The following is a 55,909-nucleotide window of genomic DNA, read 5'->3' as shown; positions in this document are numbered from 1 at the left end:
CCGGTCGCGGTGCCGGTCGCGCCGCCGGGCGCAAGCGAGCCTGGATTCACCTGCGCAAGCTGCGCGAGCGGCGGCAGCGGCATCGGCAATCCGTCGGCGCCGGGCTGATCGGCGACCGCTTCGCTGCCGGCAGGCGCGCCGTAGCCGGGCGTACCGCGGCCGCGCTGCGCCATCTCGAGATTCGTGACCTGCTGTTCGAGCGAATGGATCTGTCGCTGCTGCTCGTCGACGACGCGCATCAGCGTATTGAGCCGGTCTTCCACCGACTGATTGGCGAGCGCCTGCGCGGCCGCCCCCTGCGACAGCGCGAACAGCAGCGCGGCGGCCGGAATGGCCGCGAGCCTGATGCGCGGTGCCCTGGTCCCTGTAACGTTGTTCATTTTTGTTCCCCCGGTCCCGGCCGCGTCACGCTGGTCTCTTTCACGTGTCGCGCGGCCTCGTTCGATGCAAACTGCCTGTGCTTCCGAGCGGGTGGCGGCCCGCTTCATCTCCTCACGATGGCTGCGTTTTGCAGGGCTTGGAGTACGCCGGTCTGCCGCAGCATCGCGGACGACATCTGCTGGGTTTGCAGATGCAGTTGCAGCTGGTTGGCGACCTGCTGGTTATTGCCTGCGATCTGGAGCAACTGGGCGATGGCGCCGGCCTGCTGCGCGTTGCTTGGCATGATGGTTTGCGTGGCGAGGCCGGCGGGCGTCTGCAGCGCGACCGTGACGCCGCCGCTGCCGAACGAGATGCCCGCCTTGATCGTGCCGGCCGCGTTCGACGCGTCGGCGCTGGCGGCGTTGTTGCCGCCCGGCAATCCGGCTGGCGGGACGTTGCCGAAGTCGATCTGCGCGGCGTTGAAGCCGGCGTTGCTGTTGCCGGCCACCTGCGCGACCTGCGACACGCCGTTCACCGAGATGCCCTGGCCGCCGGTCGCGACCGCATTCGGATTGGCACCGTTGTTGCCGCTGCCGTCGACCACCTTCGCGAGCGTATTGACCGTCGCGCTCAACTGGTTGACGGCGTTCTGCACGACGCCGAGCGTGCCCTGTGCGATGGCGGTCGCACCGTTGGGCAGCTGCCACTGCGACAGCAGGTTCAGGACGAATCCGGAGATCGTCTCCCCACCGACGCCCTTGCCGGTTTGATGCGCGAGGACGTCGTCGTCGACGGTTTGCCACTGGATGGTGTGCGGCGCGGCGTCGCGGACCGAAAGAGCTTCGGGCACCGGCGGCGGGCCGATGCTTTCCGCGGCGAACGCACCGCTCGTCAGGCTGCACGTCGTGGCGCATAACGCGAAGCCGAGCTGTGAGATCTGGCGCTTCATGGTTGGGTCAGAACAGGTCTGCCTTGATCAAGCCGTACTCGACAAAGGGAATCGCGAGCGTCCCGTTGAGCGCATTCGCGCGCAACTTCAAGGCCAGCGACTCGTTGTTTTGCAGCAGCGGAGAATCCTCCCTGAAGGGCTTTCCGAGGACGGCGAACACGAGACCGTTCCAGGTTCCCGAAAAATCCTCTTCCAGCACGATGCGGTTGCCGAGCGCGGGGTCCGCAATGAAGATGCGGCCGTTCTCGGCATGCTTGACGATCACGAAGTGTTCGTAGCCGTCGATGTTCATCAAAACCATCACGGGAATCTGCAGGTGATACAGCGCCTCCGGATTGACCCGGAACCCTCTGCCGCGCAGGCCGATCGTCTCGACGAACTTCTTCATGTCGAGCATCGAGAAACCGTTCTTCACGACGACTTCCGGTGTCGAGAACACCATCATCCGGCGGATCAGTTCGGTTTCCGGAATATCGATTCCGTAGCCGTACTTCAGCAGCGTCGCGAGTGCGGCGGCGCCGCAGCTGTAGTCGAACTGCTGGCTGACGATGTGGTTGTAGCGGATGTCGCGCATCGAGCGCACGGTCTTGGTCAGCGGTACGCCTGCGAACGTCGACGTATCGATCGTCGACTGCGCTTGTGTCGACGTATCGATCGTCGACTGCGCGTGAGTCGCCGCAGCGAAGCTGCAGCCCGCCAGCGCGACGGCAAGCCTTGAGGCAAACCGCAACGCTAAAGACCGGTTCGAACCGGGCATGATGGTCTCTCCCTGCCTGTGTGCGCCGGCGGCGGTTGCTGCCGCCGGCGCATCCCCCTTGATGCGATATCGCTAATGCTTCGTGAGTCAGCGTTACTTGCTGACGTTCATCGAAGCGATCGCGAGACCGTTGTGCTGCACGTTGCCTGCGCCACCGGCGATGTTCACGCCGATGTTGCCCTTCGCACCGCTAAGTGCACCCGCGCCGAGCGTAGCCGTGCCTTCGAACGTACCCATGAAGCTGAGGTTGGCTTGCTGGCTGCTGTCGTCGGTCGCGACCATCGCGCCGTCGGCGTGATGGCTCGACACAGTCGACGTCGAGGCGGCAAGGCTGTTGTTCTGCACGTTGCCGATGCCGGACGCGATGTTCACGCCGACGTTGCCCGACGCGGACTGCAGCGAGTTGTCACCCAGCGACGCGTTCACGTTGAAGTTGTTGATCTTCGCCATGCCGCTCGAGCTCTGGTTGTTGAACACCTGTGCATTGCCGAACACGTCGCCGGCATCGACCGATGCGAGCGAGGCTTCGTTGCTTTGCGCGTTGTCCACACCTTCCGCGATGTTGACGCCGACGTTGCCCGACACGTTTTGTGCCGCGCCCACGCCGGTGGTCGCCGTCAGGGTGCCCGCCGTCTGCGTGTTGATGTGCTGCGTGACCTTGCCGGTCGTCGTCACATCGGTCGTCGCGAGGCTTGCATCGATGCCCCATGCCGCATACGCGCTATTGGTCGTCGTGGTCGCCCCTGCCTGATAGCCGGACGACTGTTCCGCGAATGCCTGGCCGCCCGAACCCTGAGCAGCATGGAAGCCCCAGATCGAACCCTGGCCTGAGCCTTCGGAGGCCTGGAAACCGCCGCCGAGCACTGCCGAGTTGCTGTAGTTCGATTCGTTGTAGCCGGCCGCGAAAGCGCCTTGCGCGGCCACCCCGCCGATACCCGCGTTCGGAGTGTTCAGGAACAGATAGCCGTAGGTGCCCTCGATCGCTGCAGCCCCGGAGATCTGGCCGCCCTGGTTGTGGCTCGTGCTGAGGAAGCCGCCCGCGATGCCGGCGCTTTGCTGGCTATATTGATAGCCGCCGCCGGTGATCGAGCTGCTTTGATGGCCATACGAATAGCCGGACGATTCCTGGAAGCCCTGAGCGCCCCAGGACGACGACGAGTGGCTCGTCGTCGAGGTCGCGAAGGCCACGCCGCCGCCCTTGATCGACGACGAGTTGTTGTTGATTGTCGTCGTCACATAGCCGGACGTGTAGGTCTGCGCGTTCGGGCTGATCGACGCGTGAGTCGACACGTTCTGGGTGTTGTTGACGACGGCGCCGGCGGTGCTGTCTACGCTGACGCAGCCGAACAGCGTGACCCATCCTTCGATGCCGACCGCTTCGCCGACGAGCGTCGCGTTGAAGATGAACGGGTTGTGCAGCGGGGCCGAAAACGCGCTGCCTGACGCGGCGGCGAGTACGGCTGCAGCAATGAGAGTGCGCTTCATGATATCGCTCCGATTTACGAGTGTGGTCAGTTAAAAAAGAGTGCCCGCCGGGGGACGGAGCACAAAACTGTTGGCCGTAGCATTACCGGCACCGGCTGTCTGGTTGATCTGGACGATCCCGTTGACGTTCTTGAAGGCGTCGCTGGAAATAGTCACGTCGCGTTGCTGATGAACCCCGATGGATGGTCCCAAACCGCCGTTGTTCGCGGTCGTCGCGGATAGCTCCCCATCCGACACGGTCGCGACTCCTGGCGCCGCAGTGCCGAGCTGCACACTGTTGCGCTGGAGATTCCCTGCGCCCGCAGCCTGATTGATCATCAGGGCTCCGGACGAATTCGAAAATGCGTTGCTGCCGATCGAGGCGCGCGCGCCGACGACCTTCGCGGCGACCGACGCGCCCTGCGAGCTGGCGTTGTCGTTCGCGACGGCGCCGCCGGTGGTGATCGTCAACTGGTTGGCCTGCGCGTTGTCGACGCCGGCCGCTTCGTTCACGGTGATAGCGCCGGTCGTGCCGACACCCGCGCCGACGCCGATCGATGCATCGCCGCTGATGACCGGGATGCGCTGCGCGTGCGCCACGCCGCCGAACGACGCGAGCGACACGAACGCGACGCCGCTGGCGCAGACGAGTGCGCGCAGCACCGGATGCGTAGCGGAACGGGCGATCCGGGGCGCGCTCATTTCAGACCTCCGAGTGCGCCGGTCAACGCGGTGGACAGCGGCGCGAGCGCGCCCGTCACCGATTGCGAGATCGTGCCGCCGATTCCGGGGCCCGCCTGGCCCATGCCGCCCGCGCCGAGCGCGACGTTGCTGCCAGTCGCGTTGCCGCTCAGGATCCGCGTGATGGTCTGCATGCCGTTCGCCATCGCACCGGCCGGCGCGAGGCCGCTCGAGCCGTGTGCGCTCGTCAGATCCGCGTCGGACACGACCTGTGCGATCGCGGGGTTGAACGTCGTGGCGGGGAAGGTGGTGGCACGTACCGCGACCGGGTCTTGATTGACAGGAACCTGATCGAATGCGCTGCGCGGGGTGATTTCCCGCTGCACGATGATGTCGCCGGGATTCTCGTCCTGCTGCGCGAACGCGGCGCCTGCGCCGGTTGCGGCCGCGATGCCGAGCATCGCCTGCAAGATCAGCCGCAGAGTCGGTCGCAACGCTGCGAACGATGCGCGCGTGCGTGACGACTGGGTCCAGGTTGTCATGGTCTCCTCCCGTTGCGGGCGGCTGGTCAGGCCGCTTCCGCTTCATTCGTTTCGTGTGCTGCTCAAGCAGAACTACTTTCTCGTGAAACTCGCGACGTTGGCTTGCGCGGTCCGCGCGGCGTCGACCGGTATCGGCAGCGGCGCGGGTGGTGCGATTTCGTCCCACAGCGTCACCGAGTTGCCGCGCGTCAGCTGCGGCGTCGCGGCGACCATCACCATTCCGGCGGCGCCGCCGCGTTGGCGCGACAGCACCTGGTCGTCGAGCGCAATATCGTTCATCGATGCAGCATCGGCGGCGCCGAGCAGCGACGCTGCCGCAGTGGAATCGCTTTCACCAGACGGATTGCGCGCATTGCTGTTCGCCAGTCCGCCGGCGAGACCCGCAATCGTTGCCGGCACATCAACTGAGGCCGCGCTCAATACGCTCGCGGCATTCATCGCGTTCATCGCAAAGAAGCCGGCACCGCTCGCGCCACCGAAGCCGAAGTCCTGTGCATAAACGGCGGAGGGCAGCACGCCGGCAGTCAGCGCGGCATACAGCGCGGTGCGGAGTAAGACGGTATTCAGGTCGATGCGGAAAGCGAGTCGCATGATGTGTCTCCGTTGGTGCGAGGCATTTAGCGAAACATGTGCCATGCGCCGCAATCCATTGATGTGTCTGGATTTGCCGGAGATTCGCAGACGGGCGAAAAGGTTAAATGGGAAAAAACGTTTCAGCGCTGAAACGGGCGGCAGAAAATACCGATGGAGAAACAATTAGCTATTGCGCGACGATGGAAACGCTGCCGCAATACCTCTGTGGAAAACTTTTAATTAGATTGCGCGGACCGGCGGGCAAAGGGCGCCAGCGTTGTGGCGCGGGTTACCGCGCATTTAATTTGCATATGTGTTTTCGAAGCGGCGGGCGTATAGTAAGCTCTCGAAAAGAGCTTCCATTTTAAAAACGCCCGCGGTTGGGCCGTCTCGATACACACACGCCGCTTTTCGGGGATCCGCTGTTCGCACGAATGGAGTGGCCGTTCGGTTTTCGCGCCGCGCGAATCCGATGCGAATCAGCGTGTCTGAAACCTGTTCAGGTACGTGCCGTCATCCTAAACGTTCGTTGACGAAAGGATCTGAATAATGGAACCCGCAACGCGCCAATTAATTTATGTTTCGCGCGACCCGAGCGTGGAGTTGCACACCCAGTTTCATGACCGCGGCTGGCATGTCGAAGTCGTCGGTTCCGCACGCGATGTGCGGCGTGCCGTTCGCGCCGGTACGGCGGCGGGCGGCCTGCTCGATCTCACGAGCCGTTTCCAGCAGCACGAAATCGCCGCTTTCGAAGCGTGCCTCACGATGCCGAACGTCGGCTGGGTCGCCGCGACCACAGCTGGTCAGTTGCAGGACGCAGCACTGCGTCGGCTCGTGCGCGATTACTGTTTCGACTATGTGACGGTGCCGTATTCGGGCGACCGTATCGTCGATTCGGTGGGCCACGCGTACGGCATGGTGTCGCTCGGCGAACCTGCATCGAACGACGCGACGACACCGGGCGGCACCGAAGGCGAAATGGTCGGTTCGTGCGACGCGATGCTTGCGCTGTTTCGCTCGATCCGCAAGGTCGCGATGACCGATGCGCCCGTGTTCATCTCGGGCGAATCGGGTACCGGTAAGGAATTGACAGCGGTCGCGATTCACGAGCGTTCGTCGCGGCGCGATGCGCCGTTCGTGCCGATCAATTGCGGCGCGATTCCGCCGCATCTGCTGCAGTCGGAACTGTTTGGTTACGAGCGCGGCGCATTCACGGGCGCGAACCAGCGCAAGATCGGACGCGTCGAAGCGGCCAACGGCGGCACGCTGTTTCTCGATGAAATCGGCGACCTGCCGCTCGAAAGCCAGGCGAGCCTGCTGCGTTTCCTGCAGGAGCGCAAGGTCGAGCGGCTCGGCGGTCATGGTTCGGTTCCGGTCGATGTCCGCATCATTTCGGCGACGCACGTCGATATGACCGCCGCGATGATCGAAGGACGTTTCCGTTCCGATCTGTATCACCGCCTCTGCGTGCTGCAGATCGACGAGCCGCCGCTGCGCGCGCGCGGCAAGGACATCGAACTGCTCGCGCGACATATGCTCGAACGTTTCAGAAAAGATGCGAGCCGGCGGCTGCGCGGCTTCTCACCCGATGCGATCGCCGCGCTGCATAACTACAGCTGGCCGGGCAACGTGCGCGAGCTGATCAATCGTGTCCGGCGTGCGATCGTGATGTCCGAAGGTCGCGCGATCACCGCGCGCGATCTCGAGCTTTCGGAATACGTCGAGATCGTGCCGGTGTCGCTCGCGCAGGCGCGCGAAGCGGCCGAGCGGCAAGCGATCGAACTCGCGCTGCTGCGGCATCGTGGACGACTCGGCGATGCCGCGCAGGAACTTGGCATCTCGCGTGTCACGCTGTATCGCCTGCTGTGCGCGCATGGCATGCGGCACATCGAGGCCGAGCCGCTCGTGCAGCACAGCGGCGATCTGCAAACGCCGGTGCCGCATCTGTGACGGGCCGTGCACGGGACGCCCGTGCGTGATGCCTGTCACAGATTCGCGCGCGAAGTCCGCACCGTCGCCGCACGCGCTGCGGTTCGCTTTGTTCTGCGCTTTGTTCTGCATTCGGCGCCGCGTCGGGCGCATCCTCCTCCCGCTTGGTAAAATCACGGTTTGACAGTCAGACTGTCGCCATCCCGTGGGCGCTTCGCGCCCGGCCGAAGGAAGCTCGCATGAAACAATACCTCGACCTCGTCCGCTCGATTCTCGACACCGGCTCGTGGCAGGAAAATCGCACCGGCATCCGCACGATCAGCATGCCCGGCGCGATGCTGCGCTTCGATCTGCAGCAGGGTTTCCCCGCGCTGACGACGAAGAAGCTAGCGTTCAAGTCGGCGATCGGTGAACTGGTCGGGTTTCTGCGCGCGAGTCGTAGCGCCGCGGACTTCCGCGATCTCGGCTGCAAGGTGTGGGACGCGAACGCAAACGATAATCCGCAGTGGCTTTCGAATCCGTATCGTCTCGGTCTGGACGATCTCGGCGACGTGTACGGTGTGCAGTGGCGTCGCTGGCCCGCATACAAGGTGCTGGACGCGGGCGCTTCTGCGCAGATCGCGGACGCGACGGCGCGCGGCTATCGCACGGTGACCGCATTCGAAGAGGCGGGCGAGCCCAAGGTGCTGCTCTACAAGGCCGTCGATCAGTTGCGCCAGTGTCTCGACACGATCATGCAGAACCCGGCCGACCGGCGCATTTTGTTTCATGCGTGGAACCCCGCTGTGCTCGAGGAGATCGCGCTGCCCGCGTGTCACCTGCTTTATCAGTTCCTGCCGAACGCGGCGCGTCGCGAGATTTCGCTGTGCCTGTACATCCGCAGCAACGACGTCGGCCTCGGTACGCCGTTCAATCTGACCGAGGGCGCGGCGCTGCTACATCTGGTCGGACGGCTGACCGGCTACACGCCGCGCTGGTTCAGCTACTTCATCGGCGACGCGCACATCTACGAGAACCAGCTCGACATGCTGCAGCGTCAGCTCACGCGCGAACCGTACGAAAGCCCGCGTCTTGCGATCGCCGATCGTGTGCCCGATTATGCGCAGACCGGCGTGTACGAACCCGAGTGGCTCGAGAAGATCGAGCCGGCCGATTTTTCGCTCGTCGGTTACCGGCATCACGAACCGTTGACCGCGCCGATGGCCGTCTGATCCGGTTCGCGCGACGTACAAAAAACCCGCACGAATGCGGGTTTTTTTGTACGTGAAACAGCTACGTCAGCCTTTGTGCCGCTCGTCGTGACCACCGCTTGCATGCTGCTCCGGATGCTCCTGATGCGGCGCCGGATGCTGCTGCGCAGGCTCGGGTGGGCGAGGTTGCGGACGCGGTTCAGGGCGCGGCTGCTGCGCCTGCTGCGGAGGATGAAACTCTGGACGCGGCTGAGCTTGTGGCTGCGGATGAAACTCCTGGCGCGGCTGAGCCTGCGGCTGCGGATGAAACTCCGGCCGAGGCTGCTGTTGCGCCTGCTGCGGACGAGGCTCCTGACGCGGCTGCATCGGCTGAGGCTGCGGTTGCGGACGTACCTCCTGCGGACGCGGCTGCGGTTCAGCAGGCCGTGCTTCGGGGGCGCGTGCCGCTTGTTGCTGCGGTTGTTGCTGCGGCTGTTCGCGCGGCGGCATGTGCTGCTCGGCCGGCACGTTGCGATTCTGTGCAGGTTGCTGCTCCGCGCGCATCGGATTACCGGGTTCCGGTGCACGCGGTTGTGCCTGCGCCTGCTGTGCCATCGGCGCATGCTGCTGCGTCCACGCGGGCTCATGCGATGCGCCAAGTTGTCCCGGTGCCGCAGGGTGAGCACCCGCGTTACCTTCGGGACCGTGCGCAGCGAATTGCGGCGGACGCGGCACGCCGTTATTCGGTTGGGACTGCGGCTGCGGCTGCCCATGCTCGCCGCGAGCCTGAGCCTGAGCCTGAGCTTCGGCCGGTGTCGGCGCAGGTGCGCGGCCTTGACCCGGACCTTGACCCGGCACCGCGCCAGGAGCACCCGGCCGCTGACCGGCGACCTGCGGTGCACCCGGTGCGCCAGGCGCTTCACCAGGCATCCGTCCTGGCGCATGCGACTGCACGATCCTCACGTTCTGCGCAGGCACCCCTGCGATGCCATGCTGCTGCGGCGACCCGACGAAATGCGCGGGTACCGACGTCCGCACGACCGGTTGCCCCGCACCCGGCACGCGACCGCCGGTGCCCTGAGCGAAGCGCTGCGCAAGCTGATCGTGGTACGCGGCGGGGATGCCCGGGTTACGCGTCGCGACGACGGACCGCTGCACCGCAGCCGCAGGCGGCCGGTAGTTCGCGTTGCGCAGGCCCGGGCCGAAGCTGCCGCGGACCGGCGCGATGCCGGGGCCACCCGGATTGATCTGCGCGTTGTGCCATTGATTCGGATTCACCTTCTGCGCAAAGCGGCCGACCGGTTGCCCGTGCACGAACGCGGTAGCGGGCACAGCGGTCAGTGCACCCGGCGCGCGATAGTTGATGTACGTGTTATGGATGTTCGTGATGTTCGTCACGTTCACCGAGCGGTTGATGTTGTTGACGACCACCGTGCGGTTCACACGGTCGTAGTAGTGCGGACTCCAGCCGCCCCAACGCGGATGCCACGGCTCGCCGGGACCGAGCGGGAACCACGCGACGCCTGCCGCTGCAATCCCGCCGATCGCGAGACTCACGCCCCAGTTGAAGTGGCTGTCGCCGCCGACGAACGCGACCAGCGCCGGCGCATACACCGGCGGCTCGCTCACGACGACCGGCCCCGGCACCCACGCCCACGAATCGTCGACGTAAGCCCAGCGACCGTAGTGATACGGTGCGAAACCCCACGGCGCGTCGTCGACCCATGTCCAGCCCCACGGTGCCTGCCAGACCCAGTGACCGTCGTGATACGGCGCCCAGCCCGTGGGCTCCGCGTTCGGCACCCAGACTTCGCCGTACTGCGGGTTGCTGCGCCACGCGCCATTCGCGTCGAGATCCTGGTAGCCGGGGATGTCGCGCGACACGTAGCGCGCGGACACCGAGCGGTCTTCCGCGGCGTCGCGCGAGGCGGCCCATTGATCGAATGCGTCGGGGCCAGGCACGCCATTGTCGGCGAGCTGCTGCAGGTTGGTGCCCGTGAAACGGATCTGCTGGCCCGCGCCGACCGGCACCTGGCCACCGTCGCCGTAGACCGTCGCGCTGCCTGCGCGCACCGTCACGGTCGTGCTGCTGCCGTCCGGCGCAACGTCGACGCGATAGTCGCCGGCGCCGTTGACGCCGAGCGCGACGTTCGGCGTGTCGATCTCGTAGCTCGAGCCCGGCGGCAATTCACGCACACGCGTCGACAGCGTGCCTTGCGTGACCTTCAACTGCGCGGACGAATCGTCGAGATTGAGGATGTCGAGGCTCGTCGTGTCGCCGACGCGCACGGCCGTCGAACCGATGTGCAGTTCCGAGCGCGCGCCGCGATCGTTCCACAGTTGATCGCCAGTAGTGAGCGGACGATTGAGCTGCGCATACGACCAGTCGGTGGCACCGGCCGGCTCGGTCGTGACCGCACCGCTCGTGTAGTTGAGCCGCGCGACGCGGCTGGGGGGATCGACATTCTGCTGCGCGTTGGCGGGAGCTGCCGCATCGGGCGGCGGCGCTTCCTGCGCGAGAACCGGCTGGACAATCGACTGGCCGGCGAGCGCGAGGACCGCAAGGGCGAACAGTGTAGGACGTATGACGCGGCGAAAATTCGACAGTGATGGGCGTTGGGTGTGGTTAGTCATGATGTCTCTCCGTCGGACGCCGCGCAATGCGGCGCCGTGTGAAACCACTGTACCTTCGGCCCTTGTTTCAAGGCACGCTGATTTGTAAGTCCTCGTGATGGGGCTGTAACAAAAATTGTCTGCGGAGCGGGTTGTAAGTCAAACGAAGTGCGAATGCAGCATAGCCGTAACCGCGCTGAGATCAGCGTGCAAGAAACGCGTCGAAGTGACGGCGGCCGGCCGGCGTGACACGCAGGATGCGCGGCTGCTGGGAGCGTTCGATCCAGCCGCGTGTCGACCACGAATCGAGCAGCGCCGCACCGAGTGCGCCGCCCAGATGCGGACGCCGGACGCTCCAGTCGGGACAGGTGCATGCGAAGCGGCGCCGCCGGCTGCGCTGGCTGTCGATATCGATGCCCCAGCCGGCGAAATGCGCTGCGCCGTCCGACGTCGTTTCGAGCGAATCGCCGTCACGAGCGAGCAGGCCGTGTTCGACCATCCGCTCGAACACGCTGACGGCGAGTTCGCCCGCCATGTGGTCGTAGCAGGTGCGCGCATAGCGCATCTCGACGGGCACTGTGCGTGCGGGACGCGGCACGGTCCGCTGCGGCGCGGTCGCTTCGGCGACGCTCGCGAGTGCTTCGATCGACGCGGCGATTTCCGGCGACGCGATCCTGAAGTAGCGATGACGTCCGCGCACTTCGAGCGCAAGCAGACCGCCGTCGGTCAGACGCGCGAGATGCGCACTGGCCGCGGACGGCGACAGCCCCGCGATCAGCGTGAGTTCGCCGGCGGGGCGTGCGCTGCCGTCCATCAGTGCCCACAGCATCGCCGCGCGGCCGGGGTCGGCCAGCAGCGCGCCGATCCGGCTGAGGCCCGGAAAATGGCTGTGATGGTCGGTGAGGGCGGTCGACATAAGCGTCTCCTTGAACGTGAACGGCGGCGATGTCTTTACTTTAACCTTGTGCGGCATTCGATGTTTCAGGGTCGTCTGAAGTGTCGGATGGGTGTTCGCTCTGCGTCGCCAGACGGCACCAGGCTAGAATTGTTTTTCACCCCTCAAAAACCGTAGAACCGCCGCCATGAAACTGCTCGTTGCCCTTGCTGCTGTCGTGTTGCTGTGCGCCGCGTGCGCGCAGGGCGGCGGCACGTCGTCGGGGGCGGGCGGCGGCAGCCTCACGATGTACGGCACGATCGACGAAGGCGTCTCGGTGCGCCGATAGTCCTGTCGCCACGATCTCGCGCTGGCGGAAATTGATGCATCATTGACCTCTCTGCCAGCGTCGTTCGCGCGACGATGGCGGATCATCTATCCGCCGCGAGGTCAGCCGATGTCGTTTCCTCATCCCTGTTACGGGACTCTTTGCGTTGTTTCTTCGATCTCCCTCCGGAGGCGATAGATGCGCAACACGTCCGCCTACACATCAGCCAGAAAACGCACGCGCGAGACCCCCGACGAAGCCACGACGTCCACAGTCCGCCACATCGTTTTCGCGGTCGCGCCCGATCTCGTGCTGCTCGATGCATGCGGTCCGCTCGAGGTGTTCTGGCGCGCCGAACTTGCGCTCGCGGGCGAGCACCTGTCGGGCGACGGTGCGCCTGTCGCGTACCGCCTGACGGTCGCATCGATCGACGGCGGCGTGCTGCAGACGTTCCCGGGCCTGCCCATCGTCACGCAACGACTCGACACGCTCGACAACGAATCCATCGATACGCTGATCGTCCCAGGCGTGCCGATCAGCGCGGGTTGCGCGCTGCAGCCCGCGCTGACGGCGTGGATTGCGCGGCGTGCGCCGCAGGCCCGCCGCGTTTGCTCGGTGTGCACCGGTGCGTTCTATCTCGCCGAGGCAGGGCTGCTCGACGGTTTGCGCGCGACGACCCACTGGCGCTCCGCCGCACTGCTTGCGCAGCGCTATCCGCGCGTGAACGTCGACGCCGCGCCGATCTTCGTGCGCGAGACCATCGATGCAGACGCGGGTCGCAGCGTGTGGACGTCGGCGGGTGTGACGGCGGGCATCGATCTCGCGCTCGCGCTGATCGAGGAGGACCTCGGCCACGCGATCGCGATGCACGCGGCGCGCCGACTGGTCGTGTTCATGAAACGGCCGGGCGGCCAGGCGCAGTTCAGCGCGGCATTGGCTGCGCAGACATCCGCAGGCGGCGCGTTCGACGGACTGCATGGCTGGATGGCCGCGAACCTGCGCCAGGACCTGTCGGTCGAGCGGCTCGCCGAGCGCGCGCGGATGAGTCCGCGCACGTTCGCGCGACGCTACGTCGAACAGGTGGGGCGCACGCCCGCGCGGACCGTGTCGGCGTTACGGCTCGAGGCGGCGTCGCGCGCGCTCGCCGAGTCGCGCCGGCCGCTGAAGCGGATCGCGCTTGAATGCGGATTCGGCAGCGAACAGAATCTGCGGCGCGCGTTCGTCCGCGGTTTCGGCGTGCTGCCGCTCGATTACCGGGAGCGCTTCGAGTCGACACGGCATGCGTGACGTCCCGCCTCCAGACCCCGCCGCTTAATGGCGCTCGTATAATCGGCTCCTTTCGTTACGTCTGTCCGACCGGAGTCCCCATGAGTACCCCCACTGCGCCGCTCGACCGATCCGAGACCACGTTCCGTTTTCTGGCCGAGCCGACCTCGGTCAATTTCGGCGGCAAGGTGCACGGTGGTGCGCTGATGAAGTGGATCGACGAGACCGCGTATGCATGCGCGGCCGTCTGGTCGGGCCGCTACTGCGTGACGGTGAGCGTCGGCAACATCCGTTTTCGCCGGCCGATTCTGGTCGGCAATCTGGTGGAGCTGCGCGCCCGCGTTGTCTCGACGGGGCGCACCAGCATGCACATCCACGTGTCCGTGCAGGCCGGCGATCCGAAGGGAGGTGAACTGATGCAGACCACCGACTGTCTCGTCGTGATGGTGGCCGTCAACGAGAACGGTCATCCGGTGCCGGTGCCGTCGTTCCTGCCCGAAACCGACGAACAGCACCGGCTCGCGAAGTACGCGATGGATGTGAAGGATGCGCTCGACGCGATCGTCGAACTGAAGCCCGACGAAGTCGCCCAGGGCAAGGCGTAGAAGTCCTGCTGCCGCCGTACCCGAAAGTACGGCGGCGTAGCGCTCGTCAGACCTTGACGTTGCCGACCATGTCGGCCGGCTTTACCCATTCGTCGAACTGCTGTTCCGTCACGTGGCCGAGCGCGAGCGCGGCGGCCTTCAGCGTCGTGCCTTCCTTGTGCGCCTTCTTCGCGATCTGCGCGGCCTTGTCGTAGCCGATGTGCGGATTGAGCGCGGTGACAAGCATCAGCGATTCGTTCAGCAGCGTGTCGATGCGATCGCGATTCGGCTCGATACCCACCGCGCAGTTGTCGTTGAAGCTGTGCGCGCCGTCGGCGAGCAGGCGGATCGACTGCAGCACGTTGTGCGCGATCATCGGACGGAACACGTTCAGCTCGAAGTTGCCGCTCGCGCCGCCGATGTTCACCGCGACGTCGTTGCCGAACACCTGCGCGCACAGCATCGTCAGCGCTTCCGACTGCGTCGGGTTGACCTTGCCCGGCATGATCGAGCTGCCCGGCTCGTTCTCGGGAATCGACAGTTCGCCCAGGCCGCAGCGCGGACCGCTCGCGAGCCAGCGGATGTCGTTCGCGATCTTGTTCAGGCTCGCCGCGACGGTTTTCAGCGCGCCGTGCGCGAACACCAGCGCATCCGCTGCGGCCATCACCTCGAACTTGTTCGGCGCGGTGACGAACGGCACGCCGGTCAGCTTACCGATCGCGCCTGCCACTTCGGCCGCGAACTTCGGATGCGCGTTCAGACCGGTACCGACTGCCGTGCCGCCCTGCGCGAGTTCGTACAGATGCGGCAACGTCGATTCCACATGACGGATGCCCTGATCGAGCTGCGCGACGTAGCCGGAGAATTCCTGGCCGAGCGTGAGCGGCGTTGCGTCCTGCAAGTGCGTGCGGCCGATCTTCACGATCCCGGCGAACGCCTTCGCCTTGCCGTCGAGCGTGTCGCGCAGCGTCTTCAGCGCGGGCAGCAGATGCTTGACGATGCCGGTCGCGGCGGCGACGTGCATCGCGGTCGGGAACACATCGTTCGACGACTGGCCGCGGTTCACGTCGTCATTCGGATGCACCTTGCGCGCTTCGCCGCGCTCGCCGCCGAGCAGTTCGCTCGCGCGGTTCGCGATCACCTCGTTGAGGTTCATGTTGGTCTGCGTGCCGGATCCCGTCTGCCACACCGCGAGCGGGAATTCGTCGGGATGCTTGCCCGCGATGATTTCGTCGGCGGCCTGCACGATGGCGTGCGCCTTCTGTTCGTCGAGCACGCCGAGCCCGAGATTCACCTCGGCGGCCGCGCGCTTGATCACCGCGAGCGCGGTGATCAGTTCCGGCGACTGCTTCTCCGACGAGATGCGGAAATTCTGCAACGAGCGCTGCGTCTGCGCGCCCCACAGGCGAGCGTTCGGCACGGCGATCTCGCCGAACGTGTCGCGCTCCAGTCGTACGTCTTCGGTCATGATTTCACTCCACTTGATGGATGGAATTGCGGCGTGCGCAAGCGTGCGCGCGCCGTCAAAGCTGGTCGTCGACAGGTAGAAGCAAGAATAGCCCGGTCAGCAGATTTCTGTAGAAACCCGCTTGCGGATCGAGGTTATAGGTGCGCGTCCTGCCGTCTTCCTGATCGGTCCAGATGAGCGGCGACGTCGTCGCGCTGCCTGCTTTCAGTCGTGCGATCTCGTCGGGCGTCGCGAGCGTCACGTGGTAGCTGATGTCGGGCTGCGTCGCGCGGTCGAACAGCGCGGCGACCTGCTGCGCGAGCGGCTCGCTGTGGATCACGAGCGCGAGTTCGGTGTTCAGGTGCGCCGACCGCGGATCGAGATTCATCGAGCCGATCACGAGAATCTTGCGGTCGATCACATAGGCCTTCGCGTGCAGACTCGCCTTCGACTTCGAGCCGGTCAGACCCACGCTCGCGCGTTCGCTGACCGGTCTGAACTCGTACAGTTCGACGCCATTGCGCAGCAGCGGTACACGGTACGGACTGTAGCCGGCCTGCACGGCGACTGCATCGGTGGCGGCGAGCGAATTCGTCAGTATCGCAACGCGCACGCCGCGCTTCGTCAGCACACCGAGCGCGTTGACGCCCGCGTCGTGCGGTACGAAATACGGTGAAAACACGAGGAATTCCTTCTGCGCGTCGTGCGTCAATTCGATCAGACGCTGCATCGGCGGGCTGACGTAATCGTCGGTGGGCTTGGCGATCTTGTCCGGCGTATCGGCCTTGAATTCGGCCGCCGCCCACGTGAGGCCCAACGCGTTGTTCGCGATCTGCGATGCGAGCGGCGTCGCGTTCAACGGCTTCGCGTTGTACGGGTCGGCGTTTTCGCGCCAGTGAGCGCGCAGCTGGTCGCGCACGGCATCGAGTTGCTGCGGATCGAACTTCTGTTTGTTCAGCGCGCGCAGCGGGTACGAACTGCTGCTGGACCAGAACTGGTCGAAGCTCGCCGACACGTCCTGGGTGATCGGACCCGCCGCGAGCACATCGAGGTCGCGGAACTGCAGCGTCGGGCTGGCGCTGAAGTATTCGTCGCCGAGATTGCGGCCGCCGACGATCGCCAGCTGGTTGTCCGCGATCATCGCCTTGTTGTGCATGCGTCGCGTGAAGCCGTCGATCTTCGTCAGCAGGTTCGTCGTGCGTTCGAACACGCTCCGATGCGTCGTGCCGAACGGATTGAATACGCGGATCTCGATGTTGTCGTGCGAGTTCAGCGCAGCCATCACGCTGTCGATGTCCTTGAAGTTCAGATCGTCGACCAGCATCCGCACACGTACGCCGCGATCGGCTGCATAGAGGGCCGCGCCGAGCAGCAGCTTGCCGGTCGTGTCCTCGTCCGCGATGTAGTACTGCATGTCGAGCGTCCTGGTCGCCGCACGCGCGAGCGCGATGCGCATCTGCAGCGCTTCGGTGCCGTTCGACAGCACGCGGAAACCCGATTGCCCCGGATGCGCTCGCTCGGGAGCGGCGAGTGCACTGGCGAGCGGCGTCGGCGTATCGGGCGGCAGCGCGTGGGATTCGGTGCGAGGGAGGTCGGTGGCCGGAGGACGCGTCGCGCAGGCACCGAGCCACATCGTTGCCACGCACAGCAGCGCGATGCGCAGGGCCGCGGCGACGTGGCTCGATAAGTGCGCGCTGGATTGCGTCTGAAGGTGGCTCGAATACGCCGGCACGCTGCGTCCTCCGCATGGATCGACTGACGATCGGATGTCATGGGCATCATAGGCATCGCGCGGTGTCGGCCGGGCGGTGCATCAGCGATTCTAATGGGGAATAACGTGGCGGGGCGGCGAAGACAGCGGTGGGGATTAGCCGCGCCCGCTGTCCAGCGATTGCACGCCGGCCTGCGCGGAATGCGTCGACCCCTTTGCGGGACGACCCGCCCAGTAGCCGGCGAGCAGCGAACCCGACAGGTTGTGCCATACCGAGAACAGCGCACCGGGCAGCGCGGCGATCGGCGTGAAGTACAACTTGCCGAGCGTCGCGGCGAGCCCCGAGTTCTGCATGCCGACTTCGATCGCGAGCGTGCGGCACACGGCTTCATCGAAGCCGAGCAGACGACCGCCCCAGTAGCCGCCGAGCAGGCCGATGCCGTTATGCAGGACGACGCCGAGCATCACGACGAGCCCGACCGATGCGATGCTCTTCTGCGTGCCGCCGACCACCGCCGCGATGATCAGCAGGATCGCGACCATCGAGATGAGCGGCAGCGCAGGTTCGATCGCGCGCACGACGCGGTTGAACAGATGGTTGATCGCGAGGCCGACGGCGATCGGCACCGCCACGATCTGCAGGATGCTGAGCAGCATGCCGCGGACGTCGACCACGATCGACGCGTCGACGTACAGACGCGTGAGCAACGGCGTCGCGAACACGCCGACGAGCGTCGACAACGCACTGATCGTCACCGACAGCGCGACGTCGCCGCGCGCCAGATAGATCATCACGTTCGATGCCGTGCCGCTCGCGACGCTGCCGACGAGCACCATGCCGGCGGTGAGATCGGGCGGCATCCGCAGCGCCTTCGCGATCGCCCAGGCGGCGAGCGGCATCACGAGGTAGTGCAGCACGATGCCCGCGACGACCGGTGCGGGCCGCGTGAAGACACGCTGGAAATCGGCGACGGACAGCGTGACGCCCATCGCGAGCATGATGATCGTGAGCAGCGTGGTGACGTGCGGCGCGATGGGGGTGACCGAAGCCGGAGAGAAGTACGCGGCGAGCGACACGAGTACGGCCCACAGCGGAAAGAGACGGGTAACCCGGGCAAGCATGACAGGTGGTCCTTGATTCTGTTTTGTGTTCGAAGGGGTGGTGAGGCATGGGTGCGACGTCGATCGACGGACCGCGAGACGACGCGCGCCCTCGTGAGGCGCACGACATGCGACGCGCATTTTACCGTCTGCTCGACGTGAGACACGCGCAACGGCGTGCATGAGCGCGGAGGTAACACGGAAGAAGACGAAGAAGCGCGAACGGCAAGAACAACAGAACCACCCGCGCAAAAAAGAAACCCGCGCAGTGCGCGGGTTAAAACCCTGTCAGAGGAGTGTCAAAGTAAGACGGCTCCATCGTAGCGCGACCGTTTGTCCCCACCAACCAACAATGCGTGCTTTGCTTAGCTCACGACGCGGGTTGAGATGGCGGGGGCTTCGTCAGACCGCGCAGGCTCAGCCGGTGAAAACGCAGCGTCATCAACAGCGCGACGCTCGCGAGTCCGGCGGCGAGTCCCCACCACAGTCCGCGCGTGCCGAGGCCCGCATGGAACGCGAGCGTGTAGCCAATCGGGAACCCGATACCCCAGTAGCCGAACGCCGCGGCGAGCATCGGAATGCGCGTGTCCTTCAGACCGCGCAGACAGCCTGAGCCGACCGTCTGCATGCCGTCGACGATCTGGAACAGCGCCGCGACGCCGAGCAGCGACGTCGCGAGCTGGACCGTCTTCGCGTTGGCTGGGTCGTCGAGATGCAGATACAGCCCGACGATCGCGTGCGGCGCGACGATCAGCACGAGGCCCGACAGCATCATGAAGCCGACGCCGAGCGCCAGCGCGACGAAGCCCGCATGACGCGCGGCGAGCGGTTGTCCCGCGCCGGCCCAGAAGCCGACCCGCACGTTCGCGGCCTGGCCGATCGACAGCGGCACCATGAACGCAACCGACGCGACGTTCAGCGCGATCTGATGCGCGGCAAGCGACGACTCGCCGAGCACGCCGACCATCAGGCCGGTCGCGAGGAACAGCGTCGTCTCGACACCATAGGTGATCGCCACCGGCCAGCCGATGCCGAACAGCTCGCCCATCAGCGGCACGTTCGGCCGTTTTGCGACGACGAAGCGACGGTAGCGTGGCCGCAGATGCAGCAGCGCCATCAGCACGAGCGCGGAAACCCAGACCGTGAACGTCGTCGCGGTGGCGGAGCCGAGAAAGCCGAGGCGCGGCAGTCCCCACGCGCCGTGGATCAGCCCGTAGTTCAGAAAGCCGTTGACGAACACGCCGCCGAGCGCGACCCACAGCAGCCGCTTTGCCGCACCGATCGCGGGCAGGAACGAACGCATCAGCCCGATCCCGATCAGGCTGCCGGGCGACGCCCAGCGCAGCACCGCCGCGTATTCGCCGACGTTATGCGCGAGCAGCGGCGGCTCGCCGACCGCGAGCAGGATCGGCGTCGCGAACGACAGCAGCGCGAACGCCGGGATTGCCAGCAGCAGTGACAGCACGAAGCCGGTCCAGTAGATGTGCGGGACGCGGTCTTCGTTCTGCGCGCCGCGCGCATGCGACACGCTGACGCTGACCGACGTCAGCACGCCTTGCAGCAGCGTGATTACCGTGAAGAACAGGTTGGCGCCGAGGCCGCCGGCCGCGAGCGCGTCGGCGCCGAGCGAGCCGAGCAGTACGGTGTCGGTGACGCTCATTGCCATCTGCGACAGCTGCGCGATTGCGAGCGGCGCCGCGAGGCGGGCGGTGTCGGCGGCATGGCGCGACAGCGACGGCGGCGGGGCGCTGGCGCGGACAAACGTGGGGCGGCCCGTATCGGATTGGCCGGTGTGGGTCATGGGTGGAATCGGTTGGTAAACGGCGGAGCGGCCGCACTTCTGTAGAAGTGGGGCCGTCATTGATCTGTCAATTCCGCGGAAGCAGACAGCTTATTGCCTTCGCGCCCCGTTGTCGATCAACAGGCACAAAATTGGTGCGGATTTGGCTGGTTGCAGCGAAAAGGAGAAGAAAAGCGGTGAAACGGCTTACGCTTCGTGGACGGCGATCCGCGTATCGCCGAGCAGGACGACCTGGCCCGCGCGGATCTTGCACGTCTTGCGCGATTCGACCTGGCCATCGACCGTCACCTCGCCGGACGCGACCAGCTGCTTCGCGGAGCCGCCGCTGTCGGCGAGGCCCGTCAGCTTCAGGAGATTGTGCAGTTCGACGTAGTCGCCGGTCAGCGTGAAGTCAAGGTTGGGCATGGTGCGTGCGGGTCGAAGCAGGGGGTTCGCATCATAAGCCAGACTGGCCCGGCGCGAGTAAGCGGCCGGGCCGTTTTCGTTTAAGGAGCGGTAGACGCCAGCGAACTTGCCGCCATGGATTGTATGGATATACAGTATGCGTCACGTGCTGCTTTCACCGTTTCCACCGTTCCACTTAACGCCTACCGTGCTCTCCGTCGCCGATTCCCCGCTACCCGTACCCGATACCGACGCCTGGCTCGCGAAACTCAACGACGCGCAGCGTGAGGCAGTCGAGTACGCCAGCGACGCCAGCGCGCTGCTGGTGATCGCGGGTGCCGGGTCGGGCAAGACGAACACACTCGCGCACCGCGTCGCGCATCTGATCGTCAAGGGCGCGGACCCGCGGCGCATCCTGCTGCTTACGTTCTCGCGCCGCGCCGCGCAGGAGATGACGCGCCGCGCGTCGCGCATCGCGTGTACGGCGCTTAGTACGCGGGCAGGCACGGCGCTGGGTCTGACGTGGTCGGGTACGTTCCATAGCGTCGGCGCGCGGCTGCTGCGCGAATACGCGGAGCGGATCGGCCTGTCGCCGGCCTTCACGATCAACGACCGCGAAGATTCCGCCGACCTGATGAATCTCGTGCGGCATGAGCTGGGCTTCTCGGCGAAGGAGCGCCGCTTTCCGTCGAAAGGCACCTGCTTCGCGATCTACTCGCGGGTCGTCAACACCGGCGCTTCGCTCGCGGACGTGCTTTCTCGCGCGTTTCCGTGGTGCTGCGAATGGGAGGCGGACCTGCGCGTGCTGTTCGCCGCCTATGTGGACGCGAAGCAGAAGCAGAGCGTGCTCGACTACGACGACCTGCTGCTGTACTGGTCGTACGTCGCGGCCGAACCGTCGCTTGCCGCGGACCTGTCGGGCCGTTTCGATCACGTGCTCGTCGACGAGTACCAGGACACCAACCGTCTGCAGGCGTCGATCCTGCTCGCGCTGAAACCGGACGGCCGCGGCCTGACGGTGGTCGGCGATGACGCGCAGTCCATCTATTCGTTTCGCGGTGCGACGGTGCGCAACATCCTCGATTTCCCCGCGCATTTCGATCCGCCCGCGAAGCAGGTGACGCTCGAGCGCAACTACCGTTCGACGCAGCCGATCCTCGCCGCGTCGAACGCGGTGATCGGGCTCGCGAGCGAGCGCTTCACGAAGAACCTGTGGTCCGACAAGGCGTCGGCGCAGCGGCCGCGGCTCGTCACCGTCGAGGACGAAGCGGCGCAGGCGCGCTACGTCCTCGAGCAGATTCTCGACGCCCGCGAAGCCGGTATGACGCTGAAGTCGCAGGCCGTGCTGTTTCGCGCCTCGGATCACAGTGCAGCGCTCGAGATCGAACTGACCCGGCGCAACATCCCGTTCCTGAAATTCGGCGGCTTGAAGTTTCTCGATTCGATCCACGTGAAAGATCTGCTCGCCGTGCTGCGCTGGGCCGAGAATCCGCGCGACCGCGTCGCGGGTTTTCGCGTCGTGCAACTGTTGCCCGGCATTGGGCCGGCGACGGCCGCGCGCGTGCTCGATCAGGTGGCCGCGAGTGCGGATGCCGCAGCCGGTGTGCATCTTCCGGCCACGCACACCCACACCGCACTCGCCGCGTTCGCGCCGCCGCCACGCGCGCTCGAAGACTGGGCACCGTTCGTCGCGCTGATGTCGGCGGTGGGCGCCCGTGAGACGCCGTGGCCCGCCGAGTTCGAAACGATCCGCCGCTGGTATGAGCCGCATCTAGAACGCAATCATGAAGACGCGGCGGCTCGTCACGCGGATCTGCTGCAGATGGAAAGCATCGCGGGCACCTACGCGTCGCGCGAACGCTTTCTGACCGAACTCACGCTCGATCCGCCCGATGCGACCAGCGACGAATCCGGCGATCCGCTGCGCGACGAGGACTACCTGATCCTGTCGACGATCCACTCGGCGAAAGGGCAGGAGTGGCGCAACGTGTTCGTGCTGAATGGCGTGGACGGCTGCCTGCCATCCGATCTTGGCACCGGCAGCGACGAGGAGATCGAGGAGGAACGGCGGCTTCTTTACGTCGCGATGACGCGCGCAAAGGAAGACCTGCATATCGTCGTGCCGCAGCGCTTTTACGTGCACAACCAGACGCATCTCGGCGACCGTCACGTGTGGGCGTCGCGCACACGCTTTATTCCTGCCGGTCTGTTGCCGCATTTCGACGCGTACGCATGGCCGCGTGTCGCGCCGCCGACCGTGCCGACCGCGGCGGGCCTCGCGGCCGCCGCGCAGGCGAAGCTCGAGATCGCGACGAAGCTTAGAAAGATGTGGGAATAACAGTGCACACGGCGCGGGCTTTTCGTGAACCGCGCGCCGTGTACCGCGCCGTGCGACAGCTCAGCGAGTGGGCCGCTGCGCACGCGGTGGCGGCGGCGTGAAGAAATTGCGCAGCCAGCTGGCGAGCCGTGCGAACACGTCGTACGGTTCCTCGATGAAGATCTCGGGCTTCAGCAGACGCAGGTACTCCATGATCTGCTGCGCTTCCTGCTTCTGGAACGAGCCGTGCGCGATGCCGAGTCGCAGCAGTCCGCGCAGTTCGCCGAGCTTTTCGCGCGCGGCGCTGCCGACGCTCGTCTCGCACGCCACCTTTGCTTCGTACACGCGCTGACGCAGCGATTCGGCGAGCCGCCACGCGGGCGTCTGCATCGTTTCCTCGAGCACCTGGATGTCCTGTGCGGCGGACTTGATCTGCGCAGCGAGCGGGTCGATCAGCAGTGCGTCGCCGCCCGCTTCCTCGACGATTGCCTGTGCCCAGCTGCGCGACTGCTTCGCGAGTTCGTCGGGCGTCCATTCGGAGCGGACCGCGAAGCCGAAGCCGTACTCGATGGCCTGCCGCATCAGGATCGCGACGACGTCCGGAAACTCCTTGTCGAGCGTGCGCTTCGCCCACGCGTACTGGCCGCCGGCGAGCATCCGCTGCACCGCGTGTTCGGTCAGCGGCACCATGTTGTCGAGCAGCTTCGCGCGCAGAAAATCTTCGAACGACGGCGTCGCAAATTGCGGATCGAGCTTCAGCGATACGCGCAGGAAAGCATCGAAATCCTTGCGCAGCGAAACGATCGTTTCGTCCTTCAGTGAAAGGGTGATCTGCCCCATGTCTTGTCCCGTATGGTCTTCCGTGCACAGCATCGCTGCATGCCGACGTCCACGCTGTTGCCTCGCGCAGATATCGGCGATGCCGGCATGATGGAATGCGCTCTCCGCCGCATCTGGATGACGCGGCAGAAATGCGGGTCCGGCTGGCGGACTACGATTGCTTATCGGCGGGACGCGAAAAAACTTGAGGGCGGACGGTGGACAGTTGCCGCGATGCTCACCGGAGCACCACGCCCTGCCACAGGAAGAACACCGCGAGGCCGACGGCGATCGTCAGCAGCGGACGGCGCGTGCAGGCGCTGACGCCGATCGCCGCGAGCGCGCCGACCAGCTGCGGATTGCGCCAGGTCAGTTCGGCATGCGCGCCGTGCGGCGACACCGCCATCGGTACGATGATCGCGGTCAGCACCGTGACCGGCACGAAGCCGAGCGCGGTGCGCACGAGCGGCGGAAACACGAGGCGGTCGCCGAGCACGAAGACCGCCGCGCGGATCACCCACGTGATCAGCGCCATGCCGAGAATCAGGAGCACGTCGTTCATTGGCCGGCTCCCGCGGGGTGCTGCTGGCGCTGCCATAAACCCGGCCGCGACAGCAGCACGCCGACCGTGACGCCCACGAATACGGCGCCCAGCAGCCCGAGCTTGTACGGCCAGTCCTGCCAGAAGAACGCGAGCGCGCCGGCGGTCACCGCTGCCGCCACGTAGCGCAGCGCGACAAGCTGCGGCACGACGATCGCGATGAACGTGGCGACCATCGCAAAATCGAGGCCGAGCGATTGCAGGCCCGGAAACGCGGCGCCGAACACGAGTCCCGCGAGCGTCCAGATCTGCCAGTTCAGATACATCGACAGGCCGGAGCCGAAGAAGTAATACGGTCCGACGGAGCCGGGCGGGTGCAGCCGGTAGTGCGCCCACGCGACGGCGAAGACCTCGTCGGTCAGCAGGCCGCCGAGCGCCCAGCGCCAGCGCATCGACAGATGCGCGACATGCGGCGCGAGCGTCGCGCTGTACAGCACGTGCCGCAGGTTGACGATCAGCGTCGTTGCCCAGATCACGGCGAAGCTCGCGTGGCCGGCGATCAGCCCGATCGCGATGAACTGCGCGGAGCCGGCGAATACGATGAGCGACATCAGTTGCCCGTGCCATGGATGCAGCGGGCCCGACGTGACCAGGGTACCGAAGATCACGCCGAACGGCGCGGCGCCGATGAGCATCGGCACCGTGTCGCGCATGCCGGCGGTGAATTCGCGAAAGCGGTAAGTGGGGCGGGTCTGAGTCAATCTATCCTCCTGTCCGGCGAGCATAGCGGGGCGGGAGGACGGCGGGCTTGTACGTTCTTGCGGTCTGGCTTTGTATCTGCAGTGGGCTCAGTTGCCCTGCCAGCGGCCGGGCGGCACGCCGAACATCCGGCGGAAGTGGCGCGTGAAGTGGCTCTGGTCGGTGAAGCCGTGTGCGACCGCGACGTCGGCGACCGATGCGCCTGCACGCAACGGCGCGAGCGCGCGCTGCAGACGGATCTGGTTGCGCCATGCGTGTGGCGCGAGACCGGTGCTCTGCGTGAAGAGGCGCGCCGCGTGAAACGGCGACAGGTCGACGGTTGTCGCGAGGTCGGCGAGTTTCAGCGGGGCGGTGAGGTCGGCGGTGAGGCGGTCCTTCATCGTCGCGACGCGACGGTCGTCGATCCGTATCGGCGACACCGGCCGCGTGCGCGCATAGCGGACGAGCAGCGTCGACAGCGCATCGAGCAGCGCGGCTTCGGCAGCGAGCGGATCCGTAGTGTCGTCTTCGAGCAGACGATGGGCACGGCGTGCCCGATCCCAGAGATCCGGGTCGCGGATTACGTCGGGCGCGAACCACGGCAGCGGTTGCTCGCGCCCGGCGACCTCGGTCGCGAGATCGCGGATGAAGTCGATCGGGACATACATCACGCGATAGCGCCAGCCCGCTTCGACTGCGCGCGAGCCGGTGTGCAACTCGCCGGGATTGATGACGGGCACGGTGCCGGCCTCGGCAACGTAGTCCGCGCCGCGATAACGGTAGGTCTCCGCACCGGCTTCGATCACCGGTACGGCATAGGCCTCGTGCCAGTGCGGCGGGAACGCGTGATCGCGATACTCGGCGGTGACGAGTTCCGCGCCGGGCAGAAGCGGCGTGCGCCAGTAGCGGACGGAATCGCGGAAACGGGTGACAGTCATGAAGGCAATCCGGCAGGTCACGCCAGTTTAGCGCGACCGCGTGACGGTCGGCAGGGGTCTGTTCACTTCGTCGGGATGACGGTGCCCGCGGGCAGCGGTACGGCCGTCACGCTGTTCTTCGCGCTGCCGGTGGCGATACGGTCGCTGTAGGTTAGATAGACGAGCGTGTTGCGCTTCGCGTCGACGATGCGCACGACGTGCAGCGTCTTGAACACGAACGACATGCGTTCGGTGAACACGTCGGACTGCTGCTTGAGCGGGCCAGTGAAATGGATCGCGCCGACCTGACGGCACGCGATCGACGCTTCGGTCGGATCTTCGGCGACGCCGAGTGTGCCCTTGATGCCGCCGGTGCGCGCCCGCGACACATAGCACGTGATGCCGTTCACGAGCGGATCGTCATACGCTTCGACGACGACGCGATCGGAGCCCGTCAGACGGAAGTTGGTGTTGACGCTCGCGACCTCCTCGCTGTGCGCACAGGGCAGCAGAAGCAGTGCGGCGCAAGCCGCGAGCGACGCGCGAAACGGGATCGATGGCATGAGGAGAGGACCGCGGCGGTCGCGGCGAATCGGGGTGAAGGAGCGCTCATGCTAACCCAGCGACGATGCCGTCGATCTTGTCGCGCGGGAGCGCGAAGAAAGCCCACGCGCAAAAACAAAAACCCGCTGACGACAGCGGGCTTTCGAAGCGGTTGGCTCCTCGACCTGGGCTCGAACCAGGGACCTACGGATTAACAGTCCGGCGCTCTACCAACTGAGCTATCGAGGAACAGCAATGCAACGGTTCACGACATAAAAAAGCCCGTTATGGCTAACGGGCCTTTGCGATTCTTGGCTCCTCGACCTGGGCTCGAACCAGGGACCTACGGATTAACAGTCCGGCGCTCTACCAACTGAGCTATCGAGGAACAGCAACAGCGAAGAAGCGAAATTGTAGGGGGCGCTACAGGGCCTGTCAATACCCAATGCTGCCCAACGCGCGCCTCGACGCAGTTTCCGCGCAGTTTCCAGTGTGGCCGCGCGTCGGGGACGGGGCCGTGCGAAAGGGCGCGCGTTATGAGTTCTTAGCGCTGCAGAAGCTCGAGCTTGTCCTTCACGTCCTTGAATTCTTCGGCTTCCGGCAGCGGCGCCTTGGTCTTCGTGATGCTCGGCCAGCCCTTCGCGAGGTCGGCGTTCAACACGACGAACTGCTGCTGGTCGCCCGGCACGTCCTCTTCGGCATAGATCGCGTTCACCGGACATTCGGCGACGCACACGGCACAGTCGATGCACTCGTCGGGATCGATCGCGAGGAAGTTGGGACCTTCGCGAAAGCAGTCCACCGGGCACACGTCGACGCAGTCGGTATAGCGGCATTTAATGCAGCTTTCGGTCACAACGTGGGTCATTCAGGCAACTCCTGCATGCAATATCGGGGGAGGCAACGGGCGCGGCAAAATTACGGGCGAAACACGCCGGCCGAAACGCCAAAACCGGTATTGTAACGTAACGACCAAACCCTTATCACGTACGGCTGACACGGTTTTATATCGATTGGTGATTAGTTTATGGGCGGCGCGGGGGGCCGCACCGCGCCGGTCGCGTGCCGCATTCGGGTAACATGCAACGGATCGGCGCGCAGGGGCGGGTCGAAACGAACCAGGTCTTTTCAGGGACTGCCGGCGTCAGGCAGACCGGTTTGCACACTGCACACCATGATCATCACATCGCTGCTCGATACGGATCTGTACAAGTTCACGATGATGCAGGTGGTCCTGCATCATTTCCCGGCGGCCAACGTCGAATACCGGTTCCGGTGCCGCACGAAGAACGTCGATCTCGTGCCGTACATCGACGAGATCCGCGACGAGTTGCGCCAGCTCTGCAACCTCCGCTTCACCGATGGCGAACTCGACTACCTGCGCCGGATGCGCTTCATCAAGGGCGATTTCGTCGAGTTCCTCGCGCTGTTCCATCTGAACGAGAAGTACATCTCGATTACGCCTTCGCCGAAGAACAACGGCGAGATCGACATCGACATCAAGGGACCGTGGCTGCATACGATCCTCTTCGAGATTCCGGTGCTCGCGATCGTCAACGAGGTGTACTTCCGCAATACGCAGCAGCAGCCGGATTACGGCGAGGGGCGCGAACGACTCGTCGACAAGATCGAACTGCTCGGCGCGCGGCCCGAATTCTCGGACTGCAAGATCGCGGACTACGGCACGCGCCGGCGTTTCTCGAAGCAATGGCACGAAGAGGTGATCCTCTCGCTGAAGGACGGTCTCGGCGAGCAGTTCACCGGCACGAGCAACGTGTTCTACGCGATGAAGCACGGCCTCACGCCGCTCGGCACGATGGCGCACGAGTATCTGCAGGCCTGTCAGGCGCTCGGGCCGCGTCTGCGCGATTCGCAGATCTACGGCTTCGAGATGTGGGCGAAGGAATATCGCGGCGACCTCGGCATCGCGCTGTCGGACGTGTACGGAATGCAGGCGTTCCTGCGCGACTTCGACATGTATTTCTGCAAGCTCTTCGACGGCGCGCGCCACGATTCTGGCGACCCGTTCGACTGGGGCGAGCGCCTGCTCAAGCACTACGAGGACAACCGCTGCGATCCGCGCACGAAGGTGCTCGTGTTTTCCGATGCGCTCGACATTCCGAAGGTGCTGCAACTGTACGAGCGGTTCCGCAACCGCTGCAAGCTCGCGTTCGGCGTCGGCACGAACCTGACCAACGATCTCGGTTATAACCCGCTGCAGATCGTGATCAAGATGGTTCGCTGCAATGGTCAGCCGGTCGCGAAGCTGTCCGATTCGCCGGGCAAGAACATGTGCGACGACAAGGCGTATCTCGCGTACCTGCGTCAGGTGTTCGGCATTCCGCAGCCTTCCGAAGAGGCGCCGCAGTAGCGGTTCGCACAGGGCCTTGCGACGGGATTGAGTGCGGGGCCGCCGGTATAATTTCGCGCGGTATCCGGACAGCCATCGCACGTGGTTGCCGCACATGTTCATCGAACAAGGACTTGCCCATGGACACATCGACTGCCCGCCGCAACATCCTCGCGCGCATCCGCGCGGCGCAGGGGCGTGAAGGCGAGCCGGCCGATGCCGAACGCGAAGCGGCGGCCGATTACCTCGCACGTCATCCCGACGGCCCGCGTCCGCCGATGCCGGACGATCTCGTGGCGCACTTCGTCGAACAGGCCGGCAAGATGTCGACCACAGTCGATCTGGTCGACGCAATGCGCGACGTGCCCGCGGCCGCCCAGCGCTATCTCGTGGGTCTGGGTCTACCCGTTCGCGCGATCGCGTGGCAGACGCTGCAGGATCTCGCGTGGGCCGACGCCGGGCTCGAAGTGGAATTCCGCAAGCCGGTCGATGCGGACAAGGTCGGCATCACCGGCTGCTTCTGCGCAACCGCCGAGACCGGCACGCCCGTGCTGCTGTCGGGGCCGCAGACCTATGCGTCCGCGGGTCTTCTGCCCGAGACACACGTGGCGATCGTGCCCGCGTCGCGCATCGTCGCCGGACACGAGGATGCGTTCGCGCTGATCCGCGCCGAACGCGGCGAATTGCCGCGTGCGGTCAACTTCGTGTCGGGTCCGTCGCGGACCGCCGATATCGAACAGACCCTCGTCCTCGGCGCGCACGGTCCGTACCGTGTGCATGCGATCGTCGTCCGTGGCGTGTGAGCCACGTGTGTCGATCGCCAGGTTTCATTCGTCCCAATAGTCCCATTCGTCCCATTTGCAAGGATACAAAGTGATAAAACGACATGCCGCTTCGGCATGCCTCGCATTGGCCGCCGCATGCGCGATGTGGTCGCCGTTCGCCGCCGCCGCAGTAGCCACGGCTCCTGACGGCGCCGCGCTGTCCGCGTGGTGGGGTGCGCCGTTCGCCGGCGTGCTGCTGTCGATCGCGCTGTTCCCGCTCGTGGCGCCGGCGTTCTGGCATCACCATTTCGGCAAGCTCGCGGCTGCGTGGGGTATCGCGTTTCTGCTGCCGTTCGCAGTCGCGTTCGGCGTCGCACCGGCGTTCGGCACGTTCGTGCATGCGCTGCTCGAAGAGTACGTTCCGTTCATCGTGCTGCTGACCGCGCTGTACACGGTCGCGGGCGGCATCTGCGTACGCGGAAATCTGCACGGCACGCCACGCCTGAATACCGCGATCCTCGTGCTCGGCACTGCGCTCGCGAGCGTGATGGGAACGACCGGCGCCGCGATGCTACTGATCCGCCCGCTGCTGCGCGCGAACGACAACCGACAGCACACGGTGCATGTCGTCGTGTTCTTCATCTTTCTCGTCGCCAATGCCGGCGGCTCGCTATCACCGCTCGGCGATCCGCCGCTGTTCCTCGGCTTCCTGAACGGCGTCGGCTTTTTCTGGACCACGCAGCATCTTGCGCTGCCGATGCTGTTCGTCTGCGTCGTGCTGCTCGCCGCGTTCTACGCGATCGACTCGTACTATTTCCATCGACGCGAAGAAGAGCGTCCCGCCGCGCTCGATCCGACGCCCGATGCGCCGAAGCTCACGGTCGAAGGCAAGATCAACTTCGTGCTGCTCGCCGCGGTGATCGCGCTCGTGCTGATGAGCGGTCTGTGGAAACCCGGCATCTCGTTCGATGTAGCCGGCACGCACGTCGCGCTGCAGAACGCGGTGCGCGATGGGCTGCTGATCGTCGTCACGCTGGTGTCGCTCACCGTGACGCCGCGCACCGCGCGCGCGGGCAACGACTTCAACTGGGCGCCGATGGAAGAGGTCGCGAAGCTGTTCGCCGCGATCTTCGTGACGATCGCACCGGTGATCGCGATCCTGCGCGCGGGCGACGCGGGCGCGTTCGCGGGGATCGTCCATCTGGTCAACGATGCGTCCGGCCGTCCGGACGATGCGATGTATTTCTGGGCGACGGGTATCCTGTCGTCGTTCCTCGACAATGCGCCGACCTACCTCGTGTTCTTCAATCTCGCGGGCGGCGATGCGCAGACGTTGATGACCACCGGCGCGACGACGCTCGCGGCGATTTCCGCGGGCGCCGTGTTCATGGGCGCGAACAGCTATATCGGTAACGCGCCGAACTTCATGGTGAAGGCGATCGCCGAGTCGCGCGGCGTGCGCATGCCGGGTTTCTTCGGCTATCTTGGATGGTCCGGCGCAATACTGATTCCGGTGTTTCTGGTGACGGGCTGGCTGTTTTTCTGAAGACGAATGAGCGCGTCGCGCGTGTGCGCGGCGATGCTGTTTCTGGAGCAAGGCAATGCAGAAGATTCTGGTTGCGCGTCCGATTTTTCCGGACGTGATCGAGCGTCTCAAGCAGTATTTCGAAGTGGACTGGAACAACGGCGACGTGCTCGCCGAAGACGAACTGAAGCGTCGCCTCGCCGACAAGGACGGCGCGCTGACCGCGGGTGATCCGGTCGGTGCGGCCGCGCTCGCGCTGGCGCCGCGCTTGCGGGTCGTGTCGAACATGGCGGTCGGCTACAACAATTTCGATATCCCCGCGTTCAACGCGGCGAACGTGCTCGCGACGAATACGCCGGACGTGCTGAACGAATCGACCGCCGACTTCGGCTGGGCGCTGATGATGGCCGCCGCGCGGCGCATCGTCGAGTCGGAGCACTGGCTGCGCGCGGGCCAGTGGCAGAAGTGGGCGTACGACGGCTTTCTCGGCACCGACATCTACGGTACGACGCTTGGCGTCGTCGGCATGGGCCGCATCGGCCAGGCGCTTGCACGCCGCGCGCGCGGCTTCGGCATGCGCGTCGTGTATCACAACCGTTCTCGCGTTGCGCCGCAGATCGAGGCCGAACTGGGTGCGCAGTATCTGTCGAAAGAAGCGCTGCTGCGTGAGGCCGATCACGTCGTGCTCGTGCTGCCGTACACAAAGGAAAGCCATCACACGATCGGTGCCGCCGAACTCGCGCTGATGAAGCCGACCGCGACGCTGACCAACATCGCGCGCGGCGGCATCGTCGACGACGCGGCGCTGGTCGATGCGCTGCGCGCGAAGCGTATCGCGGCGGCCGGGCTCGACGTGTACGAGGGCGAGCCGAAGCTGAACCCGGCGCTGCTCACGGTGCCGAATGTCGTGCTCACGCCGCACATCGCGAGCGCGACCGAAGCGACGCGACGCGCGATGGCGAATCTCGCGGCAGACAATCTGATCGCGGCACTGGGCGAGGGGCCGCAGGCGGGTCGTCCGCCGAATCCGGTGAACCCCGACGTGCTCGGCAAGGCGCGCGCATGACGCCGCTGCTTGTTACGGTCGTCGTTGTGCTCGCCGTGCTGGCGGTGCTGCTCGTCGTCGCGTTGCTGTTCGTGCTGCGTCGCGTGGGACACTCAGCCGATCTGGGCGAGCGTATCGTCGCCGCTACCGACACGCAGACGCGCGCGTTCGAGCGGCTCGAACGCGAACTGCGCAGCGAGATCGTCGATACCGCGCGCGCGTCGCGCACGGAATTGAGCGGTGCTTTCGCGCAGTTCCAGCAGACGTTTTCCGCGCAGCAGACCAGCATCGCTACCGTGCAGAACGGCAAGATCGAGGGCTTCGCGCAGCAGCTCGTGAAGCTGACCGAAACCAACGCGCAGCAACTGGACTCGGTGCGGCAGAGTCTGCAGCTGCAGGCACAGCAGGCGCGCGAAGAGCAGGGCGCGACGCTGAAGCGCTTCGGCGACACGCTGACGCAGCAGCTGTTGCAACTGACTGAAGCGAACGATCGCCGTTTCGCCGAAGTGCGCGCGACGCTCGAAGCGCGCCTGAAGGATATCGAGACGAACAACGCGACGAAGCTCGAAGAAATGCGCCGCACCGTCGACGAGAAGCTGCATGCGACGCTCGAACAGCGGCTCGGTGAATCGTTCAAGCTGGTGTCCGACCGGCTCGAGCAGGTGCATCGCGGACTCGGCGAAATGCAGACGCTCGCGGCCGGCGTCGGCGACCTGAAGAAAGTGCTGACCAACGTGAAGACGCGCGGCACGTGGGGCGAAGTGCAGCTCGAAGCGCTGCTCGAACAGCTGCTCACGCCGGACCAGTACGCGAAGAACGTTGCGACCGTACCGAAGAGCAGCGAGCGCGTCGAGTTTGCGATCCGTCTGCCGGGGCGTTCCTTGTCGGCCGACGGTAGCACCGAGCCGGTGTGGCTGCCGCTCGACGCGAAGTTTCCGCGCGAGGACTACGAGCGGCTGATCGATGCGCAGGAGCGCGCGGACCCGGTCGCGGTCGAAGAGGCGTCGCGTGCGCTCGAAGCGCGGGTCCGCGCCGAGGCACGCTCGATCTCGGAGAAATACGTGTCGCCACCGCACACGACCGATTTCGCACTGCTGTATCTGCCGACCGAAGGACTCTACGCCGAAGTGCTGCGACGTCCGGGTCTCACTGACTTGCTGCAGCGCGACTATCGCGTGACGATCGCGGGGCCGACCACGCTGACCGCGTTGTTGAACAGCCTGCAGATGGGCTTCCGCACACTAGCGATCGAGAAACGTTCGAGCGAAGTGTGGCAGGTGCTCGGCGCGGTGAAGACAGAGTTCGGCAAATTCGGCGACGTGCTCGCGAAAACCAAGAAGCAGCTCGAGACGGTCGCCAATTCGATCGACCTGGCCGAGCAACGCGCGCGCGTGATGAACCGCAAGCTGCGCGACGTCGAGGCGTTGCCCGGCGAGCAGGCGAGCGGTCTGCTCGGGGAGGCGGGGGATCTGCTGGCTGGGTCGGAGGCCGACGAGTCTTGAGCTTGGCAGCGGCTGCGCCGCTACTTGCCGTCAGTCTTTCGCGTTGGCCGCGAGCGCTTCGAGCGCGGCGCCGGTCATCCGCACCACGCGCCAGTCGGGCAGCACGGTCGCGCCCATCTTCTGATAGAAATCGATCGCCGGCTGGTTCCAGTCGAGCACCGTCCACTCGAAGCGGCCGCACTGCCGTTCGACGGCGAGCGCCGCGAGCCGTTGCAGGAGCGCGGTGCCGAGCCCGCTGCCGCGCTGCGTCGGCTGCACGTAGAGGTCTTCGAGGTAAAGGCCGCGGCGGCCGAGGAACGTCGAGAAATTGTGGAAGTACAGCGCATAGCCGACGATGCGGCTGGCGTCGTCGGCGACCAGCGCTTCCGATGCGGGGCTCGGGCCGAACAGCGCGTCGTGCACACCGGCCTCGGTCGCGACGAACAGGTGCGTGAGCTTTTCGTACTCGGCCAGCTCGTGCATCAGCGAGTAGATCGCGCCGACGTCGTCCGGCGTCGCGGCGCGCAACACCGCGGCCATTACGCTTCCTCGGGCGCGTCGCTCAGCTGGATTTCAATGCCGCCGAAACGCGACGCTACCCAGTTGTACGCATGGCACGCGATCCACAGCAGGATGAAGCCGAGAATCGCGTTCAGCAGCAGCGCGCTGAAGATCGTGCTGAGTTCCACCGACCCGTAGCGCACGAACGCGACCAGCACGCCGAGCAGCACGATCGGCACGCTGAAGGTCAGATAGACCAGAATCAGTGCCTTGGCGGTCTGTCCCGGTGCGATGAACGAGATCTGTTTTTTCATGTGAGTCAAACCCGGTGGTCGTAGTAGTTGCGTGAAAAGTGAGGCGGTGGCCGACCGCCTAGACGAGCCCGTCGAACAACATGATATCCACGGTGTCGCCTGCGTCGATATTTTCCTGCTCGTGCGCGAGCACGATGAAGCAGTTGGCTTCGCTCATCGAACTCAAAGCGCCCGAGCTCTGCGAGCCGGTGGGCGCGACCTGCCAATGGCCGCGCGCGTCGCGTTCCGCGATGCCGCGCTGGTATTCGGTACGACCGGCTCGCTTGCGGATCGCTTCGCGGCTCGCGGCGGCGATCAGCACCGGCGGCTGCGGCGTTGCGCCGGACATCGCGAGCAGCGCTTCGCGCACGATCAGATAGAACGTCACCATCACCGCGACCGGGTTGCCCGGCAGGCCGAAATAGAGGGCGGGGCGTCCCGCGCCCGGCCGTTCGCCGGACCAGATGCGGCCGAATGCGAGCGGCCTGCCGGGGCGCATCGTGAGACTCCAGAACGCGACGTCGCCGAAGCTCTGCAGCAGTTTGCGGGTGAAGTCCGCTTCGCCAACCGACACGCCGCCCGAACTCAGCACGACGTCTGCGCTCGCCGCGGCGTGGCGCAGTGCGGCTTCGAGTGCCGCGGGCTCGTCGCGCACGATACCGAGATCGAGTGCTTCGGCATTCAGCCGGCACAACATTGCTGCGAGCGTGTGGCGGTTGCTGTCGTACACGCAGCCTGGCGGGAGCGGTTCGCCCGGCGAGCGCAGTTCGTCGCCGGTCGAAAAGAACGCGACGCGCAACCGGCGCCGTACCGCGACTTCATCGATGCCGAGCGACGCGAGCAGCCCGACGTCCGATGCCCGCACGACGCGTCCCGCATGCAGCGCGAGGCCGCCGCGTGCGAGGTCTTCGCCAGCATGGCGGCAGTTTGCGCCGCCGCGCAATGCGTCGGCAGCGAAGCGGACCGTGTCGCCGTCGAGCGCGACGAGTTCCTGCGGCGCGACCGTGTCGCAACCGTCCGGCAGCCACGCGCCGGTCATCACGCGCACGCATGCGTTGGCCGCGACGGTGCCCGCAAACGGATGGCCGGCGAGCGCCTTCCCCACGACGTTCAGCGCAACTTCGACACTGCCCGCGCCGAGCGCCGCGCTGTGGAATGCGTAGCCGTCCATCGCGCAGTTGTCGTGCACGGGGACGTCGATCGGCGAGACAACGTCTTCGGCCAGCACGCGGTCGAGTGCATCGTGCAGCGGCACGTGTTCGATCGCTGTGAGCGGCGTGACCCATTGACGCACGATCGCCTGCGCAGCGTGGACCGGCAACGCGTGCGGGTCGTACTGGGCGACGCAATGGGAGAAGTCGTCAGGGGCAGTCATGAATCGGGAGCGTGGCGGCGGAGGCGGGTGCGTTGCTGGCCGGGCCGATGCCGGCGGCGCTGGCGGAGGCTGCGAAGGCCTCACGCACGTTCGAGGTCGGCGAGTTGTTGTAAAGAGTTGACATTGTAGAACGCGCGCTCGTCGTCAAAGATCACTTCGACCGTCGTGTGGCGCGCGTACCACGCGCGCACCTTGCGCTCGCCGGCTTGCAGAAAGGCGGTGAGGTCGTCGGCGAGCGACGTGCGCACGAGCGCGAAAACCGGATGTGCGGATATGTCGCCGTGTACGTCGGTCGTCGCTGCTGTGGCGATGTCGGCGTGTTGTGTTTCGAGCGCGGTGGCGAGACGCGTGGCGAGATCGGCGGGTAGCCACGGCGAGTCGCACGGCGCGCTGAGTACGAACGGTGTCGAGGCGGCTTGCAGGCCCGCGAGCAGGCCCGCGAGCGGACCGGGGAAATCCGGCAGCGTCGTGCTGTCCGCGACGACGTGTGCGTGATAAGCCGCGCCCAGTTCGGCATAGCGCTCCGCATGGCGGTTCGCGCTGATCAGCAGCGCGCCGGTTTGCGGAGCGAGGCGCTTCAGCACGTGAGCGGCGAGCGGTTCGCCGTGCAGCGTCTGCAGTCCTTTGTCGACGCCGCCCATGCGCGTGCCGCGTCCGCCCGCGAGGAGGAGGCCAGTGATCTGCGTGGAGAGGATCGCCATCGGCGGCGCGGCGTCAGCCGCCGATGTAGGACATTTCGACGCGGCGTGCATCCGTCGCCTGCGCGGTCGGTGCGGCGGCGCTGCCGCGCAGCTGCGAATAGCGGTCGTCGCGTTGCTGCCAGATGTGCTCGACCGCGCCGGCGATCTCCGCGTCGCTCGCGCCGCTGCGCACGAGCGCGCGCAGATCGTGTCCCGCCGACGCGAACAGGCACAGGTACAGCTTGCCTTCCGTCGACAGACGAGCGCGCGTGCAGGTGCCGCAGAACGCGCGCGTGACGCTCGAGATCACGCCGATCTCGCCGGCGCCGTCCGCATAGCCCCAGCGCTGCGCCGTTTCGGCAGCGCTGTGCGGGTCGAGCGGCGCGAGCGGGAAGTGCGCGGCGATTCGCGCGATCACGTCGGCCGACGGCAGCACTTCGGTCATGTTCCAGCCGTTCGACGTGCCCACGTCCATGTATTCGATGAAGCGCAGCACCGCGCCGGAATGGCGGAAGCGGCGCGCCATCGGGATGATCTCGGCATCGTTCGTGCCGCGCTTGACGACCATGTTGACCTTGACCGGCGCCAGACCCACGGCATCGGCGGCCGCGATGCCTTCGAGCACATCGGCGACCGCGAAGTCGGCGTCGTTCATCCGGCGGAACAATGCATCGTCGAGCGCATCAAGACTCACGGTGACGCGAGTGAGGCCCGCATCCTTCAGGCTGCGCGCCTTGCGCGCGAGCAGCGAGCCGTTGGTGGTGAGCGTGAGATCGAGCGGCCGGCCTTCGGGGGTGCGCAGCCGCGCGAGCCGCTCGATCAGGAATTCGAGATTCTTCCGCAGCAGCGGCTCGCCGCCGGTCAGACGAATCTTCTCGACGCCGTGCGCGACGAACACGCGCGCAAGACGCTCGATTTCCTCGAAAGTCAGTAGCGCGGCATGCGGCAGAAACGGATAGTCCTTGTCGAATACCGCGCGCGGCATGCAGTAGACGCAGCGGAAGTTGCACCGGTCCGTCACCGAGATGCGCAGATCGCGCAGCGGCCGCGCGAACGTGTCGTGCAGCACGCCGCGCGGGATCGATGCGGAGCCAGCGACGACGACAGGTATTGCAGGCATTGCGCTGACGTCGGTGACAGGGATGATGCGTCGGGACATGGCCGGTTCGGGTCGATTCATTCTGGTTACAGCTTTCATTCTAGCGGAAGGCCCCGATCGGAGCAGTCCGGGGCGACCCTCGCGACGATCTTGCGGAACGATGGTGGCGGCGTTCAGGGGCTTTTCAGGCGTCACGGACAAGAAAAAGCCCGCCGGGAGGGCGGGCTTCTTTACGACAACAACGTCAGAGGCTTAGTGCTGCGACCGGACCGTTTCGACCTGCTGCATCGGCGTAGCGTCGACCGGCGGCAGCGACTTGCGCTCGCGCGGCGCGCGGGCCGGCTTCACGGTCTGTGCTGCGGCTTCCTGCGCGGCGCGCAGCTTGTCGGTGTCGGTGTTGACCCACACCAGACCGGCGCTTTCGAGCATCGGCTGCAACGCTTCCGCGGACGGGCCGTTGCGCGGCCCAGCCGGTTGAGCGGCTGCTTGCGGGGCGGGGGCCGGCGCGACTGCAACTACGGGTGCAGCGACGGGCTCGGGTTGACGCTTGACCTGCGGGGTCGGCTCGACGTGCGACTCGACGCGCGATTCGACGCGCGTTTCGACGTGTTGCTCGACCGCGGGCTGGGCGACGACGGGCGCTTCTGAAGCTTCCGCAGCAGCAACCACAGCCGGAGCGGGCTCGCTGACGGCGACCGCAGGTGCGGCTTCCGATGCGGCCGGTGCCGGTTCCAGTGCGGACGCTTCGACGGCCGGTGCGTGATCGACGGCCGGAGCCTCCGACCATGCAGCCGGTGTCATTTCGCGTGCCGGTTCGTCAGCAACTACCGGCGTCGCAGCCGTTTCCGCGGCGATCGGTGCGGCTGCCGGGACGGCGATCGGCTCGACAACCGGCTCGACCGTTTCGGTCTTCGCGACCTGCTCGGCGGCGAGCGTCGGCGTATCGGATGCGGCGTGCAGTTCGGTTACGACGGCGGTTTCCGTCGCGACAGCGGCGACGGCCACTTCGACCGGTGCGGCCGACGGTGCGGCGACTGGCGTCTCGTGACGGCCCGTGTGTTCCTGCGTGCGTACCGGTGCTTCGGCTATCGTGCCGGCCGTTTCGCCTTCTGCTTCGGCGACGTCGGCGGCATGATTCACGTTGACGTTCTCTTCGTCGCGCTCGCGGCGACCGCCACGGCGGCCGCGACGACGGCGACGACGTTCTTCGCCGTCACGTGCGGCGCTTTCCTGATCGGCCAGTGCCGGGTTCTCGCCGAGACCCGTCTCAACCGGTGCCAACGCGACTGCGTCGAGTTCGTTCTGGTTCAGCGATTCGGCGGTTTCCGGCTGCTGCTTGCGACGTTCACCGCGATCCCGGCGCTCGCCGCGTTCCGGGCGGGCCGAGCCTTCGGTAGCTTCGACGCGTTCGCCACGATCCTGTCCGCGTTCGACGCGCTCAGGCCGATTTTCGCGACCTTCACGCACTTCGCGGCCTTCACGGTTATCGCGACCCTCACGCGGTTCGCGGCCGTTGCGGGCTTCGCGCGGTTCACGAGCCTCGCGCGGTTCGCGGGCCTCGCGGCCTTCGCGTCCCTCACGACCTTCGCGCTGCTCGTCGCGACGTTGCGACGGTTGGCCCTGACGGCCGCCGACGGCGTTCTCGCTGCGTGCGCCCGCATTGCCGCCACGGCGGTTGCGGTTACGGTCGTTGCCGCCGGCAGCACGCTCGCCACGCTGTTCGCGGGCCGGGCGGGCAGGTTTCTCGGCCGCTGCGGGGGCCGGAGCCGGCGCAGCCGGTTGCACGCCGAACAGGTTCTTCAGCCAGCCGATGAAGCCACCGGCAGCCGGCGTCACGGCGACGGGTGCCGGCGTCGGTGCTGCTGCGGGCTTGACCGGTGCGCTCGGTGCGGGCTTTTCAGGCGTGATGCCCTTGACCGCGGCTTCCTGCTTCGGCTTCGTTTCTTCGGTGCGCTTGCTGTAGCCGGTTTCCGATTCGAGCTCGTGAGCGGCTTCCTCGGCCATCTTCCACGACGCGCGCGGTTCGTCGAGGCGCGCGTCGTCGTGACGCAGGCGCTCGAGCTTGTAGTGCGGCGTGTCGAGATGCTTGTTCGGGATCAACACGACGTTGACCTTGAAGCGCGACTCGATCTTGTTGATTTCCGCGCGCTTCTCGTTCAGCAGGAAGGCGGTCACTTCGACCGGCACCTGGCAGTGGATCGCCGCGGTGTTTTCCTTCATCGCTTCTTCCTGAATGATCCGCAGGACCTGCAGCGCGGACGATTCGGTATCGCGGATGTGACCCGTGCCGTTGCAGCGCGGGCAGGTGACGTGGCTGCCTTCGGACAACGCTGGACGAAGCCGCTGACGCGACAGTTCCATCAGCCCGAAGCGCGAGATCTTGCCCATCTGGACGCGCGCACGGTCGTGCTTGAGCGCGTCTTTCAGGCGCTGCTCGACGTCGCGCTGGCTCTTGGCCGATTCCATGTCGATGAAGTCGATCACGATCAGGCCACCCAGGTCGCGCAGACGCAACTGGCGGGCGACTTCGTCGGCGGCTTCGAGGTTCGTGCGCGCGGCCGTTTCCTCGATGTCCGCGCCCTTGGTGGCGCGCGCCGAGTTGACGTCGATCGCGACGAGCGCTTCGGTGTGGTCGATCACGATCGCGCCGCCGGACGGCAGCGGGACGGTACGCGAATACGCGGTTTCGATCTGGTGCTCGATCTGGAAACGCGAGAACAGCGGCACGTCGTCGTGATACCGCTTCACCTTGCTGACATTATCCGGCATCACGATATCCATGAAGGCGCGGGCCTGGTCATGGATTTCGGTGGTGTCGATCAGAATTTCGCCGATGTCCGGCTGGAAGTAGTCGCGGATCGCGCGGATGACGAGACTGGATTCCAGATAGATCAGCATCGGCTGGCCGGCCGAGCCGCTCTGCGACGCGGCTTCGATCGCGCGCCACAGCTGCATCAGGTAATTCAGGTCCCACTGCAGTTCTTCGGAGTTGCGGCCGATGCCGGCCGTGCGGGCGATGATGCTCATGCCTTCCGGCAATTCCAGCTGCGCCATGGTTTCGCGCAGTTCCTGGCGGTCGTCGCCTTCGATCCGGCGCGACACGCCGCCGCCGCGCGGATTGTTCGGCATCAGCACGAGGTAGCGGCCGGCGAGCGAGATGAACGTGGTGAGGGCGGCGCCCTTGTTGCCGCGCTCTTCCTTTTCGACCTGGACAATCAGCTCCTGACCTTCACGGAGTGCGTCCTGGATGCGCGCGGAGCGCATGTCGACGCCGTCGCGGAAGTACTGGCGGGCGACTTCCTTGAACGGCAGGAAGCCGTGGCGGTCTTCGCCGTAGTTGACGAAGCAGGCTTCGAGCGACGGCTCGATGCGGGTGATGACGCCCTTGTAGATATTGCCTTTGCGCTGTTCGCGCCCGGCGGTTTCGATGTCGATATCGATGAGTTTTTGCCCATCGACGATGGCGACGCGCAGTTCTTCCTGCTGCGTCGCATTGAACAGCATGCGTTTCATTGAACGGCTCCAGAGCGGCTTGCACCGGCCCACGTCCCGCGGTTGTCAGTCGCAGGAACAGTGAGGGCGGCGGCGCGCCGCACCTTATTGTGTTGTCACGGGCACGCTGGAGCGGGAACGTTGGCGGGAGAATTGCCTGAGGGGGCCCGGTCCGGCTGAAAAAGGACACGGTGCCGCAGGGCACAGGCGAATACGGCTTCAAATAACGACACGACACGCTACGGTGGTCGGGCAGGCTGCCGTTTGCGTCTTCATTTGCGTTCCCGGCGCGCCGACTGGGCGCAAAACCGGTGCCGCGAAGACCGCGGCCATGCCGCGTGCGGGAAGCTTGCTCAAAACGCCCGACTTCCCACCTGGGTGTCTCGCCTCATTCTGACGTCGCCCTGTTTCGCATTCACTCGCGAAACGCTACGAGGCGCACGCCGTATTTTCGCCACTGGCCGCGTCGCCCGGCGACAGCTTTCGCTGCCTGCCGACGACGCCCGCCAGTTAAATTCTTTTTTACCAAAATTCCGTTACCGTCGGAGCCGATCCTGACCGAACGCGCCTGTGGGCGCCGTCCCTGCCTGGCACTGGATCCGTGCGTGCAACTTGTTGCATCTTGATTTCGGGGTGAGCAACCTGCCCCGGCGCAAGTAAAATAAGCCTTTATCGCTTGCACCTGCGCAGTCCGCCCAGCTACCGGTCGATGCGCCGGCCACCGCAGACTGCTGGGCAAATTATATTCAGAATGAAAGAGTTAGGCAAAATTTCCCAGAAACCGGTCGCAGGCGACCAGGTCTCGATGCTCGAAATCGACGAGGATTCGGCCGGTCAGCGCATCGACAATTTCCTGTTGCGCATCTGTAAAGGGGTGCCCAAAAGCCATATTTACCGGATCCTGCGCAGCGGCGAGGTGCGGGTCAATAAGGGCCGGATAGATGCGCAATATCGGCTGGTGCCGGGCGACATCGTGCGCGTTCCGCCGATCCGCGTCGCCCAGACCACCGAGCCGGTCGCGGGCGCCAACGTGCCGGCCGCGCACTTTCCGGTGCTGTTCGAGGACGACCACATGCTGGTCATCGACAAACCCGCGGGCGTCGCCGTCCACGGCGGCAGCGGCGTCGCATTTGGCGTGATCGAGCAGTTGCGGCAGGCCCGTCCGCAAGCAAAATTCCTGGAACTCGTGCACCGGCTCGATCGCGAGACGTCCGGTGTGCTGATGCTCGCGAAAAAGCGGACGGCGTTGCTCGGGCTGCACGAGCAGATCCGCGAGAACCGGATGGACAAGCGGTACTATGCGTGCGCCCACGGCGAGTGGTCGAGCGACTGGGGGCGCCGCCGGATCGTGAAGGAGCCGCTGCACAAGTACCTGCTGCCGGACGGCGAGCGGCGCGTGCGCGTGCAGCCGGACGGCCTGCCGTCGCACACGGTGTTCAATCTGGTCGATCGCTGGCCGGACTACGCGCTCATCGAAGCGGAACTGAAGACCGGCCGTACCCATCAGATCCGCGTGCATCTGGCGCATCTCGGGCTGCCGATCATCGGCGACGCGAAATACGGCGATTTCGCGCTGAACAAGGCGCTCGCCCGCGCCGATGCGCATCCTGGCCTGAAACGGATGTTCCTGCACGCGTACCGGCTCAAGCTCACGCATCCGGCGACCGGCGCAACGGTGCAGTTCGAGGCGCCGCTGCCCGCCGATTGCCGGCGTTTCGTCGACGAGCTTCGGCAGATGCGCGAGGAAAGCGGCGACAAGTATTAATGAGGGCGGCGCGGGCCGGGGGCTGGTAACAAGTCCTCAGCAGAACCAGAAGCCGTCGGCACGACGGCGCCACCCGATTCCAATCTGAAAGCGAGACGAAATCCGCATGGCTCGACAGCAATTTGATCTGATCGTCTTCGACTGGGACGGCACCCTGATGGATTCGACCGCGCACATCACGCGCAGCATCCAGTCCGCCTGTCGCGATCTCGGCCTGCCGGTACCCAGCGACCAGTCCGCGAGCTACGTGATCGGCCTCGGCTTGCGCGACGCGTTGCAGATCGCCGCGCCGACGCTCGATCCGTCCGACTATCCGCGGCTCGCCGAGCGCTACCGTTTTCACTATCTGGTGAAGGATCAGACCACCGAACTGTTCGACGGCGTGCGCGACATGCTGCGGGATCTGCGCGACGAGGGCTATCTGCTCGGAGTCGCGACCGGGAAGAGCCGGGTCGGCCTGAATCGCGCGCTCGACCAGGCGCGGCTGACGAGCCTGTTCGACGGCACGCGCTGTGCCGATGAGACATTTTCGAAGCCGCATCCGGCGATGCTGCACGAACTCACTCGCGAACTCGGTCAGGACCTTGCGCGCACGGTGATGATCGGCGATACAACGCACGATCTGCAGATGGCAATCAACGCGGGCGTGGCCGGGATCGGCGTGACCTACGGCGCGCATCCGGCCGGGCCGCTCGAGGCGCTGTCGCCGCGCTTCGTCGCGCAGAGCGTCGCGTCGCTGTCAGCGTGGCTGCGAGAGCACGCGTGAGCGACGACGCGCCGGAGCCGGTGCGGATCTGCGCCGCCGACGAACTGGTCGACGGCGGCACGGCGGTGCGGCGTGCTGCGACCTTTGCGGGCAGCGACGCGGTCGTGTTCTTCGTGCGCTATGGCGGCGACGCTTACGGATACCTGAACCGCTGTGCGCACATGCCGATGGAACTCGACTGGGTCGAAGGCCAGTTCTTCGAATCGTCCGGTTTATACTTGATGTGCGCCACGCACGGCGCGATTTACGAGCCGGACACGGGTAAATGTGTCGGCGGTCCGTGCCGTGGCGGCCGGCTGCGCGCGCTCCGGGTGGACGAACGCGATACGCCGGAAGGCCGCGTGGTGTTCTGGCTTCCCGACGGCGATCTGCGTCCGGCGCCCCTCTGATATTCGACTCTCACTGCGACGCATGGCCGACCAACACACCCCCGATTCGAACGAACCGTCCGGCGCAAGCCGCCTGCCTGCAGCCGCTACCGAGCCGGGCTGGGAGCGCGCGGCGCTCGAGCGCATCGCGCTGGCTGCGATCAGCGAGCAGCGCGCCGCGCGGCGCTGGAAGATCTTCTTCCGCTTCGTCACGCTCGGCGTCGTGCTGCTGCTCGCGTGGGCGGTCTTCGATTTTTCCGGCGACAAGGTGTCGGCGACCGGCCGCCATACCGCGCTCGTGACGCTTGAAGGCGAAATCTCGGCCGATACGAACGCGAACGCCGAAGACATCGATAGCGCGCTCGACAGCGCATTCGACGACGCGGGCACCGCCGGCGTCGTACTCCAGATCAACAGCCCCGGCGGCAGTCCGGTGCAGGCGGGCATCATCAACAGCGAGATCCGCCGGCTGCGCGCGAAATATCCGTCGATTCCGCTGTATGTGACCGTCGGCGACATGTGCGCGTCGGGCGGCTACTACGTGGCCGCGGCCGCCGACAAAATTTACGTCGACAAGGCGAGCATCGTCGGCTCGATCGGCGTGCTGATGGATGGTTTCGGTTTCACCGGGTTGATGGACAAGCTCGGGGTCCAGCGCCGGCTGCATACGTCGGGTGAGAACAAGGGCTTCTTCGACCCGTTCTCGCCGGACACGCCGAAGATGGACGCGCACGCGCAGGAGATGCTCGACCAGATTCACGCGCAGTTCATCGAAGCGGTCCGGCAAGGCCGCGGCAAGCGGCTGCACGAGACGCCCGACATGTTCTCGGGCCTGTTCTGGACCGGTGAAAAGAGCGTCGAAATGGGGCTCGCCGACGGCTTTGGCGACACCGATTACGTCGCGCGTGAAGTCATCAAGGCGCCGGACATCGTCGACTACACGGTGAAGGAAAGCATCACCGACCGCGTGGCGCGCAAGTTCGGCGCGGCGGTCGGCAGTGCCGCCGTGCACGCGATGGTGCTGGGCGGCAAGCTGAACCTGCGCTGAGCGAGCAGGTTCAGCGCGTCAGTTCGCCAGCAGCAGGAAGATCGCCGGACGCTTGTGCAGGTCCGGCGCCGACGCCTTCTTCCAGTCGCTTACGCTGCGGCTCATGATCGTTTCGGCGGCGAGCGTCAGGTCGACGGCGACGCAGACGAGCGTCGACGGCGCGCAGGTCGCGAGCAGCGTGTCGAGCAGCGCGCGATTGCGATACGGCGTCTCGATGAAAATCTGCGTCTGCTTCGCCTTGCGCGACTGCTGCTCGAGATCGCGCAGCCGCTTTGCCCGCTCGCCGGCGTCGACCGGCAGATAACCGTGAAACGCAAAGCTCTGGCCGTTCAGGCCGGACGCCATCAACGCCAGCAGAATCGAACTCGGACCGACGAGCGGCACGACCTTGACGCCGCGTTCGTGCGCTCGGCGCACGAGTAGCGCGCCCGGGTCCGCGACGGCCGGGCAGCCCGCTTCCGACACGAGACCGGCATCCGCTCCCGCGAGTATCGGCGCGAGCAGCCGGTCGATCTCGCCGGCCGGCGTGTTCACGTTGAGTTCGCGGACGTCGATTTCCTGGATCGGTCGTTCGGTGCCGACTTTCTTGAGGAACGCGCGGGTCGTCTTCGCGTTTTCGCCGATGTAATAGCCGAGCGCGGCTGCGCGGCTGCGGACCGGTGCGGGCAGCACGTCGGCGAGTGCGTCGGCGTCGCCTTCGCCGAGCGTGTTCGGAATCAGATAGAGCGTGCCTTTCATTGCGCCCCCAGAAGCGGATAGCCCGCGGCGAGCAGCATTCGCGTGAGCGCGATCAGCGGCAGGCCGACGAGTGCGGTCGGATCGTCGGATTCGATTGCGTCGAGCAGCGCGATGCCGAGCCCCTCGGATTTCGCGCTGCCCGCGACGTCGTATGGCGTTTCGGCACGCAGATAGACATCGAGCGCGGCATCCGGCAGATCGCGGAAACGCACGCGGGTCACGACGTCGAGCGTCTGCGCGGTTCCGTTGCGGCTGTCGAACAGGCACAGCGCACTGTGGAACAGCACTTCACGGCCGCGCATCGCCTGAAGCTGGGCGAGCGCGTTCGCGTGGTTGCCGGGCTTGCCGATCTGGCGGTCGTCGAAGGTGGCGACCTGGTCGGAGCCGATCACCAGCGCGGCTTCGTGTGCCGCGAGGCCGGCCGCGACGGCGCGGGCCTTGGCCTGCGCGAGCCGTAGCGCGGTCGCGGCGGGCGATTCGCTGGCGAGCGGCGTTTCATCGATAGCGGGAACGACGACGTCGAACGGGATGCGCAGACGCTCGAGCAGTTCGCGGCGGTAGCGCGAACTCGATGCAAGAATCAGGCGAGGCGGGCGGGCAGCGGAATCCGGCATGACGGGTGGGGGCGGGTAAATAGTTGAATAAACGGCTGAAAAGGGGACCGCAACGCGTTTCGCGGATGCGGTCTTAAGTGTTTGACTCGAAACAACAAAACGGATATAGTCACGGGCTTTTCACCGGTACGTTCCTTTGCCCGCTCGCGGGTACAGTCCGCGACATATGCGGGCTGGGCAGGCCGGTGCAACAGGTGGATCGGATGGCTTCAAGGGTATCGGTATAGACCCTTCGGCAGCCATCCTTGCCGAAGCAGGAGCGCGTATGACTCAACATTCCGGCAAACCGGCAGGTCTTCCCAACCCGCGTGAGCTCGATCTGTTCGAATTCGCGCGGAGCGGTCGCCATGTAGCGGGCGTTGTCCGTCTCTCGCAACTGCCGCGCATGTTAAACGAAGTTCCTGCGGACGCACCAGATCGCGACACGGCATTCACGTGGCAGGCGGAAGGCGCGACGCAGCCGGAACTGCAGGACGACGGCACCGAAGGGCCGCAGCCGTATTTGCGGCTCGCGATCCACGGTTCGGCGTGGCTCGGTTGCCAGCGGTGCCTCGCGCCGTACGAGCAGGCGTTCAATGTCGATGCGACGTACCGGATCGTCGATACGGAAGCTGAAGCCGACGAGTTTCCGCTGGACGAGGATGAAGTCGAGGTGATCGTGGGTTCGCGCCAGTTCGATCTCGTCGACTTGATCGAGGAAGAATTGCTGCTGTCGATACCGCTCGTACCGATGCACGACGTGTGCCCCGAAGTGCACGAAAGTCTGGTGTCAGGTGTGGACGGCGGAGAGGGCGAGGGCAATAGCGACGAGGTCGAGGGCGGCGAGCCCGAACGGCCCAATCCGTTTGCCGCGCTCGGGTCGCTGAAGCGCGACGACCCCGACGGCGAGAAGCATTAGCAGCATTGACGCGGTAAAGGTTTCAGGGAGCGCGACGCGGTGTGCGCTGGCCATCCGGCCAGTGGCGATAGCCGGATCGGGCTGTGTTAGAATTCGGAAAATTTTCAGGAGTTATCATGGCAGTTCAACAGAACAAGAAGTCGCCGTCGAAGCGCGGCATGCACCGTTCGCACGATTTCCTCAACGCAGCGCCGCTGGCCGTTGAGCCGAGCACCGGTGAAGTGCATCTGCGCCACCATGTCAGCCCGAATGGCTACTATCGCGGCAAGAAAGTCGTCAAGACGAAGAACGACTAATCGCTTGACTGCGTTGCGCCCTGTGGCGTTTCGCGTGGCGATCGGCTCGCTTGACATTTTCCCGGTTCGGCAAAAAGGCGGCATTCAACTGCCGCTTTTTTGTGTCTGAAATTTGTCGCTCTCCATGACCGTAAAGCTCACGATAGATTGCATGGGAGGCGACCACGGGCCGTCCGTGACCGTTCCCGCGGCCGTCAAGTTCGTCCGTTCGCATCCTGATGCGCAGTTGCTGCTCGTCGGTATCGAGACCGCGATTCGCGCGCAGCTGAAAAAAGCGAAGGCACTGGACGAACCCGCGCTGACCGTTGTCGCCGCGTCCGAAGTCGTCGCGATGGACGATTCGGTCGAAGTTGCGCTGCGCAAGAAGAAAGACTCGTCGATGCGCGTTGCGCTGAACCGGGTCAAGCAAGACGAAGCACAAGCCTGCATCTCCGCCGGCAACACCGGCGCGCTGATGGCAGTCTCCCGCTACGTGCTCAAGACGCTGCCGGGCATCGAACGTCCGGCTATCGCGTTCGCGCTGCCCAATCCCACCGGCTACACGATGATGCTCGACCTCGGCGCCAACGTCGATTGCGAGCCGCAACATCTGCTGCAGTTCGCGGAGATGGGGCACGCGCTCGTGTCGGCGCTCGAGGGCAAGGATCGTCCCACGATCGGTCTGCTCAACATCGGCGAAGAAGTCATCAAGGGTAACGAGACGATCAAGCGCGCGGGCGAACTGCTGCGCGCGAGCACGCTGAATTTCCGCGGCAACGTCGAAGGCGATGACATCTACAAGGGTACGACCGACGTGATCGTCTGCGACGGTTTTGTCGGCAACGTCGCGCTGAAGACGTCGGAAGGGCTCGCGCAGATGCTCTCCGACATCATCAAGGAAGAATTCGGCCGCTCGTGGCTCACCCGACTGATGGCCGTGCTGGCACTGCCCGTGCTGCTGCGTTTCAAGAAGCGCGTCGACCATCGGCAGTACAACGGCGCAGCGCTTCTCGGCCTGCGCGGACTCGTCATCAAAAGCCACGGTTCGGCCGATGCTTACGCGTTTGAGTGGGCGATCAAACGCGGGTATGATGCCGTCAAAAACGGCGTGCTGGAACGCCTTGCGCGAGCCATGGAAGAGAATGCAGGTTCTCTCGAACAGGCGGCGCGCGACGCAGGCGGTGCGGCGGGTTATGTTAGCCCCGCAAGCCCGGTTGCCGGCCAGCCAGCCGAGCCCTACGCTGCGTTATCCTCGAAGGCATAATGGCTCAATCGACTCTATATTCCCGCGTGCTGGGCACCGGCAGTTATCTGCCGCCCGGTCGCGTCACCAACCAGGAACTGGCCGACCGTCTCGCGAAGCAGGGTGTCGAGACGAGCGACGAATGGATCGTCGCGCGCACCGGCATTCATGCGCGTCATTTCGCCGAACCTGACGTCACGACCAGCGACCTGGCTTTGATCGCCGCACAGCGCGCGATCGAATCGGCCGACATCGATCCGCAATCGATCGACCTGATCATCGTCGCGACCTCCACGCCCGATTTCGTCTTTCCGAGTACCGCGTGCCTGCTGCAGAACAAGCTCGGCATCCGTAACAACGGCGCCGCGTTCGACGTGCAGGCCGTCTGTTCCGGCTTCGCCTATGCCGTCGCAACAGCCGACAGCTTCATCCGCAGCGGACAGCACCGCACCGCGCTCGTCATCGGTGCGGAGACGTTCTCGCGCATTCTCGATTTCAACGACCGCACGACGTGCGTGCTGTTTGGCGACGGCGCCGGCGCGATCATCCTGTCCGCATCGAATGAGCCCGGTGTGTTGTCGAGCGCACTGCATGCGGACGGCCGCCACTCGAACATCCTGTGTACGCCGGGCAACGTGAACCGTGGCGTGGTATCGGGCAGCGCGTTCCTGCACATGGACGGCCAGGCGGTGTTCAAGCTCGCGGTCAACGTGCTCGAAAAGGTCGCGATCGAGGCGCTGGAGAAGGCGGGTCTATCGTCCGACCAGATCGACTGGCTGATCCCGCATCAGGCCAACATCCGCATCATGCAGAGCACCTGCCGCAAGCTGGGCCTGCCGCAGGAGCGGATGGTGGTCACCGTCGGCGAGCACGGCAATACGTCGGCGGCTTCCATTCCGCTCGCACTTGATGTCGCGGTGCGCGACGGTCGCATCAAGCGTGGTCATCACGTGCTGATCGAGGGCGTTGGCGGCGGGTTCACATGGGGTGCGTCGGTCATCCGCATGTAGGCGTGGTTCGCCGGCACCCACCGGCGCATCAGGTATCCGGCCGTGCGTGCGCACGGCGGATGCGCCGCGTCATCTGATCACATCAATCTGGGGACGATATGAAATTTGCGTTCGTTTTTCCGGGGCAGGGCTCGCAGTCGGTCGGCATGCTCAACGCGTTTGCCGATCACGCCATCGTGCGCGAGACCGTCCAGGAAGCGTCCGACGCGCTCGGACAGGATCTCGGCAAGCTGATCGCCGAAGGTCCGGCCGACGATCTGAATCTCACCACCAATACGCAACCCGTGATGCTGACCGCCGCGTACGCGATCTATCGCGCGTGGCAGAAAGCCGGTGGCCCGGCGCCATCGATCGTCGCGGGCCATAGCCTTGGCGAATACACCGCGCTCGTCGCGGCTGGCGCACTCGCCTTCAGCGACGCGGTGCCGCTCGTGCGCTTTCGCGCGCAGGCGATGCAGAGCGCGGTGCCGGTCGGCGAAGGCGGCATGGCGGCGATTCTCGGTCTCGACGACGACACCGTGCGCGCGGTATGCAGCGAAGCGTCGGCGGCCGGCGTCGTCGAGGCGGTGAATTTCAATGCGCCCGCGCAGGTCGTGATCGCAGGCGGGAAGGCCGCGGTCGAAAAGGCCTGCGAGATCGCGAAGGCGAAGGGCGCGAAACGCGCGTTGCCGCTGCCGGTATCGGCGCCGTTCCATTCGTCGCTGCTCAAGCCCGCATCCGATCAGTTGCGTGAGTATCTCGCGGGCGTCGACATCCGGGTGCCGTCCATTCCAGTCGTCAACAACGTCGACGTCGTGATCGTCAACGAGCCGGCCGCGATCAAGGATGCGCTGGTGCGTCAGGCCGCGGGTGCGGTGCGCTGGGTCGAATGTGTGCAGGCCATTGCGCGCGGCGGCATCACGCACCTCGTCGAATGCGGGCCGGGGAAGGTGTTGACCGGTCTCACGAAGCGGATCGACGGCACGCTCGTCGGCGCATCGGTGAGCGATCCGGCTTCGCTCGACGAAACCCTCAAGCTCCTGACAGCCTGAGCGCCACGTCGGCCGCGTTTTCCAATTCGGCAGGTACTTCGACTTAATCGGCCCGTGCACGGGTCATCCGGACTTCAACGATGGAAAAGATTCTCGACAAACAGATCGCGATCGTGACGGGCGCGTCGCGCGGCATCGGTCGCGCGATCGCGAGCGAACTGGCTCGCCAGGGCGCGACCGTGATCGGTACCGCCACCAGCGAAAGCGGTGCGACCGCGATCACGGAAGCGTTCAATGCGCAGGGCGTGACGGGCCGCGGCGCGGTGCTGAACGTGAACGACGCGGCCGCGGTGGAAGCGTTGATCGACGCGACGATCAAGGAGTTCGGCTCGCTCGGCATCCTCGTGAACAACGCCGGCATCACGCATGATCAGCTCGCGATGCGCATGAAGGACGAGGACTGGGACGCCGTGATCGACACGAACCTGAAATCGGTGTTCCGTCTGTCGCGCGCAGTGCTGCGCCCGATGATGAAGGCGCGTGGCGGCCGCATCATCAACATCACGTCGGTGGTCGGCTCGACGGGCAACCCCGGGCAGGCCAACTACGCGGCGGCGAAGGCCGGGGTGGCCGGCATGACGCGTGCGCTCGCGCGCGAGATCGGCAGCCGCGGCATCACTGTGAACTGCGTCGCGCCGGGCTTCATCGATACCGACATGACGAAGGTGCTGCCCGAAGAGCAGCAGACCGCGCTGAAAGCGCAGATTCCGCTGGGCCATCTCGGCAGTCCGGAAGACATCGCGCATGCGGTTGTGTTCCTCGCTTCGCCGCAGGCGGGCTATATCACCGGTACGACGTTGCACGTGAATGGTGGGATGTACATGTCGTAACCGGATTCGGTTACTATCCGCGCCTTGATGCCGGTTGTTCAGGCATTGCGCGGATGCCTTGACAGGAACCGTGCGCCGCTTTTCTGGCAGGGCAAACCTGATAAAATGCGCGCACCTGTATTTTTGAACTTCTTTCCCTTGGAGGGGTAATGGACAATATCGAACAGCGCGTCAAGAAGATCGTCGCGGAACAACTGGGTGTTGCAGAGGCTGAGATCAAGAACGAAGCCTCGTTCGTGAACGACCTTGGCGCGGACTCGCTCGACACGGTCGAACTCGTGATGGCCCTCGAAGACGAATTCGGCATGGAAATTCCGGATGAAGAAGCTGAGAAGATCACGACCGTTCAGCAAGCGATCGACTACGCTCGCGCAAACGTCAAGGCCTAAGGTCTTCGCGCCTGCCTGCCCGCAGTGGCAGTCGCCCGCCAGCCGAGCTGTGCGAGTTGTGCTTTCGGGCCTGTATCGGCCGGGACGGCGCAATACCTTGCGCATCGGTTTGCGCGCATGCGGCGCGGGTTGCCGGCGCAACCGCCAGGTTAAAACAGCCACAGGGCACACAGGGCAAGTTCCTGTGGCCGCTGTGGCTTTTTGCTTTTGTCACCCTATGGAAAAGAGGTTACCGTGAGCCGTCGTCGAGTGGTTGTTACAGGCTTGGGGCTGATTTCGCCTGTTGGCAATACTGTTGCCGACGGCTGGGCCAATCTGGTCGCCGGCAAATCCGGCATCGCCAACATCACGAAGTTCGATGCGTCGAACTTCTCGACCCGCTTCGCCGGCGAGGTGAAGGGCTTCAACATCGAGGACTACATCCCCGCCAAGGAAGCGCGCCACATGGATACGTTCATCCATTACGGCGTGGCGGCCGGCATCCAGGCGATGCAGGACAGCGGCCTCGAAATCACCGACGAGAACGCCGAGCGCATCGGCGTGGTGGTCGGTTCGGGCATCGGCGGCCTGCCGATGATCGAAGTCACGCAGACCGAACTGCTCAATCGCGGTCCGCGCCGGATCTCGCCGTTCTTCGTACCGGCGTCGATCATCAACATGATCTCCGGCCATCTGTCGATCAAGTTCGGCATCAAAGGCCCGAACCTCGCGATCGTGACCGCCTGTACCACCGGGCTGCACTGCATCGGCGAAGCGTCGCGGCTGATCGAATATGGCGACGCCGATGTAATGATCGCGGGCGGCGCCGAATCGACCGTGTCGCCGCTCGGTATCGGCGGCTTCGCGGCGGCGCGGGCGCTGTCGCAGCGTAACGACGATCCGGCGACCGCGAGCCGTCCGTGGGACAAGGACCGTGACGGCTTCGTGCTGGGCGAGGGCGCCGGCGTGATGGTGCTCGAAGAGTACGAGCACGCGAAGGCGCGCGGCGCGAAGATCTATGCGGAAGTCAGCGGCTATGGGATGAGCGGCGACGCGTATCACATGACCGCGCCGCTCGAAGACGGCGACGGCGCACGCCGCTGCATGCTGGCCGCGCTGAAGAACGCACGCGTGAGCGTCGACGAGGTGAATTACCTGAACGCGCACGGCACGTCGACGCCGCTCGGCGACCTGGCGGAAACGACGGGCATCAAGCGCGCATTCGGCGATCACGCGAAGAACATCGTCGTGAACTCGACGAAGTCGATGACCGGGCATCTGCTCGGCGGCGCGGGCGGTCTCGAGTCCGTGTTCACCGTGCTGGCCGTGCATCACCAGATCTCGCCGCCGACGATCAACATCTTCAACCAGGATCCGGAGTGCGATCTCGACTACTGCGCGAACACCGCGCGGGAAATGAAGATCGACGTCGCGCTGAAGAACTCGTTCGGGTTCGGCGGCACGAACGGCACGCTGGTCTTCAAGCGCGCCTGATCCGCGCATGACCGCTTGACGCCGCAGCCCGCGCAGGTTCATCCGGCGCCTTTTCCTGGATTCCCCGGATCTTCCGACGGACGACCGCAGACCATCGTGCTGCGGCCGTCCGCGTGGCTGCGCGGTGCGGTCAGCCTGTTCGTAGCGCTCGCGTCCGCTGCGGTGTTCGCGGCGCTGGCGCCACGCATGGGCGGATGGCACGCGGTTCTGCCGGCATGCGCGGTGTTCGCGGGTCTCGCACTCTGGGCGGTCAGGCAGGATCGGGCTGCGCCGGGCGCGCTAAAAGTCGGGCCCGATGCTTTGACCGTCTGGGATCGTCGGGGGACGCTGCTCTGCCAGGGCCGTGTCGCCGGATGCTCGCAATGGAGCGGGTGGCTTCTGATGCTTGCGCTCGTCGACGACAACGGGCGCTCCCATCCGTTGCTGCTGACGGCCGATGCGCTTCCGGCCGACGCTCGCCGCGAACTGGCCGTGCTCGGCCGGCGCGGCGCGCACGGCGGACTGTAACCGACGTAACCGCACTGTTACCGGGTTGCGTGACGCGTCGACGGGAACGCTACAATGGTGCCCCGCTATGCAGCCCCTCTCGTTATCGGACTTATCAGGTGAGTGAAAAAGAAATTGATCAGGTGCTGGTCGAGCGCGTCCAGAAGGGCGACAAGGCCGCTTTCGAGCTTCTGGTCGCCAAATACCACCGCAAGATCCTCCGGCTGATTTCGCGTCTCGTGCGCGATCCCGCCGAGGTCGAAGACGTGGCCCAGGACGCCTTCATCAAGGCGTACCGGGCATTGCCGCAGTTTCGCGGGGAGTCGGCGTTCTACACGTGGTTGTACCGGATTGCAGTCAACACGGCAAAGAACTACCTTGCGACGCAGGGTCGGCGGGCGCCGACGTCGACTGAAGCAGATGCCGAGGAAGCTGAAACTTTCTCGGATGCCGACCAACTAAGGGATATCAACACGCCCGAGTCGATGTTGATGAGCAAGCAGATCGCTGAGACGGTCAATGCTGCGATGGCGGTTTTACCGGAAGAGTTGCGCACCGCCATTACTCTTCGTGAAATTGAGGGTTTGAGCTACGAAGAAATCGCCGAAATGATGGGTTGCCCGATCGGGACCGTCAGATCACGAATTTTTCGCGCTCGCGAAGCCATTGCGGCAAAATTGCGTCCTCTGCTGGACACACCTGAAGGGAAACGCTGGTGAAGCCGGCAATCTCTCGGGGCAGGACGCGATTTCCAGGGTTAGGTGGTGTCACTACGAGGTGTCAGTAAGATGGGGAGCATCATGGGGTCGGTCTCGATGCAATCGCAAGCCAGCTCGCGAAGCGAGCGTCTGTCCGCTTTTGTCGACGGCGAGTTGTTCGGCGACGAGCATCTGAACAAGCTGTTTTCTGATCTGGATCATGAGGATCGTGCCGCCTGGTCGTGCTATCACCTGATCGGCGATGCAATGCGGTCCGACGATCTGGCGGTGAATCCAGCCACGAGCAGCGCATTTCTCGGCAAGTTCGCCGCGCGCCTCGACAGCGAGCCGCATCTGCTCGCACCGGCCGCGATGCCGGTTGCGCGTCGTCTGCTCGCGCTGCGTCGGCGTGTCGTGCCTGCTTTCGCGGTGGCTGCAGCAGCCGCGACGCTGACGTGGATCGTCGTGCCACAACTGCAAGGCGTGTCCGGCGGTCAGGGTACGACCCAGGTCGCAGCGGTGTCGTCGCGCGCGGATTCGGTGCAACGTGTGGCGATGGCCTCGATGCCGGCAGCGACGTTGCAGCCGGTCGCGCAGGACGCGAACATCATCCGCGATGCCAGTCTGGACCAGTATCTGGAAGCCCATCAACAATTCGCTCAACAGCCCGTCATGGCCGATACGACGCCGCTGATCCGCGCTGCGGTGACCACGCAAGGCCAATAGTTGATGCAGACGCTGCGGTTGAATAAAACGACGATCTGGGGGCGGCTGCCGACATTCCTGTTCTGTGCAGCCGTGTTGTTATCCGCGACACCGCGCGTCTTTGCGCAATCCGATGATCCGCTCGTCGTGCATCGCACGGCGGCGGAGCTGCTCAACCGGATTCACGAGGCAGCCCAGCAGCAGAACTACGAAGGTGCGTTCGTCTATCAGCGCGGCGCGTTCGTGCAGTCGTCGCGCATCGCCCATTACGCGACGCGCAACGACGGCGAGTACGAGCAGCTCGAGAGCCTGGATGGCAAGCCGCGCAAGATGCTGCGGCATAACGACGACCTGTACACGTTCATTCCCGAGCGGCATCTGTGCGTCGTCGAGAAGCGGCAGAACAAGGATTCATTTCCGGCACTGCTCTCGGCGAGCAGCGATCAGGTGCTGACCGTCTATGAGCCGAAGCTGCTCGGCACCGACCGGGTCGCGGGCATCGACAGCCAGGTGATCGAACTCGATCCGAAGGACGCGTTCCGCTTTGCGTACAAACTGT

General features: G+C 65.4%; 55 protein-coding genes and 2 tRNA genes (2 of these 57 cut by a window edge). 27 read left to right on the top strand and 30 right to left on the bottom strand.

Features of this window, described 5'->3' with window-relative positions:
• The 7 genes from ACREXZ_RS20995 to ACREXZ_RS20965 form a co-directional block, all read right to left on the bottom strand.
• Positions 1–380: the start of a hypothetical protein gene (locus ACREXZ_RS20995; RefSeq protein ID WP_431766036.1), read on the bottom strand. The gene continues 1,075 nt to the left of window position 1, outside the view; 380 of the gene's 1,455 nt are visible here — the first part of the coding sequence; it begins with the start codon at positions 378–380; its stop codon lies off the left edge, out of view.
• A 104-nt stretch (positions 381–484) separates the two neighbouring features.
• Positions 485–1,309, bottom strand: a complete 825-nt coding sequence (locus ACREXZ_RS20990; protein WP_431766035.1) for a peptidase C39 — start codon at positions 1,307–1,309, stop codon at positions 485–487.
• A gap of 7 nt (positions 1,310–1,316) precedes the next feature.
• Positions 1,317–2,066: a C39 family peptidase gene (locus tag ACREXZ_RS20985; RefSeq protein WP_431766034.1), complete on the bottom strand. Its 750-nt coding sequence runs from the start codon at positions 2,064–2,066 to the stop codon at positions 1,317–1,319.
• Positions 2,067–2,159: 93 nt separating this feature from the next.
• Positions 2,160–3,551 (bottom strand): hypothetical protein, encoded by a 1,392-nt coding sequence (locus ACREXZ_RS20980; RefSeq protein WP_431766033.1) that lies wholly within the window; start codon positions 3,549–3,551, stop codon positions 2,160–2,162.
• Between the two features lie 30 nt (positions 3,552–3,581).
• A complete protein-coding gene (locus ACREXZ_RS20975) occupies positions 3,582–4,232 on the bottom strand; it encodes a hypothetical protein (protein ID WP_431766032.1) in 651 nt (216 codons plus the stop codon).
• Positions 4,229–4,672 (bottom strand): hypothetical protein, encoded by a 444-nt coding sequence (locus tag ACREXZ_RS20970; protein ID WP_431766108.1) that lies wholly within the window; start codon positions 4,670–4,672, stop codon positions 4,229–4,231. The genes ACREXZ_RS20975 and ACREXZ_RS20970 overlap by 4 nt, the downstream gene beginning before the upstream one ends.
• A 153-nt stretch (positions 4,673–4,825) precedes the next feature.
• Positions 4,826–5,344 (bottom strand): hypothetical protein, encoded by a 519-nt coding sequence (locus tag ACREXZ_RS20965; RefSeq protein WP_431766031.1) that lies wholly within the window; start codon positions 5,342–5,344, stop codon positions 4,826–4,828.
• 531 nt (positions 5,345–5,875) lie between these two features.
• On the opposite strand from ACREXZ_RS20965, the gene ACREXZ_RS20960 reads away from it, so the two are divergent.
• On the top strand, positions 5,876–7,276 hold the full coding sequence (locus ACREXZ_RS20960) for a sigma 54-interacting transcriptional regulator (protein WP_431766030.1): 1,401 nt from the start codon (positions 5,876–5,878) through the stop codon (positions 7,274–7,276).
• A 218-nt stretch (positions 7,277–7,494) separates the two neighbouring features.
• Positions 7,495–8,466 (top strand): thymidylate synthase, encoded by a 972-nt coding sequence (locus ACREXZ_RS20955; protein ID WP_431766029.1) that lies wholly within the window; start codon positions 7,495–7,497, stop codon positions 8,464–8,466.
• Between the two features lie 66 nt (positions 8,467–8,532).
• Here ACREXZ_RS20955 and ACREXZ_RS20950 read toward each other — a convergent pair whose 3' ends face one another.
• Positions 8,533–11,058 (bottom strand): DUF6600 domain-containing protein, encoded by a 2,526-nt coding sequence (locus ACREXZ_RS20950; protein ID WP_431766028.1) that lies wholly within the window; start codon positions 11,056–11,058, stop codon positions 8,533–8,535.
• Positions 11,059–11,239: 181 nt separating this feature from the next.
• Positions 11,240–11,953 carry an ArsR/SmtB family transcription factor gene (locus ACREXZ_RS20945; RefSeq protein WP_431766027.1) on the bottom strand — a complete coding sequence of 238 codons (714 nt, stop codon included), beginning with the start codon at positions 11,951–11,953 and terminating at the stop codon, positions 11,240–11,242.
• 166 nt (positions 11,954–12,119) lie between these two features.
• On the opposite strand from ACREXZ_RS20945, the gene ACREXZ_RS20940 reads away from it, so the two are divergent.
• The 3 genes from ACREXZ_RS20940 (at position 12,120) to ACREXZ_RS20930 (ending at position 14,110) form a co-directional block, all read left to right on the top strand.
• Complete coding sequence (locus ACREXZ_RS20940) at positions 12,120–12,260, top strand: hypothetical protein (protein WP_431766026.1); 141 nt, start codon at positions 12,120–12,122, stop codon at positions 12,258–12,260.
• Between the two features lie 177 nt (positions 12,261–12,437).
• The gene (locus ACREXZ_RS20935) at positions 12,438–13,526 is read left to right on the top strand and encodes a GlxA family transcriptional regulator (protein ID WP_431766025.1); all 1,089 of its coding nucleotides are present in this window, start codon (positions 12,438–12,440) and stop codon (positions 13,524–13,526) included.
• 80 nt (positions 13,527–13,606) lie between these two features.
• Positions 13,607–14,110, top strand: a complete 504-nt coding sequence (locus tag ACREXZ_RS20930) for an acyl-CoA thioesterase (protein ID WP_431766024.1) — start codon at positions 13,607–13,609, stop codon at positions 14,108–14,110.
• A gap of 46 nt (positions 14,111–14,156) precedes the next feature.
• Here ACREXZ_RS20930 and fumC read toward each other — a convergent pair whose 3' ends face one another.
• The 5 genes from fumC to ACREXZ_RS20905 all read right to left on the bottom strand — a co-directional run bounded on the left by fumC (position 14,157) and on the right by ACREXZ_RS20905 (position 20,554).
• Positions 14,157–15,557, bottom strand: coding sequence for a class II fumarate hydratase (fumC, locus tag ACREXZ_RS20925; RefSeq protein ID WP_431766023.1), 1,401 nt, complete (start codon positions 15,555–15,557; stop codon positions 14,157–14,159).
• A gap of 55 nt (positions 15,558–15,612) precedes the next feature.
• Positions 15,613–17,169, bottom strand: coding sequence for a phospholipase D family protein (locus ACREXZ_RS20920; protein ID WP_431766107.1), 1,557 nt, complete (start codon positions 17,167–17,169; stop codon positions 15,613–15,615).
• 234 nt (positions 17,170–17,403) lie between these two features.
• Entirely contained in the window at positions 17,404–18,369 is a 966-nt protein-coding gene (panS, locus tag ACREXZ_RS20915) for a ketopantoate/pantoate/pantothenate transporter PanS (RefSeq protein WP_431766022.1), read from the bottom strand.
• A 349-nt stretch (positions 18,370–18,718) separates the two neighbouring features.
• Complete coding sequence (locus ACREXZ_RS20910; RefSeq protein ID WP_431766021.1) at positions 18,719–20,149, bottom strand: MATE family efflux transporter; 1,431 nt, start codon at positions 20,147–20,149, stop codon at positions 18,719–18,721.
• A 186-nt stretch (positions 20,150–20,335) separates the two neighbouring features.
• Positions 20,336–20,554 (bottom strand): RNA-binding S4 domain-containing protein, encoded by a 219-nt coding sequence (locus ACREXZ_RS20905; RefSeq protein ID WP_431766020.1) that lies wholly within the window; start codon positions 20,552–20,554, stop codon positions 20,336–20,338.
• Between the two features lie 136 nt (positions 20,555–20,690).
• On the opposite strand from ACREXZ_RS20905, the gene ACREXZ_RS20900 reads away from it, so the two are divergent.
• Complete coding sequence (locus tag ACREXZ_RS20900; protein ID WP_431766019.1) at positions 20,691–22,871, top strand: ATP-dependent helicase; 2,181 nt, start codon at positions 20,691–20,693, stop codon at positions 22,869–22,871.
• 60 nt (positions 22,872–22,931) lie between these two features.
• Here ACREXZ_RS20900 and ACREXZ_RS20895 read toward each other — a convergent pair whose 3' ends face one another.
• From ACREXZ_RS20895 to fdxA, 8 genes are all read right to left on the bottom strand, one after another.
• Entirely contained in the window at positions 22,932–23,690 is a 759-nt protein-coding gene (locus tag ACREXZ_RS20895) for a DUF4088 family protein (protein ID WP_431766018.1), read from the bottom strand.
• Between the two features lie 217 nt (positions 23,691–23,907).
• On the bottom strand, positions 23,908–24,231 hold the full coding sequence (locus ACREXZ_RS20890) for an AzlD domain-containing protein (RefSeq protein ID WP_431766017.1): 324 nt from the start codon (positions 24,229–24,231) through the stop codon (positions 23,908–23,910).
• On the bottom strand, positions 24,228–24,995 hold the full coding sequence (locus ACREXZ_RS20885) for an AzlC family ABC transporter permease (RefSeq protein WP_431766016.1): 768 nt from the start codon (positions 24,993–24,995) through the stop codon (positions 24,228–24,230). The genes ACREXZ_RS20890 and ACREXZ_RS20885 overlap by 4 nt, the downstream gene beginning before the upstream one ends.
• 63 nt (positions 24,996–25,058) lie before the next feature.
• Positions 25,059–25,886 carry an AraC family transcriptional regulator gene (locus ACREXZ_RS20880; RefSeq protein WP_431766015.1) on the bottom strand — a complete coding sequence of 276 codons (828 nt, stop codon included), beginning with the start codon at positions 25,884–25,886 and terminating at the stop codon, positions 25,059–25,061.
• A 62-nt stretch (positions 25,887–25,948) separates the two neighbouring features.
• Positions 25,949–26,428, bottom strand: a complete 480-nt coding sequence (locus tag ACREXZ_RS20875) for a CreA family protein (RefSeq protein ID WP_431766014.1) — start codon at positions 26,426–26,428, stop codon at positions 25,949–25,951.
• 153 nt (positions 26,429–26,581) lie between these two features.
• Positions 26,582–26,657, bottom strand: a tRNA-Asn gene (locus ACREXZ_RS20870).
• Between the two features lie 63 nt (positions 26,658–26,720).
• A tRNA-Asn gene (locus ACREXZ_RS20865) sits at positions 26,721–26,796 on the bottom strand.
• A 156-nt stretch (positions 26,797–26,952) separates the two neighbouring features.
• The gene (gene fdxA / locus ACREXZ_RS20860) at positions 26,953–27,276 is read right to left on the bottom strand and encodes a ferredoxin FdxA (protein WP_431766013.1); all 324 of its coding nucleotides are present in this window, start codon (positions 27,274–27,276) and stop codon (positions 26,953–26,955) included.
• A gap of 306 nt (positions 27,277–27,582) precedes the next feature.
• Between fdxA and pncB the strand changes: the two genes are divergently transcribed.
• From pncB to ACREXZ_RS20835, 5 genes are all read left to right on the top strand, one after another.
• The gene (pncB, locus tag ACREXZ_RS20855) at positions 27,583–28,779 is read left to right on the top strand and encodes a nicotinate phosphoribosyltransferase (RefSeq protein ID WP_431766012.1); all 1,197 of its coding nucleotides are present in this window, start codon (positions 27,583–27,585) and stop codon (positions 28,777–28,779) included.
• 119 nt (positions 28,780–28,898) lie between these two features.
• Positions 28,899–29,561 carry a LutC/YkgG family protein gene (locus ACREXZ_RS20850; RefSeq protein ID WP_431766011.1) on the top strand — a complete coding sequence of 221 codons (663 nt, stop codon included), beginning with the start codon at positions 28,899–28,901 and terminating at the stop codon, positions 29,559–29,561.
• A 73-nt stretch (positions 29,562–29,634) separates the two neighbouring features.
• Entirely contained in the window at positions 29,635–31,068 is a 1,434-nt protein-coding gene (locus ACREXZ_RS20845) for a sodium:proton antiporter (protein ID WP_431766106.1), read from the top strand.
• Between the two features lie 55 nt (positions 31,069–31,123).
• A complete protein-coding gene (locus ACREXZ_RS20840) occupies positions 31,124–32,113 on the top strand; it encodes a 2-hydroxyacid dehydrogenase (RefSeq protein ID WP_431766010.1) in 990 nt (329 codons plus the stop codon).
• On the top strand, positions 32,110–33,594 hold the full coding sequence (locus ACREXZ_RS20835; RefSeq protein ID WP_431766009.1) for a DNA recombination protein RmuC: 1,485 nt from the start codon (positions 32,110–32,112) through the stop codon (positions 33,592–33,594). Before ACREXZ_RS20840 ends, ACREXZ_RS20835 begins: the two co-directional genes overlap by 4 nt.
• Positions 33,595–33,624: 30 nt before the next feature.
• On the opposite strand, the gene ACREXZ_RS20830 is transcribed toward ACREXZ_RS20835, so the two are convergent.
• The 6 genes from ACREXZ_RS20830 to ACREXZ_RS20805 all read right to left on the bottom strand — a co-directional run bounded on the left by ACREXZ_RS20830 (position 33,625) and on the right by ACREXZ_RS20805 (position 41,034).
• The gene (locus tag ACREXZ_RS20830; protein WP_431766008.1) at positions 33,625–34,113 is read right to left on the bottom strand and encodes an N-acetyltransferase family protein; all 489 of its coding nucleotides are present in this window, start codon (positions 34,111–34,113) and stop codon (positions 33,625–33,627) included.
• Entirely contained in the window at positions 34,113–34,388 is a 276-nt protein-coding gene (locus ACREXZ_RS20825; RefSeq protein ID WP_431766007.1) for a hypothetical protein, read from the bottom strand. The genes ACREXZ_RS20830 and ACREXZ_RS20825 overlap by 1 nt, the downstream gene beginning before the upstream one ends.
• Positions 34,389–34,446: 58 nt before the next feature.
• Positions 34,447–35,742 (bottom strand): molybdopterin molybdotransferase MoeA, encoded by a 1,296-nt coding sequence (gene moeA, locus ACREXZ_RS20820; protein ID WP_431766006.1) that lies wholly within the window; start codon positions 35,740–35,742, stop codon positions 34,447–34,449.
• Between the two features lie 80 nt (positions 35,743–35,822).
• Positions 35,823–36,443 carry a molybdenum cofactor guanylyltransferase MobA gene (gene mobA, locus ACREXZ_RS20815; protein WP_431766005.1) on the bottom strand — a complete coding sequence of 207 codons (621 nt, stop codon included), beginning with the start codon at positions 36,441–36,443 and terminating at the stop codon, positions 35,823–35,825.
• Positions 36,444–36,456: 13 nt separating this feature from the next.
• Positions 36,457–37,581: a GTP 3',8-cyclase MoaA gene (gene moaA, locus ACREXZ_RS20810; protein ID WP_431766004.1), complete on the bottom strand. Its 1,125-nt coding sequence runs from the start codon at positions 37,579–37,581 to the stop codon at positions 36,457–36,459.
• 192 nt (positions 37,582–37,773) lie between these two features.
• The gene (locus ACREXZ_RS20805; protein WP_431766003.1) at positions 37,774–41,034 is read right to left on the bottom strand and encodes an Rne/Rng family ribonuclease; all 3,261 of its coding nucleotides are present in this window, start codon (positions 41,032–41,034) and stop codon (positions 37,774–37,776) included.
• A 730-nt stretch (positions 41,035–41,764) separates the two neighbouring features.
• Between ACREXZ_RS20805 and ACREXZ_RS20800 the strand changes: the two genes are divergently transcribed.
• From ACREXZ_RS20800 to ACREXZ_RS20785, 4 genes are all read left to right on the top strand, one after another.
• On the top strand, positions 41,765–42,778 hold the full coding sequence (locus ACREXZ_RS20800) for an RluA family pseudouridine synthase (protein WP_431766002.1): 1,014 nt from the start codon (positions 41,765–41,767) through the stop codon (positions 42,776–42,778).
• Between the two features lie 106 nt (positions 42,779–42,884).
• A complete protein-coding gene (locus tag ACREXZ_RS20795) occupies positions 42,885–43,544 on the top strand; it encodes an HAD-IA family hydrolase (RefSeq protein WP_431766001.1) in 660 nt (219 codons plus the stop codon).
• The gene (locus ACREXZ_RS20790; RefSeq protein ID WP_431766000.1) at positions 43,541–43,933 is read left to right on the top strand and encodes a Rieske (2Fe-2S) protein; all 393 of its coding nucleotides are present in this window, start codon (positions 43,541–43,543) and stop codon (positions 43,931–43,933) included. The genes ACREXZ_RS20795 and ACREXZ_RS20790 overlap by 4 nt, the downstream gene beginning before the upstream one ends.
• 22 nt (positions 43,934–43,955) lie before the next feature.
• Complete coding sequence (locus ACREXZ_RS20785) at positions 43,956–44,960, top strand: S49 family peptidase (RefSeq protein WP_431765999.1); 1,005 nt, start codon at positions 43,956–43,958, stop codon at positions 44,958–44,960.
• Positions 44,961–44,978: 18 nt separating this feature from the next.
• Here ACREXZ_RS20785 and ACREXZ_RS20780 read toward each other — a convergent pair whose 3' ends face one another.
• Together ACREXZ_RS20780 and ACREXZ_RS20775 are read right to left on the bottom strand one after the other, a co-directional pair.
• Entirely contained in the window at positions 44,979–45,698 is a 720-nt protein-coding gene (locus ACREXZ_RS20780) for an SAM-dependent methyltransferase (protein ID WP_431765998.1), read from the bottom strand.
• Positions 45,695–46,312, bottom strand: a complete 618-nt coding sequence (locus ACREXZ_RS20775; RefSeq protein WP_431765997.1) for a Maf-like protein — start codon at positions 46,310–46,312, stop codon at positions 45,695–45,697. The genes ACREXZ_RS20780 and ACREXZ_RS20775 overlap by 4 nt, the downstream gene beginning before the upstream one ends.
• A gap of 265 nt (positions 46,313–46,577) precedes the next feature.
• Here ACREXZ_RS20775 and ACREXZ_RS20770 point away from each other — a divergent pair, with 265 nt between their 5' ends.
• The 12 genes from ACREXZ_RS20770 to ACREXZ_RS20715 all read left to right on the top strand — a co-directional run.
• Positions 46,578–47,210: a DUF177 domain-containing protein gene (locus ACREXZ_RS20770; protein WP_431765996.1), complete on the top strand. Its 633-nt coding sequence runs from the start codon at positions 46,578–46,580 to the stop codon at positions 47,208–47,210.
• A 116-nt stretch (positions 47,211–47,326) separates the two neighbouring features.
• Positions 47,327–47,506: a 50S ribosomal protein L32 gene (rpmF, locus tag ACREXZ_RS20765; protein WP_007741736.1), complete on the top strand. Its 180-nt coding sequence runs from the start codon at positions 47,327–47,329 to the stop codon at positions 47,504–47,506.
• Positions 47,507–47,630: 124 nt separating this feature from the next.
• Positions 47,631–48,749: a phosphate acyltransferase PlsX gene (gene plsX, locus ACREXZ_RS20760; RefSeq protein ID WP_431765995.1), complete on the top strand. Its 1,119-nt coding sequence runs from the start codon at positions 47,631–47,633 to the stop codon at positions 48,747–48,749.
• Positions 48,749–49,738 carry a beta-ketoacyl-ACP synthase III gene (locus ACREXZ_RS20755; protein ID WP_431765994.1) on the top strand — a complete coding sequence of 330 codons (990 nt, stop codon included), beginning with the start codon at positions 48,749–48,751 and terminating at the stop codon, positions 49,736–49,738. The genes plsX and ACREXZ_RS20755 overlap by 1 nt, the downstream gene beginning before the upstream one ends.
• A 98-nt stretch (positions 49,739–49,836) precedes the next feature.
• Positions 49,837–50,769 carry an ACP S-malonyltransferase gene (gene fabD, locus ACREXZ_RS20750; RefSeq protein WP_431765993.1) on the top strand — a complete coding sequence of 311 codons (933 nt, stop codon included), beginning with the start codon at positions 49,837–49,839 and terminating at the stop codon, positions 50,767–50,769.
• Between the two features lie 80 nt (positions 50,770–50,849).
• On the top strand, positions 50,850–51,599 hold the full coding sequence (fabG, locus tag ACREXZ_RS20745; RefSeq protein ID WP_431765992.1) for a 3-oxoacyl-ACP reductase FabG: 750 nt from the start codon (positions 50,850–50,852) through the stop codon (positions 51,597–51,599).
• 149 nt (positions 51,600–51,748) lie between these two features.
• Complete coding sequence (acpP, locus tag ACREXZ_RS20740; RefSeq protein ID WP_004197638.1) at positions 51,749–51,988, top strand: acyl carrier protein; 240 nt, start codon at positions 51,749–51,751, stop codon at positions 51,986–51,988.
• 234 nt (positions 51,989–52,222) lie between these two features.
• Positions 52,223–53,461 carry a beta-ketoacyl-ACP synthase II gene (gene fabF, locus ACREXZ_RS20735; protein WP_431765991.1) on the top strand — a complete coding sequence of 413 codons (1,239 nt, stop codon included), beginning with the start codon at positions 52,223–52,225 and terminating at the stop codon, positions 53,459–53,461.
• Between the two features lie 15 nt (positions 53,462–53,476).
• The gene (locus ACREXZ_RS20730) at positions 53,477–53,968 is read left to right on the top strand and encodes a protein YgfX (RefSeq protein WP_431765990.1); all 492 of its coding nucleotides are present in this window, start codon (positions 53,477–53,479) and stop codon (positions 53,966–53,968) included.
• A gap of 98 nt (positions 53,969–54,066) precedes the next feature.
• Positions 54,067–54,666, top strand: coding sequence for an RNA polymerase sigma factor RpoE (gene rpoE, locus ACREXZ_RS20725; RefSeq protein WP_085480911.1), 600 nt, complete (start codon positions 54,067–54,069; stop codon positions 54,664–54,666).
• Between the two features lie 81 nt (positions 54,667–54,747).
• The gene (locus ACREXZ_RS20720; protein WP_431766105.1) at positions 54,748–55,371 is read left to right on the top strand and encodes a sigma-E factor negative regulatory protein; all 624 of its coding nucleotides are present in this window, start codon (positions 54,748–54,750) and stop codon (positions 55,369–55,371) included.
• 3 nt (positions 55,372–55,374) lie between these two features.
• Positions 55,375–55,909: the 5' portion of a MucB/RseB C-terminal domain-containing protein gene (locus ACREXZ_RS20715; RefSeq protein ID WP_431766104.1), read on the top strand. The gene runs 509 nt beyond the window's last position; only the first 535 of its 1,044 coding nucleotides appear in the window; its start codon is at positions 55,375–55,377; its stop codon lies beyond the right edge, outside the window.

It is taken from the genome of Paraburkholderia sp. (genome assembly GCF_050742655.1).
In the GTDB taxonomy this organism is placed as follows: Bacteria; Pseudomonadota; Gammaproteobacteria; order Burkholderiales; family Burkholderiaceae; genus Paraburkholderia.
Note: the sequence above shows the minus strand (reverse complement) of the source record. Positions and strands in the feature narration are given on the sequence as shown.

Bases quoted from the DNA above. Each gene is read 5' to 3' on its own strand.
- ACREXZ_RS20990 (WP_431766035.1), bottom strand. From the start codon at position 1,309: ATGAAGCGCCAGATCTCACAGCTCGGCTTCGCGTTATGCGCCACGACG.
- ACREXZ_RS20985 (WP_431766034.1), bottom strand. From the start codon at position 2,066: ATGCCCGGTTCGAACCGGTCTTTAGCGTTGCGGTTTGCCTCAAGGCTT.
- ACREXZ_RS20980 (WP_431766033.1), bottom strand. From the start codon at position 3,551: ATGAAGCGCACTCTCATTGCTGCAGCCGTACTCGCCGCCGCGTCAGGC.
- ACREXZ_RS20975 (WP_431766032.1), bottom strand. From the start codon at position 4,232: ATGAGCGCGCCCCGGATCGCCCGTTCCGCTACGCATCCGGTGCTGCGC.
- ACREXZ_RS20970 (WP_431766108.1), bottom strand. From the start codon at position 4,672: ATGCTCGGCATCGCGGCCGCAACCGGCGCAGGCGCCGCGTTCGCGCAG.
- ACREXZ_RS20965 (WP_431766031.1), bottom strand. From the start codon at position 5,344: ATGCGACTCGCTTTCCGCATCGACCTGAATACCGTCTTACTCCGCACC.
- ACREXZ_RS20960 (WP_431766030.1), top strand. From the start codon at position 5,876: ATGGAACCCGCAACGCGCCAATTAATTTATGTTTCGCGCGACCCGAGC.
- ACREXZ_RS20955 (WP_431766029.1), top strand. From the start codon at position 7,495: ATGAAACAATACCTCGACCTCGTCCGCTCGATTCTCGACACCGGCTCG.
- ACREXZ_RS20950 (WP_431766028.1), bottom strand. From the start codon at position 11,058: ATGACTAACCACACCCAACGCCCATCACTGTCGAATTTTCGCCGCGTC.
- ACREXZ_RS20945 (WP_431766027.1), bottom strand. From the start codon at position 11,953: ATGTCGACCGCCCTCACCGACCATCACAGCCATTTTCCGGGCCTCAGC.
- ACREXZ_RS20940 (WP_431766026.1), top strand. From the start codon at position 12,120: ATGAAACTGCTCGTTGCCCTTGCTGCTGTCGTGTTGCTGTGCGCCGCG.
- ACREXZ_RS20935 (WP_431766025.1), top strand. From the start codon at position 12,438: ATGCGCAACACGTCCGCCTACACATCAGCCAGAAAACGCACGCGCGAG.
- ACREXZ_RS20930 (WP_431766024.1), top strand. From the start codon at position 13,607: ATGAGTACCCCCACTGCGCCGCTCGACCGATCCGAGACCACGTTCCGT.
- fumC (WP_431766023.1), bottom strand. From the start codon at position 15,557: ATGACCGAAGACGTACGACTGGAGCGCGACACGTTCGGCGAGATCGCC.
- ACREXZ_RS20920 (WP_431766107.1), bottom strand. From the start codon at position 17,169: ATGTGGCTCGGTGCCTGCGCGACGCGTCCTCCGGCCACCGACCTCCCT.
- panS (WP_431766022.1), bottom strand. From the start codon at position 18,369: ATGCTTGCCCGGGTTACCCGTCTCTTTCCGCTGTGGGCCGTACTCGTG.
- ACREXZ_RS20910 (WP_431766021.1), bottom strand. From the start codon at position 20,149: ATGACCCACACCGGCCAATCCGATACGGGCCGCCCCACGTTTGTCCGC.
- ACREXZ_RS20905 (WP_431766020.1), bottom strand. From the start codon at position 20,554: ATGCCCAACCTTGACTTCACGCTGACCGGCGACTACGTCGAACTGCAC.
- ACREXZ_RS20900 (WP_431766019.1), top strand. From the start codon at position 20,691: ATGCGTCACGTGCTGCTTTCACCGTTTCCACCGTTCCACTTAACGCCT.
- ACREXZ_RS20895 (WP_431766018.1), bottom strand. From the start codon at position 23,690: ATGGGGCAGATCACCCTTTCACTGAAGGACGAAACGATCGTTTCGCTG.
- ACREXZ_RS20890 (WP_431766017.1), bottom strand. From the start codon at position 24,231: ATGAACGACGTGCTCCTGATTCTCGGCATGGCGCTGATCACGTGGGTG.
- ACREXZ_RS20885 (WP_431766016.1), bottom strand. From the start codon at position 24,995: ATGCTCGCCGGACAGGAGGATAGATTGACTCAGACCCGCCCCACTTAC.
- ACREXZ_RS20880 (WP_431766015.1), bottom strand. From the start codon at position 25,886: ATGACTGTCACCCGTTTCCGCGATTCCGTCCGCTACTGGCGCACGCCG.
- ACREXZ_RS20875 (WP_431766014.1), bottom strand. From the start codon at position 26,428: ATGCCATCGATCCCGTTTCGCGCGTCGCTCGCGGCTTGCGCCGCACTG.
- fdxA (WP_431766013.1), bottom strand. From the start codon at position 27,276: ATGACCCACGTTGTGACCGAAAGCTGCATTAAATGCCGCTATACCGAC.
- pncB (WP_431766012.1), top strand. From the start codon at position 27,583: ATGATCATCACATCGCTGCTCGATACGGATCTGTACAAGTTCACGATG.
- ACREXZ_RS20850 (WP_431766011.1), top strand. From the start codon at position 28,899: ATGGACACATCGACTGCCCGCCGCAACATCCTCGCGCGCATCCGCGCG.
- ACREXZ_RS20840 (WP_431766010.1), top strand. From the start codon at position 31,124: ATGCAGAAGATTCTGGTTGCGCGTCCGATTTTTCCGGACGTGATCGAG.
- ACREXZ_RS20835 (WP_431766009.1), top strand. From the start codon at position 32,110: ATGACGCCGCTGCTTGTTACGGTCGTCGTTGTGCTCGCCGTGCTGGCG.
- ACREXZ_RS20830 (WP_431766008.1), bottom strand. From the start codon at position 34,113: ATGGCCGCGGTGTTGCGCGCCGCGACGCCGGACGACGTCGGCGCGATC.
- ACREXZ_RS20825 (WP_431766007.1), bottom strand. From the start codon at position 34,388: ATGAAAAAACAGATCTCGTTCATCGCACCGGGACAGACCGCCAAGGCA.
- moeA (WP_431766006.1), bottom strand. From the start codon at position 35,742: ATGACTGCCCCTGACGACTTCTCCCATTGCGTCGCCCAGTACGACCCG.
- mobA (WP_431766005.1), bottom strand. From the start codon at position 36,443: ATGGCGATCCTCTCCACGCAGATCACTGGCCTCCTCCTCGCGGGCGGA.
- moaA (WP_431766004.1), bottom strand. From the start codon at position 37,581: ATGTCCCGACGCATCATCCCTGTCACCGACGTCAGCGCAATGCCTGCA.
- ACREXZ_RS20805 (WP_431766003.1), bottom strand. From the start codon at position 41,034: ATGAAACGCATGCTGTTCAATGCGACGCAGCAGGAAGAACTGCGCGTC.
- ACREXZ_RS20800 (WP_431766002.1), top strand. From the start codon at position 41,765: ATGAAAGAGTTAGGCAAAATTTCCCAGAAACCGGTCGCAGGCGACCAG.
- ACREXZ_RS20795 (WP_431766001.1), top strand. From the start codon at position 42,885: ATGGCTCGACAGCAATTTGATCTGATCGTCTTCGACTGGGACGGCACC.
- ACREXZ_RS20785 (WP_431765999.1), top strand. From the start codon at position 43,956: ATGGCCGACCAACACACCCCCGATTCGAACGAACCGTCCGGCGCAAGC.
- ACREXZ_RS20780 (WP_431765998.1), bottom strand. From the start codon at position 45,698: ATGAAAGGCACGCTCTATCTGATTCCGAACACGCTCGGCGAAGGCGAC.
- ACREXZ_RS20775 (WP_431765997.1), bottom strand. From the start codon at position 46,312: ATGCCGGATTCCGCTGCCCGCCCGCCTCGCCTGATTCTTGCATCGAGT.
- ACREXZ_RS20770 (WP_431765996.1), top strand. From the start codon at position 46,578: ATGACTCAACATTCCGGCAAACCGGCAGGTCTTCCCAACCCGCGTGAG.
- rpmF (WP_007741736.1), top strand. From the start codon at position 47,327: ATGGCAGTTCAACAGAACAAGAAGTCGCCGTCGAAGCGCGGCATGCAC.
- plsX (WP_431765995.1), top strand. From the start codon at position 47,631: ATGACCGTAAAGCTCACGATAGATTGCATGGGAGGCGACCACGGGCCG.
- ACREXZ_RS20755 (WP_431765994.1), top strand. From the start codon at position 48,749: ATGGCTCAATCGACTCTATATTCCCGCGTGCTGGGCACCGGCAGTTAT.
- fabD (WP_431765993.1), top strand. From the start codon at position 49,837: ATGAAATTTGCGTTCGTTTTTCCGGGGCAGGGCTCGCAGTCGGTCGGC.
- fabG (WP_431765992.1), top strand. From the start codon at position 50,850: ATGGAAAAGATTCTCGACAAACAGATCGCGATCGTGACGGGCGCGTCG.
- acpP (WP_004197638.1), top strand. From the start codon at position 51,749: ATGGACAATATCGAACAGCGCGTCAAGAAGATCGTCGCGGAACAACTG.
- ACREXZ_RS20720 (WP_431766105.1), top strand. From the start codon at position 54,748: ATGGGGTCGGTCTCGATGCAATCGCAAGCCAGCTCGCGAAGCGAGCGT.